The 57381-nt window shown below is 67.3% G+C and carries 54 protein-coding genes (1 of these 54 only partly in view); 28 read left to right on the top strand and 26 right to left on the bottom strand.

What is annotated here, in order from left to right; all coding sequences use genetic code 11:
* Positions 1–602, bottom strand: the beginning of a protein-coding gene (locus AB0M22_RS14035; RefSeq protein WP_364725361.1) for an AarF/ABC1/UbiB kinase family protein. The gene continues 889 nt to the left of window position 1, outside the view; 602 of the gene's 1491 nt are visible here — the first part of the coding sequence; its start codon is at positions 600–602; its stop codon lies beyond the left edge, outside the window.
* A gap of 106 nt (positions 603–708) precedes the next feature.
* Here AB0M22_RS14035 and AB0M22_RS14030 point away from each other — a divergent pair, with 106 nt between their 5' ends.
* Complete coding sequence (locus AB0M22_RS14030; RefSeq protein ID WP_364725358.1) at positions 709–1485, top strand: winged helix-turn-helix domain-containing protein; 777 nt, start codon at positions 709–711, stop codon at positions 1483–1485.
* A 137-nt stretch (positions 1486–1622) separates the two neighbouring features.
* Positions 1623–2960: an AarF/ABC1/UbiB kinase family protein gene (locus tag AB0M22_RS14025; protein ID WP_364725356.1), complete on the top strand. Its 1338-nt coding sequence runs from the start codon at positions 1623–1625 to the stop codon at positions 2958–2960.
* Between the two features lie 4 nt (positions 2961–2964).
* On the opposite strand, the gene AB0M22_RS14020 is transcribed toward AB0M22_RS14025, so the two are convergent.
* The 4 genes from AB0M22_RS14020 to AB0M22_RS14005 are packed head-to-tail and all read right to left on the bottom strand — an operon-like array spanning position 2965 to position 6448.
* On the bottom strand, positions 2965–3315 hold the full coding sequence (locus AB0M22_RS14020; protein ID WP_364725353.1) for a phage holin family protein: 351 nt from the start codon (positions 3313–3315) through the stop codon (positions 2965–2967).
* Positions 3316–3720: a hypothetical protein gene (locus AB0M22_RS14015; RefSeq protein WP_364725350.1), complete on the bottom strand. Its 405-nt coding sequence runs from the start codon at positions 3718–3720 to the stop codon at positions 3316–3318.
* Positions 3717–5909: an MMPL family transporter gene (locus tag AB0M22_RS14010; protein ID WP_364725347.1), complete on the bottom strand. Its 2193-nt coding sequence runs from the start codon at positions 5907–5909 to the stop codon at positions 3717–3719. Before AB0M22_RS14010 ends, AB0M22_RS14015 begins: the two co-directional genes overlap by 4 nt.
* Before the next feature lie 14 nt (positions 5910–5923).
* The gene (locus tag AB0M22_RS14005; protein WP_364725344.1) at positions 5924–6448 is read right to left on the bottom strand and encodes a hypothetical protein; all 525 of its coding nucleotides are present in this window, start codon (positions 6446–6448) and stop codon (positions 5924–5926) included.
* A 110-nt stretch (positions 6449–6558) separates the two neighbouring features.
* Between AB0M22_RS14005 and AB0M22_RS14000 the strand changes: the two genes are divergently transcribed.
* From AB0M22_RS14000 to AB0M22_RS13945, 12 genes are all read left to right on the top strand, one after another.
* Positions 6559–7164, top strand: a complete 606-nt coding sequence (locus AB0M22_RS14000; RefSeq protein ID WP_364725341.1) for a hypothetical protein — start codon at positions 6559–6561, stop codon at positions 7162–7164.
* Positions 7165–7353: 189 nt separating this feature from the next.
* Complete coding sequence (locus AB0M22_RS13995) at positions 7354–8172, top strand: ABC transporter permease (RefSeq protein ID WP_364725338.1); 819 nt, start codon at positions 7354–7356, stop codon at positions 8170–8172.
* A complete protein-coding gene (locus AB0M22_RS13990) occupies positions 8172–9023 on the top strand; it encodes an ABC transporter permease (RefSeq protein WP_364725335.1) in 852 nt (283 codons plus the stop codon). The genes AB0M22_RS13995 and AB0M22_RS13990 overlap by 1 nt, the downstream gene beginning before the upstream one ends.
* A gap of 3 nt (positions 9024–9026) precedes the next feature.
* Positions 9027–10157, top strand: coding sequence for an MlaD family protein (locus AB0M22_RS13985; protein WP_364725332.1), 1131 nt, complete (start codon positions 9027–9029; stop codon positions 10155–10157).
* Entirely contained in the window at positions 10154–11158 is a 1005-nt protein-coding gene (locus AB0M22_RS13980; protein WP_364725329.1) for an MCE family protein, read from the top strand. The genes AB0M22_RS13985 and AB0M22_RS13980 overlap by 4 nt, the downstream gene beginning before the upstream one ends.
* A complete protein-coding gene (locus AB0M22_RS13975; RefSeq protein WP_364725326.1) occupies positions 11155–12168 on the top strand; it encodes an MlaD family protein in 1014 nt (337 codons plus the stop codon). The genes AB0M22_RS13980 and AB0M22_RS13975 overlap by 4 nt, the downstream gene beginning before the upstream one ends.
* The gene (locus AB0M22_RS13970; protein ID WP_364725323.1) at positions 12162–13331 is read left to right on the top strand and encodes an MlaD family protein; all 1170 of its coding nucleotides are present in this window, start codon (positions 12162–12164) and stop codon (positions 13329–13331) included. Before AB0M22_RS13975 ends, AB0M22_RS13970 begins: the two co-directional genes overlap by 7 nt.
* A complete protein-coding gene (locus tag AB0M22_RS13965) occupies positions 13328–14479 on the top strand; it encodes an MlaD family protein (RefSeq protein ID WP_364725320.1) in 1152 nt (383 codons plus the stop codon). The genes AB0M22_RS13970 and AB0M22_RS13965 overlap by 4 nt, the downstream gene beginning before the upstream one ends.
* Positions 14476–15426: an MlaD family protein gene (locus AB0M22_RS13960; RefSeq protein WP_364725317.1), complete on the top strand. Its 951-nt coding sequence runs from the start codon at positions 14476–14478 to the stop codon at positions 15424–15426. The genes AB0M22_RS13965 and AB0M22_RS13960 overlap by 4 nt, the downstream gene beginning before the upstream one ends.
* Before the next feature lie 22 nt (positions 15427–15448).
* Entirely contained in the window at positions 15449–16081 is a 633-nt protein-coding gene (locus AB0M22_RS13955) for a hypothetical protein (RefSeq protein ID WP_364725314.1), read from the top strand.
* Positions 16082–16278: 197 nt separating this feature from the next.
* On the top strand, positions 16279–16788 hold the full coding sequence (locus AB0M22_RS13950; protein ID WP_364725311.1) for a hypothetical protein: 510 nt from the start codon (positions 16279–16281) through the stop codon (positions 16786–16788).
* Positions 16789–16805: 17 nt separating this feature from the next.
* The gene (locus AB0M22_RS13945; protein WP_364725309.1) at positions 16806–17438 is read left to right on the top strand and encodes a hypothetical protein; all 633 of its coding nucleotides are present in this window, start codon (positions 16806–16808) and stop codon (positions 17436–17438) included.
* A 56-nt stretch (positions 17439–17494) separates the two neighbouring features.
* Here the strand turns inward: AB0M22_RS13945 and AB0M22_RS13940 are convergent, their stop codons facing one another.
* The 5 genes from AB0M22_RS13940 to AB0M22_RS13920 are packed head-to-tail and all read right to left on the bottom strand — an operon-like array spanning position 17495 to position 22973.
* Complete coding sequence (locus AB0M22_RS13940) at positions 17495–17641, bottom strand: hypothetical protein (protein WP_364725306.1); 147 nt, start codon at positions 17639–17641, stop codon at positions 17495–17497.
* 43 nt (positions 17642–17684) lie between these two features.
* Complete coding sequence (locus tag AB0M22_RS13935; RefSeq protein ID WP_364725303.1) at positions 17685–18281, bottom strand: SRPBCC family protein; 597 nt, start codon at positions 18279–18281, stop codon at positions 17685–17687.
* The gene (locus AB0M22_RS13930) at positions 18278–20872 is read right to left on the bottom strand and encodes an SDR family NAD(P)-dependent oxidoreductase (protein ID WP_364725300.1); all 2595 of its coding nucleotides are present in this window, start codon (positions 20870–20872) and stop codon (positions 18278–18280) included. Before AB0M22_RS13930 ends, AB0M22_RS13935 begins: the two co-directional genes overlap by 4 nt.
* 3 nt (positions 20873–20875) lie before the next feature.
* A complete protein-coding gene (locus AB0M22_RS13925) occupies positions 20876–21856 on the bottom strand; it encodes an SDR family NAD(P)-dependent oxidoreductase (protein WP_364725297.1) in 981 nt (326 codons plus the stop codon).
* A gap of 16 nt (positions 21857–21872) precedes the next feature.
* Positions 21873–22973: an alpha/beta hydrolase fold domain-containing protein gene (locus AB0M22_RS13920; protein WP_364725294.1), complete on the bottom strand. Its 1101-nt coding sequence runs from the start codon at positions 22971–22973 to the stop codon at positions 21873–21875.
* Between the two features lie 119 nt (positions 22974–23092).
* Here AB0M22_RS13920 and AB0M22_RS13915 point away from each other — a divergent pair, with 119 nt between their 5' ends.
* Both AB0M22_RS13915 and AB0M22_RS13910 read left to right on the top strand, forming a co-directional pair.
* Complete coding sequence (locus AB0M22_RS13915) at positions 23093–24004, top strand: SDR family NAD(P)-dependent oxidoreductase (RefSeq protein WP_364725292.1); 912 nt, start codon at positions 23093–23095, stop codon at positions 24002–24004.
* A 31-nt stretch (positions 24005–24035) separates the two neighbouring features.
* Entirely contained in the window at positions 24036–25004 is a 969-nt protein-coding gene (locus AB0M22_RS13910) for a DUF5996 family protein (protein WP_364725290.1), read from the top strand.
* A 1-nt stretch (position 25005) separates the two neighbouring features.
* Here AB0M22_RS13910 and AB0M22_RS13905 read toward each other — a convergent pair whose 3' ends face one another.
* From AB0M22_RS13905 to AB0M22_RS13890, 4 genes are all read right to left on the bottom strand, one after another.
* Complete coding sequence (locus AB0M22_RS13905; RefSeq protein WP_364725287.1) at positions 25006–26130, bottom strand: nitronate monooxygenase family protein; 1125 nt, start codon at positions 26128–26130, stop codon at positions 25006–25008.
* Positions 26131–26359: 229 nt separating this feature from the next.
* Positions 26360–27715 carry a wax ester/triacylglycerol synthase family O-acyltransferase gene (locus AB0M22_RS13900; RefSeq protein WP_364725285.1) on the bottom strand — a complete coding sequence of 452 codons (1356 nt, stop codon included), beginning with the start codon at positions 27713–27715 and terminating at the stop codon, positions 26360–26362.
* Between the two features lie 132 nt (positions 27716–27847).
* The gene (locus tag AB0M22_RS13895) at positions 27848–28501 is read right to left on the bottom strand and encodes a methyltransferase domain-containing protein (RefSeq protein ID WP_364725282.1); all 654 of its coding nucleotides are present in this window, start codon (positions 28499–28501) and stop codon (positions 27848–27850) included.
* Between the two features lie 7 nt (positions 28502–28508).
* The gene (locus AB0M22_RS13890) at positions 28509–29468 is read right to left on the bottom strand and encodes a DMT family transporter (RefSeq protein WP_364725280.1); all 960 of its coding nucleotides are present in this window, start codon (positions 29466–29468) and stop codon (positions 28509–28511) included.
* Between the two features lie 168 nt (positions 29469–29636).
* Here AB0M22_RS13890 and AB0M22_RS13885 point away from each other — a divergent pair, with 168 nt between their 5' ends.
* Positions 29637–30779: a N(5)-(carboxyethyl)ornithine synthase gene (locus AB0M22_RS13885; RefSeq protein ID WP_364725277.1), complete on the top strand. Its 1143-nt coding sequence runs from the start codon at positions 29637–29639 to the stop codon at positions 30777–30779.
* An 86-nt stretch (positions 30780–30865) separates the two neighbouring features.
* On the opposite strand, the gene AB0M22_RS13880 is transcribed toward AB0M22_RS13885, so the two are convergent.
* Positions 30866–32515, bottom strand: coding sequence for a cutinase family protein (locus tag AB0M22_RS13880; RefSeq protein ID WP_364725276.1), 1650 nt, complete (start codon positions 32513–32515; stop codon positions 30866–30868).
* Between the two features lie 311 nt (positions 32516–32826).
* Between AB0M22_RS13880 and AB0M22_RS13875 the strand changes: the two genes are divergently transcribed.
* The 5 genes from AB0M22_RS13875 to AB0M22_RS13855 all read left to right on the top strand — a co-directional run bounded on the left by AB0M22_RS13875 (position 32827) and on the right by AB0M22_RS13855 (position 38866).
* Positions 32827–33702, top strand: coding sequence for a DUF2268 domain-containing putative Zn-dependent protease (locus AB0M22_RS13875; protein WP_364725273.1), 876 nt, complete (start codon positions 32827–32829; stop codon positions 33700–33702).
* A 333-nt stretch (positions 33703–34035) separates the two neighbouring features.
* Positions 34036–35913: an SCO2524 family protein gene (locus tag AB0M22_RS13870; RefSeq protein ID WP_364725271.1), complete on the top strand. Its 1878-nt coding sequence runs from the start codon at positions 34036–34038 to the stop codon at positions 35911–35913.
* 1 nt (position 35914) lies between these two features.
* The gene (locus tag AB0M22_RS13865) at positions 35915–36844 is read left to right on the top strand and encodes an SCO2523 family variant P-loop protein (protein WP_364725268.1); all 930 of its coding nucleotides are present in this window, start codon (positions 35915–35917) and stop codon (positions 36842–36844) included.
* A gap of 2 nt (positions 36845–36846) precedes the next feature.
* Entirely contained in the window at positions 36847–37878 is a 1032-nt protein-coding gene (locus tag AB0M22_RS13860; protein ID WP_364725265.1) for an SCO2522 family protein, read from the top strand.
* A 1-nt stretch (position 37879) separates the two neighbouring features.
* Entirely contained in the window at positions 37880–38866 is a 987-nt protein-coding gene (locus tag AB0M22_RS13855) for an SCO2521 family protein (protein WP_364725262.1), read from the top strand.
* 1 nt (position 38867) lies between these two features.
* Here AB0M22_RS13855 and AB0M22_RS13850 read toward each other — a convergent pair whose 3' ends face one another.
* A complete protein-coding gene (locus tag AB0M22_RS13850) occupies positions 38868–39716 on the bottom strand; it encodes a hypothetical protein (protein ID WP_364725259.1) in 849 nt (282 codons plus the stop codon).
* Between the two features lie 181 nt (positions 39717–39897).
* Between AB0M22_RS13850 and AB0M22_RS13845 the strand changes: the two genes are divergently transcribed.
* Positions 39898–40266, top strand: a complete 369-nt coding sequence (locus AB0M22_RS13845; RefSeq protein WP_364725257.1) for a hypothetical protein — start codon at positions 39898–39900, stop codon at positions 40264–40266.
* Positions 40259–44608, top strand: a complete 4350-nt coding sequence (eccCb, locus tag AB0M22_RS13840) for a type VII secretion protein EccCb (protein ID WP_364725254.1) — start codon at positions 40259–40261, stop codon at positions 44606–44608. Before AB0M22_RS13845 ends, eccCb begins: the two co-directional genes overlap by 8 nt.
* A gap of 40 nt (positions 44609–44648) precedes the next feature.
* Here the strand turns inward: eccCb and AB0M22_RS13835 are convergent, their stop codons facing one another.
* The 3 genes from AB0M22_RS13835 to AB0M22_RS13825 form a co-directional block, all read right to left on the bottom strand.
* Positions 44649–45827 (bottom strand): FAD-dependent oxidoreductase, encoded by a 1179-nt coding sequence (locus AB0M22_RS13835; RefSeq protein WP_364725251.1) that lies wholly within the window; start codon positions 45825–45827, stop codon positions 44649–44651.
* Between the two features lie 80 nt (positions 45828–45907).
* A complete protein-coding gene (sigJ, locus tag AB0M22_RS13830; RefSeq protein WP_364725248.1) occupies positions 45908–46852 on the bottom strand; it encodes an RNA polymerase sigma factor SigJ in 945 nt (314 codons plus the stop codon).
* Between the two features lie 66 nt (positions 46853–46918).
* A complete protein-coding gene (locus AB0M22_RS13825; RefSeq protein WP_364725246.1) occupies positions 46919–48268 on the bottom strand; it encodes a family 1 glycosylhydrolase in 1350 nt (449 codons plus the stop codon).
* Between the two features lie 407 nt (positions 48269–48675).
* Here AB0M22_RS13825 and AB0M22_RS13820 point away from each other — a divergent pair, with 407 nt between their 5' ends.
* The 3 genes from AB0M22_RS13820 to AB0M22_RS13810 all read left to right on the top strand — a co-directional run bounded on the left by AB0M22_RS13820 (position 48676) and on the right by AB0M22_RS13810 (position 50612).
* On the top strand, positions 48676–48828 hold the full coding sequence (locus AB0M22_RS13820) for a YciI family protein (RefSeq protein ID WP_364725243.1): 153 nt from the start codon (positions 48676–48678) through the stop codon (positions 48826–48828).
* Positions 48825–50042 (top strand): sigma-70 family RNA polymerase sigma factor, encoded by a 1218-nt coding sequence (locus AB0M22_RS13815; RefSeq protein ID WP_364725240.1) that lies wholly within the window; start codon positions 48825–48827, stop codon positions 50040–50042. The genes AB0M22_RS13820 and AB0M22_RS13815 overlap by 4 nt, the downstream gene beginning before the upstream one ends.
* 78 nt (positions 50043–50120) lie before the next feature.
* Positions 50121–50612, top strand: coding sequence for an SRPBCC domain-containing protein (locus tag AB0M22_RS13810; RefSeq protein ID WP_364725237.1), 492 nt, complete (start codon positions 50121–50123; stop codon positions 50610–50612).
* Between the two features lie 65 nt (positions 50613–50677).
* Here the strand turns inward: AB0M22_RS13810 and AB0M22_RS13805 are convergent, their stop codons facing one another.
* The 3 genes from AB0M22_RS13805 to AB0M22_RS13795 form a co-directional block, all read right to left on the bottom strand.
* Entirely contained in the window at positions 50678–51208 is a 531-nt protein-coding gene (locus tag AB0M22_RS13805; protein WP_364725235.1) for a hypothetical protein, read from the bottom strand.
* 150 nt (positions 51209–51358) lie between these two features.
* Positions 51359–52009, bottom strand: a complete 651-nt coding sequence (locus tag AB0M22_RS13800; protein WP_357388676.1) for a helix-turn-helix domain-containing protein — start codon at positions 52007–52009, stop codon at positions 51359–51361.
* Positions 52010–52049: 40 nt separating this feature from the next.
* Positions 52050–52262, bottom strand: a complete 213-nt coding sequence (locus AB0M22_RS13795; RefSeq protein WP_364725230.1) for a hypothetical protein — start codon at positions 52260–52262, stop codon at positions 52050–52052.
* Positions 52263–52604: 342 nt separating this feature from the next.
* Here AB0M22_RS13795 and AB0M22_RS13790 point away from each other — a divergent pair, with 342 nt between their 5' ends.
* Entirely contained in the window at positions 52605–53807 is a 1203-nt protein-coding gene (locus AB0M22_RS13790; RefSeq protein WP_364725227.1) for an FAD-dependent monooxygenase, read from the top strand.
* Here AB0M22_RS13790 and AB0M22_RS13785 read toward each other — a convergent pair.
* The 4 genes from AB0M22_RS13785 to AB0M22_RS13770 all read right to left on the bottom strand — a co-directional run bounded on the left by AB0M22_RS13785 (position 53792) and on the right by AB0M22_RS13770 (position 57330).
* Positions 53792–54349 carry a recombinase family protein gene (locus AB0M22_RS13785; RefSeq protein WP_364725224.1) on the bottom strand — a complete coding sequence of 186 codons (558 nt, stop codon included), beginning with the start codon at positions 54347–54349 and terminating at the stop codon, positions 53792–53794. The two genes, AB0M22_RS13790 and AB0M22_RS13785, sit on opposite strands and share 16 nt — an antisense overlap.
* Before the next feature lie 222 nt (positions 54350–54571).
* Positions 54572–55825, bottom strand: coding sequence for an SGNH/GDSL hydrolase family protein (locus tag AB0M22_RS13780; RefSeq protein WP_364725222.1), 1254 nt, complete (start codon positions 55823–55825; stop codon positions 54572–54574).
* 114 nt (positions 55826–55939) lie between these two features.
* Positions 55940–56101 (bottom strand): hypothetical protein, encoded by a 162-nt coding sequence (locus tag AB0M22_RS13775; protein WP_364725220.1) that lies wholly within the window; start codon positions 56099–56101, stop codon positions 55940–55942.
* Positions 56098–57330, bottom strand: a complete 1233-nt coding sequence (locus AB0M22_RS13770; protein WP_364725217.1) for an MFS transporter — start codon at positions 57328–57330, stop codon at positions 56098–56100. Before AB0M22_RS13770 ends, AB0M22_RS13775 begins: the two co-directional genes overlap by 4 nt.
* Between the last annotated feature and the right edge of the window lie 51 nt (positions 57331–57381).

Here is a 57381-nt window from a genome sequence, read left to right as displayed (position 1 = left end):
AGCAGCGAAATCCGGCGCAGTTGCTCCAGGTCTGCCTCGACGGCCTGCCTGCCACCGGGGTACATCACCTTGACCGCGACCTGCCTGCCGTCGTGCCACACCGCGCGGTGCACCTGGCCGAGCGAGGCCGCCGCGGCCCGTCGATCGTCGAATTCCTGGAAATTCTCGCGCCAGTCCTCGCCCATGCTGGCCGCGATCGCCTCGTGCACGGTTTTCGGCAGCATCACCGGCGCCGAATCCTGGAGCTGGCTGAGCGCGATCCGGTAGGGCTCGGCGATCTCCGGCGGCAGCGCCAATTCGTAAATGGCAAGCAGCTGGCCGAGTTTCGCGGCGCAGCCCTTCAGCTCGCCGAGCACCTCGAACATGTGCTGCGCGGTGCGCAACTGGATGTCCCGATTGACTTCTTCGGACGATCTGCCGAGTGCCCGCTTGCCGACGCCCGCCGCTTGCCGTCCGGCGAAGGCCAGCGGCAGCGCGGCCAGCTTGGCATTGCGAACAGAGGCGCGAACTGGGGGTTTGCCGTCGGACCTCGACGCGAACAGGCGAGATCGCCTGCCCGTTGAACCCTCGTCAGAACTGTCGCCGCTGCGCCGGATAGCCATGACTCACCTCACACTGTGCGCGGACCAGTGTTGCACACGTGCAGTCTGGCACAGTAGGGCTTAGACTGTCTGGGACGTAAACTAACGTAGTCGAAAGGTGACTTCGATGGGATCCCAGACGGTAGTCGCCGACGTTGCCGATGAGTTGGCACGCCGGGTTGCCGCGGGGGAGTATCAGCCGGGGGATCTCATGCCGTCCGTGCGCCAGGTAGCCGAAGAGTTCGATATGAACCGGGCGACCGCGCAGCTGACGCTGGGAAGGCTGGAGACGAACGGATTCGTCGAGGCGCGCCGCGGTAAGGGCTTCACCATCCGCGACGTCCGCGAGGCCGGCGGCGTCGACGTGTATCGGCAGCTGTTCCGCTTCTCGATTCCGATGCCCGACATCGCGATCGAGATGTTCCGCGACATCGTCGATGTCGAGCGCGGCATCGTGATGGAGACGCTGCTCGCCTACACGGGCAGCGATCAGGCGATCGATCAGGCGGTGCTCAAGGCCGAGATCGACAAGCTCGAAGCCATTGCCCGCCAAGACGATCCGGACCTGCGCCAAATCCTGGCGATCGAGGTCGGACTGGTGCGCACCCTGCTGACCGCGCTCGGGCTCACCATGCAGCGGGCGATCATGAACTCGGTCGGCGAGATGGTGCTCGAGGTGCCGGAGGCGGTCGAGGCCTTCTTCGCCGGCGCACCGGACCTGCACGTGCTGGTCTGGCGGGCGCTGGCGGCGGTGTGGGACTCCGGTTCCGGCCCGTCCGACGCCCAGGTGGCGCTGTTCGAGGACCTGTTCGGGATGTACCACGAGCGGGTCGTCCTGCGCTTCGACGAGCTGGTCGGCGCGTCCCACGAGCACACCGACGACGAGCACGCCGCCACCGCCTGACGGTGCACTTCGCCCTTCCCGGTTCGACCTTCGGCGCTGTTGTACGCGCTGAATTCGGCTCGGTCTGACGTATCGACCCATTGCCTCGCTGTCTCAGACAGAATAGGGTGGGCGGTACGCAGCGAAGCGAGGTAACCATGGCAGGCAGTAGGCGTAAAGGGTTGGCGCGGTCGGCGAAACTGGCCGGACTGCCGATGGGCATCATGGCCCGCCGGGTCACCGCGACCGGTCGCGCGATCATGACCGGGGCACCGCGCGGCGAACTCGACGACGAGCTGATCGACAAGGCCGCGGACCAGATGTTCGCGGTGCTCGGCGAGCTCAAGGGCGGCGCGATGAAGCTCGGCCAGGCGCTGAGCGTCGCCGAGGCCAGCATCCCGCCGCGTTTCGCGGATCGCTATCGCGACGCGCTCACCCGGTTGCAGTCGCAGGCGCCGCCGATGCCGACGAGTTCGGTGCATCGCATGCTCGCCGAGCAGCTCGGCACCCGGTGGCGCGAGCGTTTCACCGAGTTCGACGACAAGCCGGTGGCCGCCGCCAGCATCGGGCAGGTGCACCGCGCGATGTGGCGGGACGGCCGCACCGTCGCGGTGAAGGTGCAGTATCCCGGCGCCGACACGGCGCTCATGTCGGACCTCAAGATGCTCCAGATGTTCTCCGGCGCTTTCGGTCTCATGCTGCCGGGCGCGGACACCAAGTCGCTGATCGCCGAGTTCATCGACCGCACCGCCGACGAGCTGGACTACCGGATCGAGGCGGACCATCAGCGGCGCTTCGCCAAGGTGTTCGCGGGCGATCCGGCGTTCCACGTGCCCAAGGTGATCGCGAGCGCGCCGAAAGTGCTTGTCTCGGAATGGATGCAGGCCACGCCGCTGGCCAAGATCATTGTCGACGGCAGCAAGGCGCAGCGCGATCGTGCGGGACGGCTGCTGGTCGAATTCTCGTTGTCTTCGCCCGTGCGAGTCGGTTACCTGCACTGCGACCCGCATCCCGGGAACTTCCAGCTGCTCGACGACGGGCGGCTCGGCGTCATCGACTTCGGCGCGTCGATCGCGCTGCCGGGCGGGATCCCGGCGGTGATCGGTGAACTGGCCCACTGCGCGGTGCAGGAGGATTACGAGCAGCTGGCAATCGTGCTGCAGGACAACGGTTTCGTCCGCCCCGGCCACGCGCTGGAACTCGCCCCCATCGAACGACTGGTCGCGCCGATCGTGGCGCAGATCAATGGCGACAGCGTGCACATCAGCCGAGAACTGTTGCAGGGACACACCGCTCGCGCGCTCGATATGAAGAACGTGTCGCTGACCAACACCAGGGCGGTCAAGGCGCCGACCGAGATTCCGGAGCTGGCCATGCTCGGCCGGGTGTTCGCCGGCGTCGTCGGGGTGTGCGCCCAGCTCGACGCCGAGGGGCCGTTCGTCGAGCTGGTCTCCCGCTGGCTGCCGGGTTTCGGCGAAGACGGCGCGGCTGCTTGACCGATCACCAGGACGGCGAAAACGCCTGCCGCGCTTTGCGGTAGGCGTTGGCCGCCGCGCCGGCCAGCCGCATGCGCAGCACCCGGTGCAGTCCGAGCCCGGCGGCGGCCAGTGACAAGAGCAGCATCACCAGGGCGGCCAGGAAATACGCGGCCCAGCGCGGAAGCAGCGCCTCGGCCGCCTCGGTGACCAGCAGGAATACGAAGAAGGTCGTGTACAGCAGCGCGATCGCGGCCGCACCGATCAGGAACGCGCCGAGTACCGCCTTCTTCAGCTCGCTGAACAGCAGCGCCTTCGTCGCCGTCGTCCGCTCCTGCACGCGTTGCAGCAGCAGCCCGGTGCGATATCTGTACATTCAGTTCCTGCCCATCTCGCGGTCGCGCTTGTCGCGAATGCGGTCCAATCGGGTGTTCTGGTCCTGCTGCTGGGCGACCGTCACCGGCCACGCCTGATAGGTGAGAACCACCTGGTCCGGGCCGCAGTCCCGGGTGAATCGCAGGGCCGATCCGGCCGCGATGGTGTGGTCCGGTTCGGTGAAGACGATGCGCCGGGTGAAGTCGAGCGGCGTGCTGCACACCCAGGTCACCGACACCGTTCCGGCCTCGGCGGTCGGGTTGTGACAGGTGATGTCCAGTCGCGCACCGGCCTTGGCCGAGTCGCCGCAGTCGATCATGGCGGCATCCGCCTGCGCGGCGGCTACCGGCACCGACCCGGTGGCGCACGCGGCCAGACAGATCAGCGTTCGGGCAATCCATCTCATACCGAAACCTTCTCTACGACAGGATCATTCGGAGCGTCGGGTGAATAGGCTTCAGCCAGCCCGATCCGGCGGTGCAACCGCTTGGCCCAGCCGGGCGCCCACCAGCAGCGATCGCCGAGCAGCCGCATGATCGCGGGCACCAGCAACAGGCGAATCACGGTGGCGTCCAGGACAAGTGCGACGATCATGCCGTAGGCGATGTAGTTCATCAGCACCAGATCGGAGAATCCGAACGCGCCGGTCACCATGATCAGCACCAGCGCGGCCGCGGTGATGATGCCGCCGGTGTGCGCGATCCCGTACCGGATGCACTCCGGGGTCGGCGCGCCGCGCTCGCGCGCCTCGGTCATCCGCGACATCAGGAAGATCTCGTAGTCGGTGGACAGCCCGAAGATGATCGCGATGATGATCACCAGCACCGGGAAACTGAGCGGTTGCGGGGTGAAGTTCAGCAGGTCGGCGCCGTGCCCGTCGTAGAAGACGAAGGCGAGGAAGCCGAGCGTCGCGGTCAGGCTCAGCGCGCTGACCAGCACGGCTTTGACGGGCAGCACGAAGGAGCCGAACGCGAGGAACATCATCACGAAGGACGCGAGCACCAGAATCATCAGCAGGATCGGCAGCCGCTCGATGATCCCGTGGATGCTGTCGCGTTCCAGCGCGGGCATGCCGGTGACATACATCCGCACGCCGTCGGGCGGGGTGATGCCGCGCAGCCGGGCGATCGCCGCGTCCGCGTCGCGCGAATCCCGCAGTCCCGCTTGGAACACCTTCACGTTCGCGCCGTCCTTGGCCATCCCCGCGGCCACCGGCTTCTGGAATTCGCCGGTGAGGCCGGGAGTTTCGCCGGCGACCGCCGCGATCCGCGCGGCGACCTGCCGATCGGCGCCGGTGATCACCAGCTTGAGCGGGTTGGTGCGTTCCGCGGGGAACAGCGCGTCGAATTCCTGCTGAGCGACCCGGGTCCCGTTGTCCGGCGGCAGATACTTCTCGGTGATCCCGGTGTACTCCACGTGCAAGAACGGCAGCATCAGCGCGACGAGCACCAGCATGATCGGATAGGCCAGCAGCGCGGGCCGTTTCATCGCCCAGGTCGCGAGCCGCGACCAGAACGACGCGTCGATCTGCGCGGTGGTCCTGGTCCGCGCGAAGCGCCGCAGCCCGAACGCGTCCACCCGCTTGCCGAGCACGCCGAGCAACGCGGGCAGCACGGTGATCGAGAGCAGCGCGGCCAGCGACACCGCGAGCAGTGCGCCGAGCGCGACGGACCGCAGGAACCCCATCGGGAAGATCAACACGCCCGCGACACAGACGACGATGATGGTCGCCGAGAACACGACGGTTCGTCCCGCGGTCATGACCGCGGTGCGCACGGCCTGTTCGGTGTCGCGGCCCTCGGCGATCTCCTCCCGGAACCGGCTCACCATGAACAGCCCGTAGTCGATGGCCAGACCGAGCCCGATCAGCGTGATCACCGCGTCCGCGAACTGATTCACCGCCATCACCTGGGTGAGCAGCTTCATCAGACCCCAGGCGCCGGCAATGGTCAGCCCGCCGACGATCAACGGCAGCGCGGCCGCGATCACCCCGCCGAAGACGAAGAACAGCACGACCGCCACCAGCGGCAGCGCGATCAGCTCCATCCGCCGGATGTCGTGCTTCATGGTGAGCCCGACCGCGTCGGCGACCGGAACCCGCCCGGCCACCCGAAGTTCCAGCCCGGGAATGGCGAGCTCGTCGCGGATCTGCTTGTAGTACTCGACGCTGTCGGTGTCGCCGGTCCCTTGCAGGCCGATGCTCATGAACGCGTGCGTGCGCGTCGGGTCGAGGAAACGGTTCTTCACCAGGCTGCCGTTCCAGTAGCCGGTGACATCCTTGACCTGCGGACGGAATTCGGTGAGCAGCCGCTGGGTGAGCGCCTTGCCCGCCGCGTCGAGCTCGGGATCGGTGATCAGGGTGCCGGGCGGCGCGGTGTACAGCGCGACCACGTCACCGTCGAAGTCGCGGCCGAAGGTGTCGTCGGCCAGCACGGTACCCGCGACCGACTCGCTGGTGTCGTCGAAGTAGCCCTGTGCGGTGAGCCGGTCCTGATAGCCGAGCCCGTATCCTCCCGAAAAACCCAGCACGACAACGAATCCGGCGATGACGAGATAGCGGGCGCGATAGACCCCGCGGCCGAGCCAGGCGAACACGGTCGGTTCCCGGTCTACTTGCAGGCCGGAGATTTGTAGTCGGTCTGCGCGAGAATCCCGCAGATCTCGTTCTTCGGGATCTTCCAATCTCCGTGGTCCGCGGCGAGATTCAGCGGCGCCGAGCGCCGGTTGCCGTTGCCGTCCTTGTCCAGCCAGAACTCGGCCTCCAGGATGTCGCCGTTGAGCTGCACCGAATCGGCGACCACGCCGAAGCGGGCATTCGGGTTCTCCGACATCGCTTTTCGCAATTCGGTGAGATCGCCGCGGAACGCCTCGCCGCCCTGCACGACGGCCAGGCGGGCGTCGTCGGCGACCTCGCCCTTGCCGAAGAGGTCCTGAAGCTTCTTGTCCAGCTCCGCCGCCGTCAGTGGCTTCGGCAGTCCCGAACCGGCCGCGGTGCTCGCGGCCGTGGTGGTCGGCGCGACGGTGATGGTGATGTCGCTGCTGCGCACATTGCCGGTGCCGCATGCGCCCAGCGTCAGCGACAGCGTCGCTCCGGCGATCGCCAGCGGGAAGAGGGCCTTCATCTTGGCTTTCATTCGATATCCACCTGTGCTTGCGGGAGCTGATTGCGTCATCGCGGAGTCTGAGTCACGCTATGGTAGCAATTGTCTGGGACAGTTCGCTGAAAATGCTCCGAGGAGGGGTTGTGGACGAGCGTCGATCGGCCTTCGCCTACGGTGTTGCCGCACTGGTTGCCGCGGCGTTGGTGGGCGGCGGCATCGGCTTCGCCGGCTACTTCCGCACCCATCTGGGCGCACCGCCGCAGATCGTGATTGTTGCCGGGGCGTCGCCCGCGGCAACGACCGCCGCGCCGTCCTCGACGCGCGTCACGACAACGACCGCGCCGACGCCCGCCGTTGTGGCCGAACCGATTCCGCCGTCCCGGCCGGACAGCGCTGCCTATACCGCGGTGGTCCCCGACGGCCTGCCGGGCTTCGCGAATCCGTCGGCCAACCATTACGGCTGGTTCGGTGGCGATGGCGTCTCCGCGCGATGCGACGAGTGGAATCGCGCACAGATTGTCGGCATGACCGCGCAGACGCTCTTCGTGGTCTGCGCGGGGCCGAGTGGTTGGTACTTCAAGGGTTTCGAGCTTGCGAGTTCGACGCCGATTCGCACGGACGCGGCCCGATCGGGCGCCGGCATCGTGAGTTCGGGCGACGGTTCGGCTATCTCCCTCACTCGGGACACGTTGACTCTGAACGGATCCGACGCACAAGCGGTAGTCGCGTGGTGGACGCCGGACGGGTGAGGGCAACGGAGTCGGCGAAACCGTGTACGGAGCGGTACAACGCACGATAGTCTGTCTCAGACGGTTGATTGGCGGGTGTTCGGCAATGCAGAATTCGAATCGACGTAAGACCTCTCGCAGATGAGCGCGCCGACGATCCAGCCGGACAGCCAGAATCCGCAAATCACTGTGTCGCAACCTATTCCGGCAGTGGTCAGACTGGTCCTCGCCCTGATCTCCTGGGCCTGGCACACCCTGCTCGGCTCCATCGGCACCTTCGGCCGGTTGGTTTTACTCGCCGCGGACTCGACCACCGGCCTGATCCGCGACATCCTCGCGCTGCGTCATCCGTGGCGCGAGACGCTGACCCAGGCCTGGTTCATGATGAGCGTCTCCGGCTGGCCCGCGATCCTGATCGCGGTCCCGTTCGGCGCGATCATCCAGGTGCAGATCGGCTCGCTCGCCGCCCAGGTCGGCGCCACCTCACAGGCGGGAGCGGCCGGCGGACTCGGCGTGATTCGCCAAGGCGCGCCGATGGTTTCGGGCATTCTGCTCGGCGGCGCGGTCGGCGCGGCCATCGCCGCGGACCTCGGCGCGCGCACCATCCGGGAAGAGATCGACGCGATCCGCACGCTCGGCATCAACCCGAACCACCGGCTGGTCGCGCCGCGGCTGGCGGCGATGGTTCTGGTCGGGCCGCTGCTCTGCATCCTGATCGTGTTCGTCGGCATGTCGACGATCTACATGATGACCCTGGTGCAGGGCGGGGTGCCGGGCGCGTTCTTCAATTCGTTCGCGGCCTTCGCCGGCACCACCGATCTGATCGTCGCGATGGTCAAGACCATCATCTTCGGCGTGCTGGTGGTCTTCGTCGCCAGCCAGCGCGGCTTCGAGGCGCAGGGCGGGCCCAAGGGCGTCGCGGACTGCGTCAACGCCACCGTGGTGATCGGCATCATGACCACCTTCGCCGCCAATGTGCTTATTACCCAGCTGTTGTCGATCTGGCTGCCGGACAGCATGGGGTTCTGATGGGTTACCTGCCGCCTCGCCTGGTCCGCCCGTTGGAGCGGGCCGCGAATGCCGTCGTCCCGGTGGTCGCGCTCGGCCACCAATTCGCCTTCGCCTACCACGTGCTGAAGGCCATCCCGCGCACGCTGACCCGCTACCGCCGCCAGATCGGTGTCGTGTTCATGGATATCGGCTGGGGCAACGGCCGGATCATCGTGGGCGGCGGCACCGTCGGCGTCGTGGTGTTCATGGGCCTGATGACCGGGGCGATGATCGGCATCGAGGCGTTCCGGATCCTGGACATGCTGAACATGGGTCCGCTGGTCGGTTTCATCTCGTCCTTCGCGAACACCCGCGAGCTGGCCCCGCTGATCGCGGCCATCGCCTTCGCCGCCCAGGCGGGCTGCCGGATGACCGCCGAGATCGGCGCGATGCGCATCTCCGAGGAGATCGACGCGCTGGAAGCGACTGCGGTGGAACCGATTCCGTTCGTGGTGACGACCAGGGTGATCGCCGGCGTGCTGATCATCGTCCCGGTGTACCTGGCGTCGCTGGCGTGCAGCTATTTCGCCAGCGCGCTGTTCATCAAGGTGATCCACGGACAGGCCGGCGGCACCTACGACCACTACTTCGAGGCGTTCCTGGAACCGAAGGACATTCTGCTGTCCCTGTTCAAGGCGGTCGTGTTCGTCGTCGTGATCATTCTCGTGCACTCCTACTTCGGCTACTACGCCTCGGGCGGTCCGGAGGGCGTCGGCGTCGCGTCGGGTCGGGCGATCCGGGCCAGCCTGGTCCTGATCATCGTGCTCGACCTGCTGCTGACCACCGCGCTGTGGGGCGTGCTCGTCAGCGATATTCGAATCACGGGGTAGCACATGGGGATTGCGAAGTATCAGGAGCTTTCCGGCCGCGGGCCCGGGCCGGTGACGTTGTTCGTCGGCGGGATCGTCGGCGGTGCCGTGCTGGCGGTCATCGCGTTGGTGTTCAGCACCTATGCCAAGGGCGGGTTCACCCCGCAGTTCCTGGTGAACGTCGAGGCCGCGCAGGTCGGCGAGGGTATCGCTCCCGGCGCGGACGTGAAAATGGACGGGTTGCGGATCGGCCGGGTGAGCCGCATCGAAAGTCGTGGCGCCAGTAAGCAATACCTACAGCTGTCGGTCGAGCCCGGTAGTGCGCCATACCTGGCCGACAACGTGCGGGCCAGATTCGTCTCCTCGAACACCCTGGGCATGACCGCGCTCGAGCTGTACTACCTCGGGCAGCGCGGCACCCTGCTGCGCGACGGCGCGACCATCACCCTGCCCGCCGACAGCCCGACGATCACCGTGACCTCGGTGATCCGCGCGGTCGGCGAACAGTTCGGCAAGATCGACACCGGCCCGGCCGGGCGGATCGGCGCGGTGCTCGCGTTCGAGGGCAGCGCGGACGGCATCGCCAAGATGTTCTCCACCGCAATCGAACTCGGCCGGATGAAGGTCGGCGATCAGATGCTCGTCGGCATCGATCCGCGGCCGATGTTGCGCGAAGGCGAGGCGGGATCGGCAGGCGTACTGCGCTTTTCGCAGGATCTGCTGGTCGGATTCCGGGCGCAGGCGGCGCGGCTGGACTTCCTGGTCAATCGGCACGACGACCTGGAGGCGATCGCCACCTTCGTCGCCAAGGTGATCGGCGACGTCATCAACATCTTCCCGCAGCCGGGATTCACCCAGGTGATCGACGCCCTGCTGAGCGCGCTCACCCCGGTGGCCGGTGGGGTGCACGGACTTACCGGCTTCTACCACCGAATCCCGTTGTTGCTCGACCAGATCGACAAGGCGTTCGTGGTCAATCCGGACGGGACGGTATCGCTACAGGTGCAGCTGCTACTCGCCAACCTGCCCTATCTGGCCGGCGATCCGAAGGTGGCTGCCGCTGGGCCGCAGCCGGCACCCGGCCTGCCTGCCATTCCTGGATTGCCATTGCCGCCAGGACTTTTCGGGAACATTCCGCAGGGAGGCGGTCGATGAAGCCGGTCCGTGCCGCCGCGCTGCGACTCGGCGTGGTCGTGGTGGTCATCCTGGTGATGGCGGCCATGCTGTGGACGGCGTTGCAGACGCCGGTGACCGAGCCGGTCCGCACCTACTCGGCGCACATCTCCGATGTCTCGGGCCTGCAGAAGGGCGCGGACGTCCGGATGGCCGGCGTGCAGGTCGGCAAGGTCACCGCGATCCAGCTCGACGGCACCGTGGCATACGTCGAGTTCACCGTCGCACGCAACCAGAAGGTCTACGACAACACCGAGGCCGCGGTGCTGTTCCAGTCGTTGATCGGCAACCGGTATCTCGCGCTGCAACAGATCGCGGTGCCGGGCAACGAGCTGCCGCCCGGGTCGACCATCCCGGTGCAACGCACGCACGGATCGTTCGACATCTCCGAGCTGTTCGACGCGATCCGGCCCATCTTCGCCACCCTGTCCAGCGGTTCGGTGGACCAGTTCCTGGAGAACCTGCTGCTGGTGGTGTCCGGGGACGGGCGCGGGCTCGGGCCGGTGATGGACAGCCTGGACCGGATCATCGGGGTCGCGTCCGGGCAGGAGCCGCTGGTCATCCTGCTGGCGGACAACCTCGCCTCGATCGTGCACCGGTTCGAGGGGCAGTCGCCGAAGATCGACCAGATGCTCGATCAGGTGCTCGGCATGGTCGGGACCGTCTATGACCAGCTCGACCTGCTGCGCGACCTGCTCGCGCGCGCCGCACCGGGGATGAACGCCGCGATGCCGATGCTGGACAAGCTCGCCGGCGTCTATTACGACAACTTCGCCGGCGGGGAGCGGCTGTACAACCAGGTCCTCGGGCCGGAGCTGGTGACCTTCGTCCGGCAGCTGCTGGCCGCGGTGCCGCTGGCCGCGCGTTCGCTGAACGGGCTGCTGCTCGAACCGAAAGCAGGCGAGCGCTGGAGTTGTCTTGCCGGACTGCCCATTCCGAGCTCGATCATGCTCGGCACCGAGCGGATGGAGGCCTGCAAGTGAAAGGACTTGTCACACACGGACGTAGCGCGGAGCTACAGCGGCGGTTCGAGTTCCGGATCGGCATCGCCGCGATCCTGCTCACCGTGGGGGCACTGGTCGTCGCGGTCGGCGCCTACGTTATTCCGTTCGGGGAGAACGTCTATCGGGCCGACTTCGCCGATTCCGGCGATCTGCGGGCCGGCGACGACGTGCGGGTGGCGGGCATCTCGCTCGGCAAGGTCCGCAGCGTCACGCTGGTCGACGACCACGCGGAGATCGCCTTCGGCCTCGACCAGGCGGTGCGGGTGGGTGTCGATTCCCGGCTGCGGATCAAACTGCTGACCCCGGTCGGCGGTCGCTACCTGTCGGTCGAGCCCGCGGGTGCGGGCACGGCGGCGGGCAAGATCATTCCCCGCGCTCACACCAAAACCCCTTACGACCTGGCCGCGGCCATCGAGGAGACGGTGCCCGCGCTCGGGCAGCTCGATGTCGGCAAGCTGCGCGAGACCATCGCGAAGCTGTCCGGCGCGTTCGACGAACAGCCGGTCGCGTTGAACCAGATCCTCACCAGCGTCAACCGCCTCTCGGCCATCGTGGCGGCGCGCAAGCAGGAGTTCGAGCGCGCGCTGAAGGTCGCCGAGGAGTACGTCACCACCGTGCTGAACAAGCTGGACCGGATCAGCCTGGCCGGCGAGCAGGTGCTCGGCCTGTACCGCGTCGTGGCGGCGAACCGGGATGAGCTGATCACCCTGGTCGCGCAGATCCGCCGCGCATTCGACTATGTGACACCGATTTTCGCGGCGGTGGACAACCTGGCCGGTCCGCCGCTGGAGCAGCTGTACGACGCGATCGACAAGAGCGTCGCGGAGCTGATGCGGAACAAGGGCTCGCTGGACGGCCTCGATCAGAACCTGCGCTCCCTGCTGGAGTGGTTTGCGAAGAACAGCGACAACCCGTACGTCCGGGTCGATCATTCCGGTGCCGTCGTCACCGATACCCCGCTGTGCCCGCAAGGCAGGCCGGGATGCTGAGGGGACGGACCGCGATGCGGTGGATGTCGTTGGCGCGCAACTGGTCTCCGCGGGTGAAGATCGCGCTCGCGGTGATCGCGATCGTGATGGGACTGGTGGTCGCGGTCACCGGCAAGCAGTACCGCGACTCCTACACCGCGCCGCTCACGGTGTGCGCGGAGTTCCGCGACGCGGTCGGCCTGTACCCGGGGAACAAGGTGACCATGCTTGGTATTCAGGTCGGCAGCGTGGTCGACATCGAACCGCGGACCGAGGGCGTGACCGTCCGGCTGACGGTGGATCGCGCGGTGCGCCTGCCCGCGAATCTCGGCGCGGTGACCATCGCCAATTCGATCGTCACCGACCGTCGCGTCGAACTCGGCCCCGCGTATACCGGCGGCGGCACCTTCGACTACCGAACCTGTATTCCGCAGGCGCGCACCAAGACTCCGGTCGGCTTCAGCGAGGCGATGCGGGCGGTGGCGAGTCTGTCCGAGGATCTCACCGGCACGCCGCACGACGCACCGCTGCAAGCCGCGGCACCGGACGTGCTCGGCGATTCGCTGGCCCGGATCGCCCGGCAGGTCGACGACAGCGCGGTACCGCTCAACGGCGCGATCAAGAACGTGTCCGAGGTGCTCGGCGACTCCGCGGCGGGCGCGAACTACCTGGTCGGCGCGGTGCTCAAGGAGCTACGCAAGATCAGTCAGGGCCTGGATCAGGGCAGCGACGATCTGAACTTCCTGCTCACCGCGGTGACCGACGCGACGAACATCGCCAACCGGGTGATCCCCGACATCACCGCGATCATGCACGACGTCGGGGTCTGGGTGCCGCCCATCGCGAATCTGATCGCCTACAAGTGGGGCAGGTTGATCCTGCTCGTCGCCGACGGCGCGTTCCCGGTGATCTTCCAAATGCTCGACCACACAGACGGTTTGGTGCAATTCCTGCAAGGCATTCCGCCCGCGGTGCAGGGCGCGATGCGCCTGTTCGACCAGAACCTGGGCGCGGGCAAGCTGCAATACGTGCCGCCGAGCGTGCGGATCGACAGTGCGCTGGCCCGCGACGTCTGTTCGATGGCCGCACCCTGGTACCCGCCGTGCAACCGGGATTTCGCGCCCGGCCAGACGATGGACCTGGGCATGGTGCAGTTGCTGCTCGCAGCCGGGGGCCGGCGATGACGCGGCCGCTGCGGGTCGCCGCGCTGCTCGCGCTGGCGGTCGCCCTGGTCACCGGGTGTGCGGTGCGGCCGATGGATATGCCGTTGCCGGGCACCAGATACGGCAAGCCGACGTATCAGGTGCGGGTCGAGTTCAGCAATGTGCTGACGCTGCCGTTGCGCACCCACGTCGAACTCAACGGCGCGAAGGTCGGTCTGGTCGAATCGGTCAGCGTCCGGCCCGCGCCGAACGCGCACGTGCCGAGCCTGCCCGCGGACAAGCAGCCGTACTACCAGGCCGGCGCGGTGCTGGTGATCGACAAACAGGTCGTGCTGCCGGTGGAGACCAAGGTGGAGATGGCACAGGGGACGCTGTTCGGCGACACCTTCGTCAAGCTGAGCATCCCGCCGCAGACCTCGGGAAAGACCCTGGCGCAGGGTGACACGATCCCGATCACCCAGACCAAGCAGGCCGTGAACGTCGAGGACTACATGACCGCGGTGGTCGGCTGGGTCACCGGCGGCAACGTGCCGTATGTGCAGAACTTCGTGAGCAGCATCAACCAGGCCTTCCCCGCCGAGCCCGGTGATTTCAAGGAGTTCATGGCGAAGACGGCCGTCGCGCTCGAACGCATCGGCCAGTCCACCGCGCAGCTGAGCGCGATGCTGAACAACGCCACGGCGGTGCTGGACACCCTGGGCCACGCCGATGATGTCTGGCGGCTGATCTTCGACGGTGCGCCGGTGCTGCTCGGCGTGGTGGGCCGGGTGCTGCCCCAGGTGTTGTACTTCGTCGACGCCATCCGGGACCTCGCTGGCTATGCCAACGACAGCCTGGTCGACCCGAATAATCCCACGACGGGCGCGCGGACCGCGGCGGTCCATCGGTTCCTCGACGTGTGGACCCCGCTGGCACAGGCCATCATCGCCGCGCCCAACCAGTTGCCGCGCACGCTCGGCGCGGTCGACGCGCTGCTGGAGAACAAGGTGATCCCGTTCCTGTCCGCGCGGGGGCGGCCGTACCTGACGATCAGCGATGTCGTGCCGCAGACGCCGCCGGACGCGCTCACCGGCGATCCGGTCGCGGACGCGCGCATCGTGGCGGCGAACGAGCAGGCGTTCCGCGATCGGGTGACGCCGGTGCTGCGCTTGGTGGGGTTGGTGCGATGAGCAAGCTACCAGGCTCCGCGCTCGGCATGATCGCGATGGCACTGGCCGCGACCGTGTACCTGGCCTACGGCGTCTTCGATTTCTCGTTCGGGGAGAAGACGATTCGGCTGACCGTCGAGCTGCCGAGCTCCGGCGGGTTGATGCAGACCTCGCCGGTCACGTTGAACGGCTTGCAGATCGGGCGGGTGCGCACGCTGGCCAAGTCCGAGCACGGCATCACCGCCGAGCTGGCGGTGCAGGCCCGGCATCGGATTCCGGTGGATTCGACGGTGACGGTGGCGAATCTGTCCGCCGTCGGCGAGCAGTACCTCGACTTCGCGCCGAAAACCGCTGCGGGACCCTATCTTTCCGATGGGTCGCGGGTGAGCGGCGATCGGGTGGTGCAGCCGCTGACCATCGCGCGTTCGCTCGGCGGCATCCAAGGGGTGCTGTCCCAGATCCGGGCCGACGACATCAACGCCATCCTGGCCGGGGCGGATGTGGCGGTCGCGGATGTCGGGCCGAGCATCGAGAAGCTGGTGCGGTCCGGCAGCATGTTCGCCACCACGCTGCGGCAGAACCGCGAGCTGATCCAGCGGGTGCTCGGGTTCCTCAGCTCCGCCGCAGCCGAATCATCCGGTGACCAGCTGGAATTGAGCCGGGCGGCCGCCGAACGGCTCGGCCGCACGCTCGGCGCGGAGTTGCCGGTGCTGCTGGACGAGGTGATCGGCGTGGTCGAGTCGAGCGGCGGCACCGAGGTCATTCCGTTCATCCCATTGGCGCAGCGCATCATCCGGTATCTGACCGTGCTGATCGGCAAGGGCGGCCCCGCGCTCGAGGTGCTGCGGCCGATCCTGTTCGACCCGCTCGAAGGGATCGATCTCGACGTGAACAAGACGATGGACGCGTTGCTCGCCGCGTTCCCGGACGGCAAGGGCTTCCGGGTCCTCGTGGACATTCCGCGCTAGGTCACGGACGAAAGGTGCGGAGATGAACTGGCGAACACGCTGGGAACAGTGGAGTGACAGGGGAATACAGGTTCCGCTGCTCGCGCTGGCGGCCGTCGCGCTGGTCGTCGCCTGTGCGCTCGGCTTCCTCGGCTATCGGGCCTGGGATCTGTCCGACCGCAACGCCGACCTGGCCGGGACGCTGGCCGACCTCCGCCGCAACGCCGCCGACTGTGCCGCCGCGGTGGGGGCAGGCACCGAATTCCTGTTGGCGGCCAACAACTTCGACTACCGCCAGCCGGAGGAGTGGACGAAGAAGCTCGCCGACCGCAGCACCGGGCCGATCCACGACTACTTCGCCAATGCCCAGGTGCAGCGGGACAACGCCGAACTCATCAAAGCCGCCAAGGTGCAGAAGCACAGCACCGTCGCCGACGCGGCGTGCGCCGTGCACACCGACAAGGCGATTCGGGTGACGGCTCAACTCGCCGAGACCACGCAGAACTTCCAGATCACCGACCCGGTCAAGACGACTTCGGCGGTCTGGGTGGAAATGACTCAGGAGAACGGCAATTGGAAGGCCGCGGACTCCGGTCGTGGCGACCAATCCCTCGTCGGTGACGCACTCGCCACCCAGCCCCCGGGCCCACCGGCGGCCCCAGCCCCACCCCGTTGAGGAGGTCGACGCCGAATATGCCGACAGAACAGGATCATCCGGCCGTTGGTGCCGCCGCGACGGGCAGCGATGTCGCCGCATCTCGGGACGAAGCTTCTTGCCCTACGCGGCGTAAACGCCGGGGCAGCAGGAAGATTGCGCTGTCTCGGCTACGGGTTGTCGGTGCAGTCGCGGTTGCCGCGGTAACGCTGGGGCCGGTGGGTTATCTCTGCTGGCACACCGCAGGGGAGACGCGTGACGCCGCCGCCGAGGTGAGTTCGGCCGAGCAGCGGCAGGCGGATCAGCAGGCGGCGAGCGCGGCCGGGTCGGCGTTCCTGGCCACGATGTTCACCGTCGACAGCACCAGCATGGCCAAGTGGGACAGCGCCGTGCTCTCCGCGACTACCGACGGCATGCACGCGCAACTCGGCCAGTGGCGGGCCGTACTGGAGAAACTGGTCGGGGCGCATACGGAAATGACCAGCAAGGTGCTGGATGTCGGGGTGCTCACGCAGTCCGACACCGCGATGACGCTGCTCGCCGTGATCGAGTCGACCGGCCGATCCGATCCGTCGGCCACACCGACGACGAACCAATCCGCCGCGATCGTCGATCTGACCAAGGTCGGTGACCGATGGAAGGTCGAGCGATACGGCCCGGCGGGCGGCGCGGATCAACCCGCGCCGAATCCGGTTGCGCCACAGCCGCCACCACCCCCTCCACGTTGACGAGAAGGATGAATTCGATGGGAAATGAAGCGAATTCGGCGAAGGCGCGCAGGAGATGGACGCGCCTGCCGCTGTCCGCGATCCTCGTCGCCGCGCTGGTGTGCGCGGTCGCCGCGGCGGGTCTCGGTTTCCTGACCTGGCGATACGCCTCGGACCGGAACGACTTGGCTGCGACAGCCGCGAATTACCAAGCGCAGTCGGCCGATCGCGCCGCCGGACTGGCCGCGGGCTCGGCGTTCCTCACGGCTGTCTATCGCGTGGACGCCGTGACCGACAAGGCGCTGCTGAAGTGGAACGACGCGGTGAACGCCGCCACTACCGACACGCTGCGCGAACAGCTGCGCCAGACCAAAGCCATCCTGAGCATGCTCACCGAGGCGGGCGCCACCATGACGGGCGCGGTCACTGAGGCGGCGATCGTCAGCCAGAACGACACGCTCGTCCGCCTGCTCGCGGTGGTCGACTTGACGGGCACCCTGCCGAACACCCCGGACCCGACCACCGGTTCGGTCACCGAGTACGTCGACCTGATGAAGGTCAACGGACAGTGGAAGGTGTTCGGGTATCAGGACATCGGCGCGAAGAACGGCGCGGGCCAGCCTGTCCCGGGATTGCCCGGTCTGCCGGCTGTGCCCGTTCCGGTTCGGTAGCGGCGGCCAGATCGACTGCGCAACAACACAGTCGGCGCGTCTGCGCGTGACCTAGCTCATCGATGCACGGCAGCAGAAGCGGCAATGATGAGCCCGGCCACGATCAGCACGGCCAGTACCGCGAGGATCACCAGATCCCGGCCCGCGGGCGCGTCCGAGCGCACCAGGTTCGGGCACTCGGGGGACTCGTGTGCCGAGTCCACACACCGACGATTCGCGCACGGGTACATGCCACCTCCGGATGAATCAGATGCGAGTGCTGAGCCCGCGCAGGCTCCATCGTGCCACCGGCCGCGCCAGCGGGGCGAACATCTGCAACGGCAGCAGTCCACCGAAGCGCGGATGCACGGCCAGCGTCCAGGTGAGCGTCGTGGCGCCGGAATCCGTTGCGCTGACGACGTATTCCTCGGCGATCGACTTCAGCACGAACGGCACCGACGATTTGGTCGCGGTCAGCGCGAGCCGATGCCCCTCCTCCCTGGCGATCACCTGCTCCTCGCCCGCGACGAGCAGACCGTCGAACACCCGGGTCGAACCGACGCCGCGCGCACCGTCGCGGTAGCGCATTCCGTTGATCAGCGGCAGCCAGGAGAACAGCCCGTTCGTGTCGAGCGCGGCCCAGACCCGAGCCGGCTCCGCATCGAACGTCCGCTCGGCGGTGACCACGAAAGCCGCCTTGTCCTCGACGAATGTGCGCAACGTACCCGCATGAATCGGCGTGAGCGGACTACCGCCACCCGCGAGCAGCGCCTTGGCCCAACGACGCGACACGACCAGCGCCCCCAGCCCCAGCGCCCCGCCGACCACGATCACTACGCCGACAATGATGAGAAAGGTTGTCATCCAGTCACTTCCATGGTTTTCGCGGCGGCGCTCTCGGCCAATTGCTTGCGGCGCAGCTTGCCGGTGGTGGTGCGGGGGAGTTCGGCGACGAACACGACCTCGCGGGGCACCTTGTAGCCCGCGAGATTTGCCTTGACGAAGGCTTGCAGCTCGCGTGCAGTCGGCTCGGCGTCCGCGGCCCGGACCACGAAAGCGACTAGGCGCTGGCCGAATTCGTCGTCCGGCACGCCGATCACGCCGACGTCGGCGAGCGCGGGATGGGCCAGCAGCAGGTCCTCGACCTCGGCGGGGAAGACGTTCTCGCCGCCGGACACGATCATGTCGTCGTCGCGTCCGTCGATGAAAAGCCGTCCCGCCGAATCGAAGTGCCCGACATCGCCGGTGCTCATGAAGCCGTCGACGAGTTCCTTACCGCTGCCGTCGCTGTAGCCGAGGAAGGTGAGCGGGTTCCGGTTGAAGATCCGGCCGGTCACGCCGCGCGGCACTTCCTGCCCCGCGTCATCCAGGATGCGCAGTTCGACCAGTCCGCGCGGCGGATATCCGACGGTGCCCGGCGCCGCGCGCAGATCGGCGGGTGTGGCCAGCGTGCACGGGCCGATTTCGCTTGCGCCGTAGGCGTTGTAGAGGATGTCGCCGAACTCGTCCATGAACGCGGTGGCGATCAACGGCGGCAACGGTGCCGCACCACACGGGACCGCGCGCAACGTGCTGTGCCCATACGAAGCGCGAACTTCACTGGGCAGGTCCATGATTCGCTTGAGCATCGTCGGCACCAGGCAGGCGACGCCGACCCGATACTGTTCGATATCGGCCAGCGTCTGCTCCGGCTCGAAGCGCTTGTGTAGCACCACCGGCGAGGTGAGCGCGAAACCGCTGACCAGCCCGAGCAAGCCGAACAGGTGATGCAGCGGCGGCGCGACCACCATCGGGCTGCCCGCCCGCGGCACCGCGCCGAATCGCGCCGCCTCCCCGATCGCCAGTGCCATGCTCGGGCGGGTCCGCCGCACGACCGCGACCGCATCCCGCAGCCCGAGCCGGCGCGGCGCACCCTTGGGTACCCCGGTCGTGCCCGCCGTGAGCAGCACCACCGACGCGTTGTAGGCGGGCCGGCGCACCCGCTTTCCGCCGACCACGATGAGCTGCTCCGAGGTCGGCGTCTCGGCATCGGAGATCAGATCCGCGCCCGGCGGACTGACCACCATCCGGGCTCCCGGATAGCCCGAGTCGGCCAGGCTCGGCTCGAATTCCGCGTCGTAGCAGAGCAATCCGATGTTTTCCCGTGCGAGCACCTGCCCGAGCTGCGGACCGGCGAACCCGTAGTTCAGCGGAATCACATCGGCGGAGAGCCGGGCGGCGGCGAACAACGCCTCGACGAACCCGCGATGGTTGCGGCACAGCACACCGACCCGGCTCCCCGCACCGATCTCGAACCGATCGCGCAGCGCCGCGGCCAAAGCCTCGACCCTGCTGTGCAATTCGCCCGCGGTGATCATGCCGTAGTCGTCGATGATCGCCGGACGTTCCGGGAATCGAGCGGCGAACAGCGCGAGCACGGTGGACAGCGCGGCACCTCCCTGCAATGCCGCGATGACCTGGGGCAGCCGGGTCAGCGGAAGCGTGCGATGCACGCCGCTCGCGCCGAGCTTGCCGAGCGCGGTGACCGAATCATCGAGGAAATGGGCGACCTGCTCGGCCTGCCCGATCGCCGCACCCACGCGGCCGTTCGGCCGGCTGGCCGGATTGGCGACCTGCACATACCGCGCTTTGGCTCGTTCACCTGCGCCTATGCTCTCCATCGCATACATGAGCGGCACTCCGGCACGCTCCCACCACGGCCGAATGGCCGTCGGACGATCCACGATCGCCCGGCACACCATGCTCGCGGCCTCCGCCGAACTCATCGCCGGGACATAGCGGAAAATCCGCGACGGCCCGAGCATCGGCGAGCGCACCAGCTGCAAATGGACGCTGGTCGAGGTGATCCCGTCGGCCCGCAGCTCCGGTCCCGCGCCGCGCAGCCAGGACAGGAACGCGGCCTTGGAGGCGACGTAGGCGGTCCATTCGATCGGCGGCATGTGCACCGCGACCGTGCTGACATTGACCAGATGCCCGGCGCCCCTGGCCCGCATCGCGGGCAGCAGCGTCATGATCAGCCGCACCGGGCCGAGATAGTTCACCATCGTGGTGTCTTCGTAGTTGTCGAAGCGCTCGGTCGACTCCGAGAGCCAGCGCCGGATCGACTTGCCCGCGTTGTGCACGATCACGTCGACGTGCCCGTGCTGCTCGAGCACGGCCTGGCCGAGGCGTTCGCAATCGGCCAGGTCGCTCAAGTCCGCCGGATAGACGTGCGCCACGCCACCGGCGTTCGTGATCTCGGTGCGCAATTCCTCCAGTAGATCGGCCCGGCGCGCGACGACGAGCACGGTGGCGCCCGCGGCGGCGAGGCGACGGGCACTGGCCCGGCCGACGCCGGACGAGGCGCCGGTCACCAGGATCACCCTGTCCCGCACCGCATTCGCGAGCCGGCGATCGCCGATGCCTGGGCTGGTCGCGCCGAGCGCGAGCCGGATCGGTCGGGGTAGTTCGGGCATGATTCAGCTCTCGACGATCTTCATGGGCTGCGGTGCGACACCGGAATCCGGTGGCACCCAGTAGGTTTGCAAGCCGCGCCGCCGCGGCATGCGGTCGACCGCGCGTTTGGCGAAGTCGATGGCCGCCGGATGATCGATCACCACTCGCGCGACGCGTTCCAGCTCGGGGCCGGAGACGATGCGCAGCGCGGTACGCGTCGTGCGCGGGAGCGCCCGTGCTATCCGATACCCGAGCCAGGCTTCCGGGCGCAGCGTCTTGACCGCCTCGTTCGCCGCGATCGCGGCGACGATCTTGTGTCCGGCCTTGTCCGGATGCATCCCCAGCACCGACATGCCTTTGGCGACGCCCTGCTTGCCGATGTCGATCTGGTCGGCGGTCACCGACGAAACCGATGCTGTCGCGGCGAGATTCGTCGCGATCAAGCCGGGGCACACCACCGTCACGCCGATGTTCTGGCCGGCCAGCTCGGCCCGCAAGGTCTCGCTGAAGTGCTTCACCGCGGCCTTGCTGATGCTGTACGGCGTGACGAACCGGACGGGCGCGAAGGCCGCCATCGACGAGACGTTCACCAGATGCCCGCCGGCGCCGCGCGCCACCATCTGCGCGCCGAAAATCCGGCAGCCGTGGACCATCGCCATCAGGTTGATGTCGATGATGCGCCGCAGGTCGTCGAGCGGAACGTCGAGAAACGCGCCGCCGACCACGATTCCGGCATTGTTGACCACCACATCCGGCACCCCGTGGTTGTCCCTGACGTAGGCGCCGAACGTCTCCAGCGCATCGGTATCGGCGACGTCGAGCGCATAGGGGTAGGCCACTCCGCCCGCCGAACGAATCAGCGCCACAGTCTCTTTCGCCGTCGCGAAGTTGATGTCGGCGACCATCACCTCCGCGCCCAGCTCGGCGAGCGCCTTGGCGGTGCCCCGCCCGATGCCGCTGCCCGCCCCGGTGACGACGGCGAGGCCGGGATAGAAGTCGGTCATCGTGTTCTCCTCGTACTCATGCCGCCGCGTTCCGGCGGAACAACCGCCGCAGTCCGCCGCGGTAGGCAACCGCGGTGCCGTTCAGCACCTGCTGATGGAAGGCGCCGATCTCGCGGAAGGCGGCCCGGCCCTCGGGCAGGATGTCGGCGCCGGCGACGAAGACGTGCGCCTGCCGATCCCAGATCTGTAGGCGGCAAGGAACTTCCGCCTCAGCGCACCGGGCGGCGAGCAGTTCGGCGTCGGCGAGCAGTACCTCGGTCGAGCCGACGAGGATGAGGGTCGGCGGCAGCCCGGTGAAGTCGTGGTTGACCGGTGACCAGGCCGGGTCGAGCGCGCCGTCGATCCGAAAGCCCAAGCGGGCGATCACATCCAAGCCGCGGATCGGAATCACCGGATCCAGCACGGCATTGGGGTGCGCGTACTTCCCGGCCGGATCGAGATCCCCCCACGGCGCGATGGCGGTGATGGCGCCCGGCACGGGCAGTCCGGCGTCGCGGGCGGCCAGTGTCACGCTGAAGGCCAGCCCGCCGCCCGCCGAATCGCCCGCGACGATGATCCGATCGCCGGCGAACCCGCGGCTCAGCAGGTAGCGGTAGGCGGCGAGACCGTCGGCGATGGTCTCGGTGATATGTGCTTGCGGCAGTTGGCGATACGCGACGCTCAGCACCGGCGCCCCGCTGGCCCGGGCGATCCGCGAGACGATCCGGCGATGCGTGCGCAGCCCGCAGGACATGAATCCGCCGCCGTGGAAGTAGAGGATCGCGCTGTCGGTGCGCATGCCGGGGTCCACGGTGTCGCGATGCCAGACCCATTCGCCGTCGAAGCCGTCGAACAGCACCGACCTGCGCCGCGTGCCCGCCACCGCGACCAGGGCCGCGGCGGGTGCATCGGTGTAACTGCTCACGGCGAACACCCGCTTGTCCTGAATGGGACCGTATTGTCCGGCGCGCGAAAGGGTTTCGAGGCTGCCGCGTACCGCCGCGAACAACAGCGGGTTGAGGATCCGCGAAATCGGACTGGCCCGGTTCGGGATTTCCACCGTGACGCTGGACCGGATCGGCCGGCCGTCCGGCAGTGGCATCCGCACAACGGCGGCGGGGGCGTTGGTCGAGGTCATATGCGGGTCCTCCAGGCGCGATCCCTGCGCGCTTCGGCATTGAGCGCGCCCAACAAAGTGTACACTGTCTCAGACAGTAGGAGCAGTCCTGCTGGCGGACCGCGAACAAGGGAAGTCACATGGCAGGCTTCGACAACGAGATTGTCGTCATCACCGGTGCGGGGAGCGGGATCGGCCGCGCGACCGCGCAACGCTTCGCCCGCCGGGGTGCCACGGTCATCGCCGCCGACATCGACAAGGAACGCGCGCTCGGCACCGTCGAATCGATTCTGGCCGAAGGGGATCGCGCGGTGCCCTATCAGGTGGACGTGTCCGACGCGGAGGCGATGGCGGACTTCGCCGACGATGTGTATGCCGTGCACGGGGTGGCGCGGATCCTGGTCAACAATGCCGGATTCACCACGGCCGGACCGTTTCTCGAGCACACCATCGAGGACTGGGACCGATTGATGGGCGTGAACCTGTGGGGTCTGGTCTACGGATCGACGTTCTTCGGCAGGCAGATGATCGAGGCGGGCGTCGGCGGCCGGATCATCAATGTCACCTCGGTCGCCGCCTTCACCCCGATCCCGCTGAGCACGCCCTACTGCACGAGCAAGGCGGCGGCCCAAATGCTCACCGAGGGTTTGCGATTGGAGTTCGCGGGCACCGGCGTCGGGGTGACCGCGATCTGCCCGGCGTTCGTCGACACCGGCTTCTACGACGCCGCGCGGCCCGTCGGCCTGGACGACGTCTCGGCCCGGCGCACCCGCAACATCGCCAAATACGCCGCCAAACTCGTCGCACACAGCCCCGAGACGATCGCGAAAACCATTGTGCGCGTTGCCGCCAGGAACCCGGCGGTGGTGCCGACCCCGATCGAGGCCCGTGCGCTCTACCTCGCCACCAGGGTGTCACCGGGCGGTGCCCGGCTGGCCGCCCGCCTGCTGAAGGTGGACGACCTGTCCGACCTGCTGAACCGGCTGGTCCCCGCCGCCGTGCTCGGCCGGATGGACCGCTTCCTGGACAAACGCCTCGGGTCGAGGGGCTAGCCGGTCGATCGGGCGGCGTACCGTTTCGTCCATGACCGTCTCATTCGAGCCGTTGCCCGCGATCCCGCTGGAATCCTGGCGACCGACCAAGGAGACACTGCACCGTTTCGCCCAGATCGTCGGCAAGGTGGCGCTGACCAAGGGCGTGCGGCGCAACCACTGGTGGCACATGACCTACCGACTCACCGCGCGCGGCTGGACCACCGTCCCGCTCGGCTCCGCGCGCACCGGACCGGTGTTCACCTGCGCGTTCGACTTCTTCGATCACGTGCTGCGGATCGCCACGGATCAGGGGATCCACGTCGAGATCGACCTCGTCGACCAGTCGGTGGCGACCTTCTACGGCGACGTGCTGAACGGGCTGCGCGACCTCGACATCGAGGTCGTCCTCGCGCATCCGCACCCGTTCGACCTGCCCGACGCGCGCCGCCCGTTCGAGGACGACGATGAACACCGGGACTACGACCCGGACAAGGCGCAACTGGCCTTCGGCGTGCAGAGCCAGGTCGGGCGGATACTCGAGGAGTTCAGCGCGACCTACTCGGGCAAGATCAGCCCGGTCCAATTGTTCTGGCACACCTTCGATATCGCGGTGCAGCGATTCTCGCCGCGGCACATCGAACTGCCCGAGACGGTGGATTCGGTGACCCGCGAGGCGTACTCGCGCGAGGTGATCAGCTCCGGATTCTGGTTCGGCGACGAGAAGGTGCCCGAACCGACCTTCTACTCCTACACCGCACCCGAACCGGCCGGCCTGGCCGAACGCGCGCTGACCCCGCCGGACGCGCACTGGGTCGCGTCCGGCTCGGGCCACTCGGCGTACTACGCCTACGACGCCGCCCGGCAGACCGCCGACCCGGTGGGCTCCGCCCTCGAGTTCTTCCAGTCCGTCTACGCGAACGGCGCCGAGCTGGCCGGGTGGGACACCGACCAGCTCACCTGCTGGGGCGGCATCACCGACCCGGTGCTCAAGCGCGGGACCGCGCCCTGGCCGGGCTGAGTTACAGGCCGCCGTTGAGCTTGTTGAGCCGATCGCAGGCCTCGACGTACTCCTGGATCAGCCGGTTCACCACGTCTGCGGACCGCTCGACCTTGGTCATCATGCCGACCACCTGGCCGACCGGATTGAAGTTCACGTCCTTGGCCGCTTCGGGATAGCGGTGACCGCGCTTGACCCCGTCCAGCGCGACCATCATCTGCAACGGCATGGGCAGCGGGTCGGGGGTGTCGGCCTGCTCCCAGGCGTCGGTCCAGTCGTTGCGCAGCATCCGGCACGGCTTGCCGGTCCACGAGCGCGAGCGCACGGTGTCGTGGCTGGTCGCGTCGATGTAGGTCTGCATCTGCGCGGGCGGCACGTTGGCCTCCTCGACGGTCAGCCACAGCGAGCCGGTCCACGCGCCCGCCGCGCCCATCGCCATCGCGGCGGCGACCTGGCGGCCGTTGCCGACCCCACCGGCCGCGAGCACTGGCAGATCGCCGACCGCGTCGATCACCTGCGGCCACAGCACCAGCGAGGAGATCTCGCCGCAGTGCCCGCCACCCTCGGTGCCCTGGCAGACGACGAAGTCCAGGCCGGCGTTCTTGTGATTGAGCGCGTGCTTCACCGAGCCGCACAGCGCGCCGATCAGCCGGCCGGAGTCCTGCACCTGCTTGATCACGTCGTCGGGCGGGGTGCCGAGGGCGTTGGCCACCAGCTTGGCCTTCGGGTGCCGCAGGATCACCTCGACCTGCGGGGCCGCGGTGGTCGCGGTCCAGCCGAGCAGCTGGTTGTGCCGCTCGCCGTCGGGCAGCGCGGGCACGCCGTGGTCGGCCAGGATCTTCTCCGCGAAATCGCGGTGGCCGTGCGGAACCAGTTCCGCCAGTTTGCTTTCCAGCTCGTCCGGGGTGAGGCCGTCGATACCCTTGCCCTCGTACTTGCTGGGGATCACCAGGTCGACGCCGTACACGCCGTGCACATGTTCGTCGAGCCAGGTGAGCTCCACCTCTAACTCCTCGGCGGTGAAGCCGACCGCACCGAGCACGCCGAGACCGCCGGCATTGCTGACCGCGGCCGCCACGTCGCGGCAGTGGGTGAACGCGAAGATGGGGAATTCGATCCCGAGCCGTTCGCAGATTTCGGTACGCATGGCGTGCTGGTCTCCCTCGCTGCCGCGCCGCCGCGAACGACGATCAGCAGCTTGTCCTAGAACGAGTTACATAGTTGTCCGCGGTGCGCGCCGGAGCATGCTCGGACCCCGACCCGTCGAATACGCCGCGGGCCGCAGAGATCGCCATGACACGGCCGCGGCGTCCTCGACTGGTCGGTGCACCATCACTCGACAGTAACACGTTCTAGTTTTGCTCGGCAGGGGTCTTTCAGACGGCGGCTTTCTCCAGCTCGCTCAGCGCGGTTTCCAGGTGGTCGAGCAGGCGCGGAAGTTCCGGAACGCTGCGCCGGCAGCCGACCAGGCCGAAGTCGAGATTGCCCGCGTTGGTGGTCAGCGTGATGTTCACCGCCTGGCCGTCGAACGGGATCGACATCGGGTAGGTGGCGTCGAGCCGGGCGCCGTTCCAATACATCGGTTCGCGCGGGCCGGGCACGTTGGAGATGACGATGTTGAACGCCGGATTGGTCAGCGGGACCAGGCCGGGCAGCAGGCTCAATGCGATGGGGCTGACCATCAGCGCGGACAGCGCCATGGTTTGCAGGCTGGACAGCGAGCTGTAGACGTCCTTGCTCTTGCGCATCGATTCGCTGACCACGCGTAGTCGGTCCAGCGGGTCGGCGATGTCGGTGCCGAGGTTGCACAGCACCGCGCCGACCTTCACGCCGTTGGTCTCCACGTCGTCGGCCGCGCGCAGCGACATCGGCACCATGGCGATCATCGGCTTGTCCGGCAACGCATCTCGCTCCACCAGGTAGGAGCGCAGCGCGCCGGCGGACATGGTGAGCACCACGTCGTTGACGGTCGAGCCGGTCGCCTTCTTCACCTGCTTGATCCGCTCCAGCGGCCAGGACCGGACCACGGTGCGGCGGGCGCCGCCGATCGGCACGTTGAACATGGTGCGCGGCGCCTCGAACGGCATGGTCAGCTGCTGCTGGAGCAGCACCTGCCGGGCGGTGCGCAGCAGCGTCGGCCCGGATGCGGCCGCGGACAACAGGTTTCGCGCTGCGCCGCGGAGGCCGGAGGAGGACTCGGGCGCGGGTTTGCGCGGCGTCCGCGGCAGGTTCCACGGGACCTTGGCCTCGACCGCGTTCGGTTCGCTGGTCAGCGTCCGCTGCATCACGCGTTGCGCGGAGACGCCGTCGATCAAGGCGTGGTGCATCTTCGAGTACACGGCGAAGCGGCCGTCGGCGAGGCCCTCGATGAGGTAGACCTCCCACAGCGGGCGGTGCCGGTCGAGCAGGTTGCTGTGCAGCCGCGACGCCAGCTCGACCAGCTGGTCCATCCGGCCCGGGCGCGGTAGCGCGAGCCGGCGGACGTGGTACTCGAGTTCGACGTCGTCCTCCCTGGTCCACGCCATCTGCGGCGCACCGAACAGGGTGGCCGGGCGTTTGCGGAAGGTGGCGTCGATCTCCTTGCAGGCCAGCAACTTCTCGAAGGTCTGCCCGGCGAAGTCGGGTCCGGCGTCGTCGGGGGCTTCGAACAGTTGCAGCGAGCCGACGTGCATCGGGTGTTCGCGGGATTCGGCGAGCAGGAAAACAGCATCAATGGGTGCAATGAGGTCCATGGTGTGGTCGCCCCCTGACGACAGGTGGTGGTTTGAATCGAATCGACCACGTTGTCGGGCGGGCCCGCGCGCAGCCATGAATCCTGCGCGACACCACTAAGTTACCTGGTCCGGACGGTCGCTGCGCGGTCTTTAGCGAAGCTTTGATACCAGTAAGTAGGCCTGCTGGAATCGTTCACCCGGATCCGGCTCCCGGATCATCCGCGTGTGCACCGTGAACCCGGCGTCCCGCAACAATGCGGCAAGTCGCTCGGGCGACCATCGGTAGGCGCGAGTCACCTTGTGGTCGAACGCTTCTACCGTGTCGGGTGCGTCGGTCGCGAAGAAGGCCAGTAGCGCGTGCCCTTCAACCTCGAGTACCCGATAGAACTCGGCCAACACATCCGGCATCCGTTCGGGCGGCAGATGGATGAACGAATACCAGGCGATGAACCCGCGCAAGCTGGCGTCATCGAGGGCCAGCTGTTCCATCGAACCCTCGTCGAAGGACAGCTCGGGATACTGCTGCCGGGCGAGGGCGATCATCGCCGGGGACAGATCGATGCCGAAGGCGGGCAGGCCGAGGGAGTTCAGGTGCGCGGTGAGTCTTCCTTCGCCACAACCGATGTCGGCCACGCCGCCCGAACTCCCGGCCGGCAGGAGTTCGGCGAACAGGGACAGCATGGCGCGGTCCTGCGGCTGCCTGGCGAGATGGTCCTTGGCGAATTCCGCGTACACCTCCGCGATGTCGTCGTAGGCGGTGCGGGTGCTGTCCACGTCGGCGGGGGCGTTCCGATTTCCAACCACCCCAACATCATCCACGTGGCGCGGCGCGATCCGTTTTCTGGCCGCGGTCGATCACCTCGCGGGTGATGGTGGCCGCCTCGGGCGCCGCGGGGGTGGTGCACAGGTCTTCCGCCGGCGTCTCGCGGGCGCGGGCGGTGCCGAGGATCGAGCCGAGAATCACCAGCGGAAAGCCGATCGCCATGCCCGCGGTGAGCGGTTCATCCAGCGCCGCGACGCCGAGCACGATGGCGACCGCGGGGTTGATGTAGGTGATCACGGTCGCGCGGGCCGGGCCGACCTCGGAGATGAGCGCGAAGAACAGCAGGAACGCGGCGGCCGTGCAGATCAGCGCGAGGCCGAGCACCGACAGCGTCGCGTCGGCGGGGTAGCTCGCCGGCCTGCGCAAGGCCGCGAACGGCGCGTAGACCACCGCGGCGATGATCAGTGACGCGGTCACCACGCCGAGCGGCGGCAGGTCGGCCAGCGCTCGGTTGATCACGATCGGGCCGACCGCGTATCCGATGGTGGTCAACGCGATGGCGCCGAGCGCCGCGGGGTTGGACAGGTCGATGTCGAGGCCCACCAGCGCGGCCACACCGGCGAATCCGACCAGCAACCCGGTGACGCGGCGGCGGTCGAAGCGGTCCTGGCCGAGCTTGGTCACGATGACCACCGCGATCAACGGGACGGCCGCGATCAGCAATCCGACGGTCGAACTGTTCAGCGTGGTCTCGGCGAATCCGATGAACAACCACGGCCCGACGATCTCCACCACCGTGTACAGCAGCAGCGGTCGCCACCTGCGGAACACCGGCCCTAATGCCTTGGTGTACAACGCAATCGGCAACAGCACCAGCGCGCCGATCAGGGTCCGGCCGAACGCGACCACCACCGGGTCGAAGTCCTCCACCGCGATCCGGATCATCGCGTAGGGCACGCCCCAGATCACGCCCATCGCGAGGAACAGCAACCAGCCGCGCCGCGTCATCGCACGACCGCCCGTCGGCACAGAACAATGGGGGAGGTGTGACTAACTGGCATGCTCCACTCGCTTTCGATCAAACGGGAGCTTAGACCGCAGATCGGATCATCCGACAGATCCACTTTTCGGGGCTTGGACCAGGCCACTTTTGTCTGCCACGCGTAGGCTCATTTGGTGAAGCAACTAACGATCGGTGTAGTAGCGACCTCCCGCAAAGAGGACGAGCACCGGTTGGCGATCCATCCGGCGCACCTGGACCGGATCGATCCCGGGCTTCGCGATCGCGTTTTCCTCGAGCAGGGCTACGGCGACCGATTCGGCTATACCGACGCGCACCTGGCGCCGCTGGTCGCCGGACATCGCACTCGCGCGGAGCTGTTCGACGAGTGTGACGTGCTGTTGATGCCCAAGCCGCTGGCCGAGGACCTGGAGACGCTGCGCCCCGGACAGGTCGTCTGGGGGTGGCCGCACTGCGTGCAGGACCGGCAGATGACCCAGCTGGCCGTCGACCGCGGGCTGACCCTGATCGCCTGGGAGGCGATGAATCACTGGACCAAGGAAGGCAATTTCAGCGTCCACGTCTTCCACAAGAACAACGAGCTGGCCGGCTACTGCTCGGTGCTGCACGCGCTGCAACTGCGCGGTTCCAGCGGCGACTACGGGCGCCGGATGCGCGCGGCCGTGATCAGCTTCGGCGCCACCGCCCGCGGCGCCGTGCGCGCACTCAACGCGCTCGGCATCAGCGACGTCACGGTGCTGACCCAGCGCAGCGTGTCCGCTGTCGCCTCGCCGTTCGCGTCGGTGCGGATGCAGCACTTCGAGCGTGACCCCGCGAACCCGAGCCGGACCCTCGCCCTGAAGGCGCCCGAGCCCGGACCGCTGGCCGAGGTGCTCGCCCAGTACGACGTGGTGGTCAACTGCATCCTCCAGGACACCGAGGAGCCGCTGATGTTCGTGGTGAACGAGGACCTACCGCTGTTCGCCCGCGGCACCCTGTTCGTCGACGTGTCCTGCGACGAGGGCATGGGCTTCGAATGGGCCCGCCCCACCTCCTTCACCGCCCCCATGTTCACCATCGGCGACGATCTGCACTACTACGCCGTCGACCACAGCCCCTCCTTCCTGTGGAACTCCGCCACCTGGGAAAACTCCGAAGCCCTGCTGGAGTACCTCCCCATCGTCATGGCCGGCCCCGACGCCTGGGACGGCAACGAAACCGTCCGCCGCGCCATCGAGATCCGCGACGGCCGAGTCCAGAACCTCCGCATCCTCTCCTTCCAAAACCGCGCCGCCGCCTACCCCTACGCAGTCGTTTAACCGAGGCGGATTCCTAACGCTGCTCGCCAAAAAACGAAAACCCTGCCGGGCAAGGAATATGCCGGGCAGGGTTTTTCGGGTTCGGGTCAGCCGACAGTGGCGGTGGTGGTGGGTGCCGCGGTCGTGGTGGTGGGTGCCGCGGATTCCGTTGTGGTCGGGGTGGTTGTGGTCGGCTTGGTGGTCTCGGTCGGAGCGACCGTGGTCGGGGCCGGTGAGGTTGTTGTCGTGCCGCTGGTGGTGCTCGGCGACGTGGTGGTCGGGGACGTGGTGGTCGTGGTGCTGCTTGTGGTGGGGGCGGCACTGGTGGTGGTCGGAGTGGTGGTCTTGGTGGGTGCGGTGGTGGTCGGCGCGGCGGCCTTGTAGGCGGCGGCGAGGTCGGCCTCGGTGGGCTTTTCGGTGGTGTCCACCTTCTTGCCCTGCTGCGCCTGCTGGGCCAGGTGGGTGATCCACGCGGCGGCGTATTCGGCGGAGGTCATCGGCTTGCCGTTGGCCGGGTCGGCGTCGTGCCAGTAGTCGAAGTGGTGACCGGTGTGGTCGGGGCCGAGGGTGAGCTTGTACGGGTCGCTCATGACCACCGGGATGGTGTTCTGGTTGGTCACGATGAGCCCGATGATCTCGTTGAGGATCTTCTGCGGCAGGTAGGCCAGCGGCGACATGTTGTCGGCCGCGATCGCGTCCGCCTTCGCCACCGGCTCCTTCGGCGCCTGGCCGGGCTTGTAGGCCGGGTCGGAAACCTTCAGCAGCACCTGGAGGAAGGTCTCGTCGCTCTTGAGCCAGTTCGGGTTCGACGCGATGTCCGCGAACGCGGTGAGTGCGATCCGGCCGAGCACGACGGCGACGTCCTGTCCGGTGGCGGGGGTGAGCCCGTCGCGTTCGAGCGCGTCGACATTGATCTGCCTGCCCACGTTGACCACCAGTTGCAGCAGCGAAATATTCTGCGGCGCAGAGCAAGTCAGGTCACCGTCGGAGCAGAACGAGGCGATCTTGCCGTTCAGCTTGCCGAAATCACCGCTGGTGCCGGGCAATGCGCCCTGGCCCGGCGTCGGGTTCTTGCCGTTCTGGTAGTTCTGGTCGAAGCCGTCGGGATGGCTCGGATCCTTCGCGCCGGGGAACGGTCCGTCGCCCGCGGAGCGACCGGCGTCGGCGAGGATCACGACGCCGACGACGTTGGCCGGATCGACGATCCCGTACTGGCCGTCCGCACCGGCTTCCTGATGCCCGACCTTCATCGCGACGCGGCGCACGACGTCGGCGCCCTCGCTGTAGCCGACGATCGAGAACTTGGTGTCCGGGCACGCCTGCGCGATTTCGCGCATGACCTGCTCGGTGTTCGCGGCGCCTGCGTTGACGGCGTCCTCGTAGGTGGCCATGTTCGCCGGGTAGGCGATGTAGACCGCGGCGTAGGAGCCGGGTTCGACCGCATTGGCGGCCGGGTTGACCACCGGGTCGACCCATTCGCTGCTGTGGTCACCCGACAGCGCGGCGGGCAGCTCGTTGCCGTTGGCGTCTACCAGCAGCTTCGTCGTGCCCTGCTTCGGTGTGTCATTGCGTCCGGCCACCGAGATGCTGACCATGTCGTGGCACTCGGTCACCGACGAGGTGAGTTGCGTATCCCTGGTCTGCGGCGACGATGTCAGCGCGAACGTGGTGGCGACGATCGCCGCGACGCCGAGTACCGCGGGGGCGGCGACGGCGGAGGCAATACGATGTCGGGCAAAGAACCCGCGAAAATCCATGTCCTGATCCCCATTCCAATTACCGGCATGTTGGACGGGCCTGGCCCCCCGAGGCCATGCGTCAACAGAGACGTCGGAAAAGGGGAGGTGAGCGTTACGGTGCCGAGTCCGAATGCGACGTCCGGCGCAACCGAGTCACGCTGCGCGAACGGCATTTGCCCCCAGTAGTAGGGGCATCGACCATTCCCGATCTCGATCATGTTGAGACCGGGCTTCACCTGGTGAATTACGCCGTAAAAGCAATGGTGCTTTTATATATCGCGGAAAATCTGTTGACCTTGACGCTGGGGCAATCACTGTCGTGATCGACCGTGACGATCACTGTGCTGGACAGCTATACCGAGATGCACGCCACACTGACCGCCCCGCTCGCCGACCACCCCGAATTGCTGCGCCGGATGCTCGAACCGACGGCGGGCATGTTCCGCTACTTCCCCGGCACGCCGGATCTCGTGCAGCTGCACCACATGGGCGGCGCGTTCCGGGTGGACCGCGAGGTCGACGGCGCGCTGGCCGGACTGGAGGCGCTGCACGACGCCCGCGCCTGGGATCGGATCGAGACCGCCATGCACGCCGCGCTCGAGGTCCAGCTGAACGCCACACCGGACATCGAAGTCCCCGACATCCAGGTGATGATCGTGCTCGGCGACCCCACCGACTCGCACTTCATGGATGTCGCCCTCGGCGTGACCGGGAACGGCGGCATCTCCGGATACGTGTCGCTCACGCTCTGGCCGAGCGCGGAGAACCTGGCCCGGTTGGAGTCGACGGCCGTACACGAGATGAACCACAACCTGCGCTACAGCAACGTGCGCTGGGATCCGGAAACCGTGACCGTCGGTGAGCACGTGATCAGCGAGGGCCTCGCCGACGCGTTCGCCAGGCACCTGTACGGCGATCTCGGCTACACCCGGATCGGCGTGCCGTCGTTGCACGACGACGCGGTGTACGACAAGGTCGTGGCCGGCCTCGGCGTGCGCGGCATGCAGAACTTCGCCGCCTATGTCCACGGCGATGCAATAGCGGCCCGATTCGGCGGCACCCCCGTGGGATTGCCCACCGGGGCGGGCTACGCCGTCGGAAACCGGCTCGTCGACGCGTATCTCGCGAGCACGGGACAGCAGGCGCCCGAGGTGTTGCTGGTCGACTCGGCGGCGGTCATCGAATTGGTCACCCCGGGCCGCTAGCGGGAAAGATTGTCGCGCACCGCTTTCGGCAACGACCCGCCATTCTGAAAACGTCGCGGTTACCATTGTTGTTCGCAAATCTTTAGCAAAGTTTCCGAACGGTTCCGCAGGTCCGTCGTCGTTTGCCGGAACGCCGGGTTAATCGTACGGGTCACCCGGTACCGCGATACGCTTCTGTTGCAGGCAATAGGTGTTGCTCTGGTCATCTCGTGACCGCGAACGATGTTGTCCGCGTACAGGCTAACCAGATAAGAAAACTGGGCGGTCGGCTTTATTGCCGAGCGCTCTGTTCTCATGCGAGTCCTCCCACAGACGACAGAAAGGCTGCGATCAATGAGAATCCAGCCACGGCGCCAGATTCTGAATGTCTGGAGTTCATTGCTGGCGGCCTGCTACCAAGACGACACCTGGATCTGGGGTGGGCGGGACGGCTCGAACTCGATCAGCGACGCCGAACAACTGTTGTGTCTGCTCTACCCGGCCACCCAGATCAGCAGCTTCGGGCTGCACAACCCGGACCGGATCGCCGACGATGTCCGGATCATCCTGAAACCGCTTGGCCGCGAACGCCGCATCGGTCTGAAGATCGTCGAGGTGATGGACGAGTACCTGCGGCGCTACGAACGCGACGATCAACCGATCTTCTCCGGCGGCAGTTATCTGCGAGCCATCAAGGGCGCCGAGGCGACCGACCGGCAGCGCACGGTCGATGTGGTCGATTCGTACTCGATGTCGCTGACCGTCTGCCTGGCCGGGCTGCAATACCTGCGCGCACTCCAGGATTCGACCGGCGCCGGCGATCAGCAGCGGCTGGAACGGTTGATCAAACCGGTGGAGTCGCGGCTCAACAAGCGGCTCACCGCGGCCATGGTCGGATTGGTGCGCAGCTTCGTCGTGCAGTCGGTGGATCCCGAAACCGACACGGGCTTGGCGATGCTCAGCATGTTCAATCAGACCGGGGTGGAAAACGAGGCAATCGTCGGCGGCGTGGCCAAGCGGCTCGAACGTGTCCGCAGCCGGCTGCTCCGCGACGTCACGCTCAACAAGACGCCGCAGGCCGACCTCGCGAGCCCGGCGCTGATGTTCGAATGCGGTTGGAGCTGGGGCGTGGTCGAGGGCGCCGAGGTCATCGACTTCATCGATGTGCCGATCGCCAAGTCGGAGGGCTTCGCGGTCGGCCGCCCGTACCTGTACTTCACCATCACCGCGCTGGACGGCATCAACGACTTGACCCAGCCGCGCACTCGCGAGCTCGACCTGCTCGACGCGGACCAGCGCCGACTGGCCGACGCGCTGCAACTGCGCTGGGATCTGGCCCAACGCTATTGGTCGGCGATGGCCCGCTTCGGCGAAGGCGACTGGCCGCTGGAGGACATCCCCTGGCGCACCTCCGACGGCGAGGAATCCGACTACTTCAGCCTCTGCGTATCCGGCCTGCTGATCCAGGACCTCATCGCCAGGGAAGCCGACGACGACGACCTCACCAGGGCCACCCGGATTTTCGACGAGCTGGCCCGCCGGGGCCGGATCACCCGGAGGCTGACCGAGCACGATTCCGCCCGCGCCCTGCACATTCCGGGAGTGCTGCTGCGGTTGAACGGCACCGATGCCATCGACGACGGCCCGCTGCTGTACTGGGCGGTGTCGGATTACGCGCCGATGCTGCTGAAGCGGATATTGCAGGCGGCGCAGCTGTCCCGCACGCTGTCCACCCGCAGGCAGTTGCTGGAACTGGCGCAAGCGACCATGGATCATCTGGAACTGCGCGCCTTCCAGCGCGCTCCGGGCCGGGGGCTGTGGGACGACGCCGCACGGGTTTTCGTGGAGCCGTCGCTGACCGGTGAACCGGGCGATCCCGCGGCCGACGAGCCGCAGGAACCCTCCTGGTACTTCACCGAGCGCATCATCGAATGTCTGGTCGTCGCCGAATCGACCTACCAGAACCCGCCGTTCCGGTCCCCGACCTCGCTGACCCGTGCGCTGGAACTGCTCGACGAGGCGGACCATCTGCTCAATCAGAAATTCCTGGAACTGAGCGAGCGGGACAACACCCCGAATCGCCGGGCCCTGGAGAACATAGAAAAGAATCTGGTGCGCGCGAGCAAATTGATCGATGAGCGTCCGGCCACGGCATTCAGTCTCTGTGTCGACGCGCTGCGCGAATTGGACGGGCTCGAAGTCGCCGGTCTCGACGCCATGAGAGGTGAGTAGATTGAGCGAGCGGATTCTTGTTTTCTCCACCTCGGACAAGGGTGGCACCGGTCGCTCGGTGACCAGTTGCAATATCGCCTACCGGCTGAGCGTGGACGGCAAGAGCGTCGCCTATCTCGACTTCGATTTCGGCTCGCCGACCTCCGGCGCGTTGTTCGAGATCGAGAAGATGGATCGCGGCGTATCCGGCAAGCAGGGGCTGCACGAATACCTGAACAACCGGATCACCATTCCGGCCAGGTGCGATATCCGGTCGGAGACCAATCGTAAAGACCTGCATGCCCTTCGGCATCCTTATCAGCTCACCCTGTTTCCCGGCGATCGCGGTGGCGGCGAGTTCCCCGCGTCCGCGCAGGTGGTGAAGCAATGCGTCGAGCTGTTGATGATCTGCCAGCAGGAATTCGATGTCACGTTCGTCGATCTCAGCGCGGGCCGATCGGCGGCGTTGGAGATAGTGCTGCGCGCCACGGCCGCCGAATCATTGCGTGAGGTACCGGCGCGGTGGCTGGTTTTCCACCGGTGGACCCGCCAGCATATTCTCGCGGCGAACGGCCTGGTGCACGGTCCGAACGGCCTGCTCGAGGCCGGGCAGAAATGCGGCCACGACGTCGGTGATCTGCTCGAGTCGGTGCGCTATATCCGCACCGCGGTGCCGTCGACGAACGAGGGCTCCGGCGACAAAGACCGTGGGCCGCAATGGGCTTGGCTGCGCAAACAGAACGAGGCCTTGGAACAGCTCGCGCTGGCCAATCAATTGGGTTCCAGTGTGAAGCTCGGTACGACGCCGATGGAGCCGGTGCTCCAGTGGCGGGAACAGCTGATCCTCGACGCCGACGTCGACGCGAAGATCGCCAACGAGGAGACGGTGACCGCCTTCAAAGAGTTGGCAGTGGAACTCATGGACGACGCGACGTGGGAGAGGCTCTTCTGACGATGAACGGTGCCACTGTGTACAGCGAGGCGGCCGAGCAGGTCCAGGTCGCCGGGGTGAGTTTCGCGCATCTGTCCATCGAGACCGGGCACTTCTACATGAAGAGCCTGCTCGACGGGGAAGAGAAGATTCGCGCGCATTTCCAGCGGGTGGCCAGGCTGGTCGACCTGCACACCGCGGAGGCCAAGGCCGAATACGGCCCGTCCGCGCGGGTGAGCACCTGCTTCCTGATCGACGACTACTTCGGGTCGAACACCAACCCCACCGAGGTGCTGGACAAGGTGCTCGGCATCGCCGAGCAGTGCGGACTGCGCATCGACTACCTCGCGCGCGAGGCAGGCTGCTGGGAGACGCCGCTGTATGTCGACGGCCGCCTGACCGGGCAGCAGATTCCGCTGGCCGAAATGGTCGCGTCCTGGGTCGTCGCCGAGCCGTTGAAGCAGACGACCGGACGGCGTCCCCCCGACGTCGAGTCCGGCTGGCTGTGCAACGGGCGGCGCTCGTCCGAACACGACTCGGAGCAGGCGATGCAGGTGACGGAGGCCTATCGCCGGCCCGAGGAGTTCGCCCGCCGCGAACACACGATCTTCCTCGACATCGAGATGTGGAACACCTTGATCAACAAGGACGGGGAGGAGCACACCCGCTGGTCCTGCCCGTTCCTGGCCTCGATCTGGCAACTGCTGCGCTTGGGCATGGTGCGTTACGAGGGCCGGGCGGTGGTCGAGCCGCAACCCCCCGGCGAACGCTGGCCGGCGAGCTGGTGGGAGATGCCGTCGGTGATCAAGCTGAACCCGCAGGCCGCGCCGTTCGAGGCGTATCGCGCGCTGTCCATCCTGCCGCGCGAATATTTGAAGATCGAACACGCGGTGCAGACCATCCTCGACCACATCGTCATCGATCAGGAGGTCTTGGCGAAGGCGATCAAACGCGCTGACGGCGAAGGGATCTCGATTCCGCGCGAGGTCACCGGCCGGCTGTCGCACATGTTCGTCGACGAGGTCGCCAAGCGTCCGCGCGCCGATGGGGCATGACATGGCCGACACCTGCGCGAATTCGGAGGACCCGCCGCTGGTCGTGCTCGGCGAGATCCACACCTGCCTGCTGCCGTCGCAGCACGTGCTGGACACCGCGGCGAGCATCGAACTGCTGAGCGCGGTGCAGCGCGGCCTCACCGTGACGTCCCGGGAACGGCCGATGCCGCTGGTGATTTCGCCGAACCGGTACGAAGGGGTCGACTGTGACCTGATTCCGTTGTCGGGCAAGCATATTCATGTGATCGGCACCGTCGCCTCGCGCACGGTGGTGACCGGCGGCCGGGTCTTACAGGGCTCGTCCCAGACCAGGGTGATGCGCTCGCCGGAACGACAGGCCTGGTCGTACTACTTGAGCAGGCCGGGCACCGTAGACGCGGTGAGCAGGCTCGGCAACGAGCCGGCCGGCCGGCTGGTGGACGGACATCTGCGCGCGCACGGCGACGAGAAGCTCGATCTGACCTCGATCAGTCAGCGGATGTCGACGTTCGCCCGGGTGGATCCCCGGCTGGATCAGAAAATGCCGTTCCGCGCGGGCACCACCCGGCTGCGCTGGGCGGTCGAGGTCGGTGCGGAGCCGACTCAGTTGCCCCGCTTCGCTTTTCACCTGGCGGGCAACACGCTGCGGACGGTGCGACTCACCCTCGGCACCGAGGATGTCGCTGCGGCGCAACGCTTCTGTGAGGATCTGGCGATCCACGATTGGCTGTTGACCACCATCGGCCAGGTGGCCGATCGGGCCGGGCGAAACGATCACGAGACCGACACGCTCCTGGATCAGCTGGTGCCGTTGCTGGATCAGCTTGTACCGCTGTGGATGCCGGGTGCGCACGCCTCGCCACAGCTGCGCCAGCTGTGGGCGGATCTGGAATCGGACCCCGGCTTCACCCGGCAATGGACCGCGCGGGTCGGGCAATTGCGCGACCGGATGACGACCGCCACCCTCAAGGCGCTGCGCCATTCGAAGATCATCAGCCACGACTGGTGAGTCAGAGCCGAAACCAGCGCCGCACCAGCAGCGCGAAGAACACCGACGTCGAGAGCACTCCCGCGTACGCCTCCACCACGAACACCAGCTGATCGGTCCCCTCGAGCCCCGCGGTATCCGCCGGGCCGAGGGGGTTCAGGTAATTCATGGCGCAGTCGTAGACGATCGACAGGGTCGACGCGGTGGACAGCGAACGCACCACCGCGATCGACAACGCGACCTGAAGAAATATCCACAGCAGCATCCGGTACGGCCGATATCCGTAGCCGCACACCAGGTCCGAGAAATAGCCGACGAAGCGCCGCCAGCGGATCGGCTGCGCCCAGCGCCGGGCCCGCGCCAGGCTCAGGCCGCAGCGGTCCTCCGCGTCGGTGTCCCCGTCCTGGCGGTACAGGCTCCACGCTCGCCGAAACGACAGCGCCGCATGGCCGGGCAGTTCCAGCGCCAGCTTGCCGCCGATCTGTTCGTAGACCTCGGCGAGCCGACGGCTCTGCGTGCGGCTCAACTTCAGTGGGCCCCGATACTCGACCTCGGCGGCGAACAGGGCGACCAGGACTTCGGGGGCCACCTTCGCATTCGAATCGGACGCCTTGCTCAGATCCGCGTAGCCGCGGGCGAACAACAGACTGTCGCTGCGTCGTCGGATGCCGGGCGGGTCGTAGCCGGCGATGACGGCCTCGACGTGCCGATTGAACGAATCCAGCAGGTCCTGTTCCCCTTCCCGCCTGCGCTCGGGCCAATTCTTCGCCAAGAACGGATACAGATCCACGTCGGCGTAGGCCTTGGCATGCCGGTCAACCCGGGTGAACATCGAGCGGGCGAAATGCGAATCCTGTTGTTGCTCATCCACTACAGCCCCACCATCGACGTCGTTTTCTCGGCGCACCGTCACGATAACGCGATACGACAATTGAGCCGACGTTCTTTCCGAGGTGCAAGACCGCACATCATTTGCCGTGTTCAGCGCCGGGCGCCTAGCTAGAATGTTGTTGTGCCGCACCATGCGGCGGGGTGAGACGGGGAGGCAAGCCATGGCCGACGTGTTGTTCATCGTCACGGCCGGTTCGCAGGACGCACAGCGGCTCGATCGCCTGGCCGAGGAGCTGGCCGACGAGCTACGGGAAATCTCGGGGGTCACCGTCGGGGCGGCGACCACGGCAGCCGCGCCCGGGACCAAATCCGGCACCGCGATGGAGATCGGGCAGCTGCTGGTGTCCGGGGGTGCGCTCAGCACCGCTGCCTGGGCAATCCGCGATATCGTCCTCCGATTCCTGGCCAGGGGCCGGGCGGAATCCGTCACGGTGCGCCACGGCGACCGCGACATCACCATCGTCCGGCCGACCGATGGACAGGTCGACGGCGTCGTCGATCAGTTGCGGAGCCTATTCGCCGATGACTAGCCCCCGGGGACGCCGGATCGCGCTGTTCGTCGCCAACGACACCTTCTACTCGACGTCGATCTCGCAGCTCTACGCGCCGGTCTCGGATGCCAGGGAGCTGCGAAACCTGTTGCACGACCCCAGCATCGGCGCGTTCCAGCCCGCGGAAATACTGGTCAACGAATCGAAGACCGAGATCGAGCGCAGCATCGAGCGGCTGTTCCGCAACGCGGGACCGGAGGACCTCGTGCTGTTCTACTACTCCGGTCACGGGTTCCGGACCAGCCGCAATCTGTATCTGGCCGCCTGCAATACCGATCCGAGTCTGCCGAGCAGTTCCGCGGTGTCGTCCGCGTTCATCAAGGAATTGATCCGCGAGTCGAGTGCCGCGGCGAAGATCATTCTGCTCGATTGCTGTTACAGCGGAGCGTTTCTCGGCACCGACGTGATCAAGGCGGTCGGCGGTATCGACGACGGCGTCGGCGAGCATCTGGTCACCGGGGACGGGATCTGCGTGATGACCGCGTGCACCGGCGTGCAGATCGCGGAGGACGGGATTCGTTCCGCGGCAGATGATTCCGTGCCGTTGTCGATGTTCACCTCGGCGATCGTCAACGGCATCACCACGACCGGGTTGGCGGGCAACGGTACCGGGGAGATCAGTACCCACGATCTGTGGACGTATGTCAGCGACGAGGTGCGTCGCCGTACCGATCGCCAAACACCCAGTCATTACGGCTTTTTGAACGACGAGGTCTTCATCGCGCGCACGCGACGACGGCCCGCAGGCGCGAGTGACGGTGGCGATCGGGTGTTGCTCGGCAGCCTGCTCGGTCGATTGGAGCAGGTGGAAGACGCCGGACTACGGGCGGAAAGCTGGTGGGGCACGGGCAAATTGGCCGTGCCGATCGGCAGGCAGCGGCGGCCGGACGGCACCGTCGGCGATATCGTGCAGCTCGAATTCGCCGGGCCGGACAACGGACTGCTCGTTGTCGGGCGCTCCGGTTCCGGCAAGAGCACCCTGCTGCGCACGCTGGTGGCGTCGCTGGCGCTGACCCATTCCCCGGACGAAGCGCGCGTGCACGTGCTGGAGTCCAGCAATCGCCTGGGCTCGATGCGCGAGCTGCCGCACGTCGGCGACGTGGTCTGCGATGACGAGCCCGAACAGGTCGCGGCGCTGTTGCAGCGCATACTCGACGAGATCAGCAGTCGAAAACGGCTTTACCGCAAGCACAATATCGACTCACCGACCAGTCTGCGCGCGGCCCGCGACGCGCTGCCCGAGGGGCCGGTGCCGGATCTGTTCCTGGTCCTGGACCGCTGGGACGATTTCGCCGACCTGCTGCCCAAGGCGGCGGATACGGTGCGCCGCATCGCCGATGCCGGACCCGAGTACGCGGTGCACGTGGTGGCCACCGTGCGGGATTGGAACGAGGTGCCGGACTGGATGGGCAGGCTGTTGGCCGTCCAGATCGAGCTGCGCATGCATCAGCCGCGCGATTCGCATATCGATCCGGAGCTCGCGGTGCGGTTGCCGGAGGGTCCGGGGTGGGGGTTGCATCAGCAACAGCCGTTCCGGATCGCGGTGCCCGATATTCGAGAGCCACCCGCGGATCCCGCGATGGTGGACGACCTGACCGACGGCGCAGCGGATCTGGTCGCTCGGTTGCGTGCGCGGCACGCGGCGGCGGGGACCGGATCGGCCGGGCCCGAGGTCGAGGCCGACTTCGCCGCGCTGCACGGCCTCGATGATCTCTCGGTGTTCGACATCGAGCAATGGTGGCGGGAACGGCCGATTCGGGAGCTGCTGCGCATCCCGATCGGCGCGACGCGTCCCGGTGATCCGGTGTTGCTCGACCTCAAACAGGGTGCCGAGGGCGGCATGGGCCCGCACGGCCTGGTGGTCGGTGCGATCGGCGCCGGGAAGTCGGAGCTGCTGCGGACCATCGTGCTCGGGCTGGCGTTGCATCACGGTCCGGATCGGGTGAACTTCCTGCTCGTCGACTTCAAGAACGGTGCGACGTTCCAGCCGTTGACCAGCCTGCGGCACGTGGCCGGTCACGTTCGCGACGTGGAACAGGATCTCTACCTGCGCGAACGGCTGCAAGCGGTGCTCGACGGCGAGATCGAGCGCCGGCGCCGGCAGCTCGAGGAGAGCGGGCCGTACACCACCATCGGTGAATACGAGCAGGCCCGCGCAGCCGGGGTGGTGTTGCCACCGCTGCCCGTGCTGGTGATCGTGATCGAGGAATTCGTGGAATTGCTCTCCGGGACTTCGACATTCGTTGATGTGCTGGTCCGGATCGGGCGGCTCGGCCGTTCGCTCGGCATGCATCTGCTGCTCGGTACCCAGCGGCCGGACGAATGGCGGTTGCGGCCGCTGGACAGCTATCTCTCGTATCGCATTGCGCTGCGGACGTTTTCGCCCACGGAGTCGCGACTGGTGCTGGGCACGACCGATGCCTATCACCTGCCGCGCATCCCCGGTTATGGGTATCTGCGAATCGGTACCGGTACCGCGACGCGCTTCCGGGCGGCGTACGCGTCGGGTCCGGGGCCGTCGGTGCCCGGCAACGGCGGTGCCGGGGCGGTGGATCGTCCGGTGTCGGAGTCGCTGGCCGTCGCGCTCGGCAGGCACGGTTCGGCCGCGCACCAGGTGTGGACCGATCCCTTGAGTGACTCGCCGACAGTGGGAATGCTGCTGCGGCAGTGGAACTCATCGCCGTCGGCGGATGGGCCCGGACTGCTGCGGCTGCCGATCGGCGTCGTCGATGTGCCGCGCAAGCATTACCGCGAGGTGCTGTGCGCCGATCTGTCGGACAGTTCCGGGCATATGGCGATCGTGGGCGGGCCGCGGTCGGGGAAGTCGACCGCGCTGCGCACGCTGATCGTGTCCGCCGCGGCTACCCACACACCCGAGCAGGTGCAGTTCTATTGCCTGGATCTCGGGGGCGCGCTCGCCGGCCTGGCCGAGTTGCCGCACGTGGGTTCGGTTGCCGGGCGTCGTGATTCGGATCGGGTGCGGCGCACCGTCGCCGAGCTGGCCGCGCTCGTCGGTCGCAGAGAGCAGCGATTCCGCGAACTCGGCCTCACCTCGATGCACGAATTCCGTTCCCGCAAGGCGCGAGTGGACCGGCTGTCGACGGAAAAGCAAGCCGCCGATCCGATCTCGGCGGATCCGTACGGTGACGTCTTCCTGATCGTCGACGGGCTCGACGTCGTCCAGCAGGACTATCCGGCGCTGGAACAGGCCATCGTCACCATCGCGACGCAAGGACCGCGCTACGGCGTCCACGTCGTAGTCACGCTGCCGCCGTGGACCAGGACCCGCCTCGCGTTGCCCGACATGGTCGGCACCCTCATCGAACTGCGGCTCGGCGACCCCGCGGACTCTCAACTCGACCGCGCGGCCGCCGGAACCGTGCCCCCCGATCGTCCCGGCCGCGGCCTTTCCCCCGACAAATTGCACCTGCTCATCGCACTTCCGCGGCTGGACTCCGACACCGATCCGAAGCAACTGCCGAGCGGTATCGCCGCGGCTGCCAAGCAGCTGCGCACCATCTACGGCTCGCGGCAAGCGCCGGAGGTTCGCTTGCTGCCCACGGAGATTCCCCGCGCGCACGTACTGCGATCGGCCCTGCACGCCGGCGTCACCCAGGACGCGACGCACCTGGCCGTCGGCCTCGGCGAGAACGAATTGTCGCCCCTGATCCTGGATTTCGACGCCCAGCCCCATCTGATGGCCTTCGCCGACCAGGGCTGCGGCAAAACCACACTGCTGCACAACATCCTGCTCGGCATCACCGAGAACTCCACCCCCGACCAGGCCGTAATCCTGCTCATCGACTACCGCCGCACCCTGCTGAACGCCGTCGACCCGACTCACCTGACCGCCTACTGCGCGTCCGCGGCAACCGTGCCCGACGCCGTCGACCACCTGTGCCGCACCCTCACCACCCGAATCCCCGGCCCCGAGGTCGGCCCCACCCAACTGCGCGACCGCACCTGGTGGACCGGCCCCGAACTTTATGTCGTGGTAGACGACCACGACCTCATCGTCACCGACGGCGACGACCCCCTCGAACCCCTCCTCGAATTCCTCCCCACCGCCCACGACATCGGCCTGCACCTCATCATCGCCCGCCGAGCAACCAACCTGACCCGAGCCCTCCACGGCACCCTCCTCGGCCGCCTCCACGAAATCTCCGCCACCACCCTCCTCATGAGCGCCCCCGCCGAAGAAGGCAAACCCTTCACCCCCACCCTCCGAGCCACCCCCCTCCCCCCAGGCCGAGGCACCCTCCTAACCCGCACCCACCCCCCACAACTAATCCAGATCGCCCACCTCCCCCCACCCCAGTAAGCCTCACCCGACACCGGCCGACGCGTGTCGGCCGGTCGTCCTATCTCGAGGTGGTGTTCACGGCATGGGTGGTGAGGTGGTGGCGGCGGGTGGGGAGCAGCATGGTGGGGTGGAGGACGCTCCAGGTGGCGCCCGCGCAGATGAATTCCTTGATGCGGGCGCCGGTTCGGCCGGTGATTACGGTGGTGGTGGGTTGGTCTGCTGCGGTCACCTTCTGGAAGATGGCGTCGCGGCGGCCGAGGCTGATGCACTGCGCGGCGTAGCCGATGGGGGTTTCGGGGACCTTGCGGCCGGTCAGGCGCGCGGCGAGGGCGTCTGCGCCCTGCCAGGCCATGGGAGACGCAGTGGCGCAACCCATTCGGAGTTCTTTGCCGCCTACACCGGCGATGAATGCGGCGTCGCCGATGGCGTACACGTCGGGGTGGGAGACCGAGCGCAGGGTGGCGTCGACGACGATGCGCCCGGTGCCGGAGACCTCGAGGGTGCTGGCGGCAGCGATCGGATGCACCATGAAACCTGCTGTCCAGACGGTCATTTGGGCAGGAATCCGGCCGGCCGGGGTGACCACGCCGTCCGCTTCGACGCGGGTGATCTCGGCGCCTTCGTGAACCGTGATGCCGAGCCGGTCGAACGCCTTGCGCAGGTGGCGCTGAGCCTTCTCGTGGAGCCAGTCGCCGACGCCACCGCGGGCGGCAATCGTCACCGCGAGGTCCGGGCGGGCCTCGGCGATTTCGGTGGCCGCTTCGATGCCGGTCAGGCCGCCGCCGACGATCAGTCCTTGCGCACCGGATGCCAACTCGCTCAGCCGAGTTCGCAACCGCAGCGCGGCCTGCTTGCCCGCGACGTTGTAGGCGAACTCGGCGACACCGGGGACGCCGTAGTCGGCAACCGTGCTGCCCAGGGCGTACACCAGGGTGTCGTAGCCCAAGGTCTCGGCCTCGTGTTCGCCGAGCAGATCCACGAGCTTGCGTTCGACGTCGACCGCGATGACCCGGGCCACCCGGACCTGCACACCGGTCCCCGCGAAGACGTCGCGCAGCGCCCGCTGCGGCAACTCCTGCCCGCTGGCCAGCTGGTGCATGCGGACCCGTTCGACGAACTCGGGATCGGCGTTGACCAGGGTGATCTCGACGTCGTCGCGGTGCAGCCGCTTGGCCAGGCGTCCGGCGGCGATGCCGCCGGCGTATCCGGCTCCGAGGACGACGATGCGATGCTTCATGGTGAGCTCCTATCTGGTTGCACTCACCTCCTGAACCGAGCAGCCGCGCGATCCCTGACACGGCCCCTACGTGATGTGGGTCACCACGCCAGTTCGAGCGGTCGATGCGGTCCGGCGGCCGCCCACTGCCGCGTGATGCGTTGCAGCTTGTCGGGGTTGACCTGGATGCGGATCGCCGCGACACCGTCGGCGCTGGGGTCGAGGGCGAAGATGCCGTAGATCCGCTCGCCCACCACGACCAGCACGGCGGGCACACCGTTGACGACGTCGGCGTAGAAGACCACCTCGCCGCCGACGAAGGCGCGCCGGGCATCGGTCGGCCGGAACAGGTTCCGCACGTACCGCGCGATGTCGAACGCGCCGACCACCGGGATCTTGCGGGCCGGAATCCGCCCGCCGCCGTCGGCGACGCTGACCGCGCCGTCGGTGAGCAGCCGGATCAGCGGCTCGGTCTCGCCGCTGAGCGCCGCGGCCAGGAACTGCTCGACGATCTCACGCGCGGTGGCCGCGTCGACCTCGGTGCGGGCCTCGCCGGTGCTGACGTGCTGCTTGGCCCGCCGGTAGATCTGCTGGCAGTTGGACTCGGTGAGATCGAGGATCTCCGCGATCTCCCGATGCGCGTACCCGAACGCCTCGCGCAGCACGTACACCGCCCGCTCGTTGGGCGACAGCCGTTCCATCAGCGTCAGCATCGCGAAAGAGACCGAGTCGCGCTGCTCGGCGGTCTCGGCCGGGCCGAGCATCGGGTCGCCGGCCAGCACGGGCTCCGGGAGCCACTGCCCGACATAGGTCTCGCGCCGGGCCCGGGCGGAGGTGAGTTGGTTGAGGCAGAGGTTGGTGAGCACCTTGGTCAGCCAGGCTGCCGGCGTCTCGATCAGCGTCCGGTCCGCCGCGTGCCAACGCAGGAACGTCTCCTGCACCGCGTCCTCGGCATCGCCGGCCGATCCGAGCAGCCGGTAGGCGATCGCCTCCAGGCGGCCCCGATAGCTCTCGAATAGATCGGCTTCTTGCGTGCTGAGCGACATGACCCCATGTTCGACCATGCGCATGGGCCGCAGCCACCCGCCCTGGTCAAGCCTGGAAGCGCGCGCCTACGGGACGCCGACCGGGTTCAGGCAGCTGGCGGGTGGGTCGACCAGGACGCAGAAGGAGGGGGCGCGGGTGGGCCGGTAGTCGTCGGGGACGCCGCCCGCGTTCACGAGCTGGGTGTAGGTGCCGACCGCGTCGGTGGGGCGGCGGGTCAGTCCGGGGTCGGTGCGCACGTCGACGGTGTAGAGGCCGAATCGTGGCGTGTAGCTGCCCCATTCGTAGTTGTCGGTGAGGCTCCAGTAGTTGTAGCCGATGACGTTCATGCCGTCGGCCTTCGCCCGCTGGATCCAGTAGACGGTGTCACGCAGGTGATCGCTGCGGGAGTAGCCGTCCGCGCGGGGGCGGCCGTTGTCGGTGGGCATGCCGTTCTCCACGATGTAGAGCGGCTTGCCCGGCAGGCGGCGCGAATAATATTGCAGCGCATAGTAGATGCCCTCGGTGCGCACGGGCAGGTCCCAGATGTTCATGCCGGGCAGGTTCGGCATCGCGGAGCCGGTGGCCCTGGTGATGGCGCTGAGCAGCGACTGCGCCGGGTCGTATCCGAAGTAGTAGTCGATGCCGACGTAGTCGAGCCGGGCCGCGACCCGGTCGATGAATCCCCCGTTGACCTCCGCCTCGACGCCCGCGACGTAGCCGACATTGCTGGTAACCATTGCACCGGGCTGTATTTGGTGGATGTAGTCATGGATCTCGTTGTGCGCCTGCGCGACTCGATCCAGCATCGGACCCGGATCGGCGCCACCTCTGCCGACCTCTTGCGAGATATAGGCGACCGGCTCGTTCACCGTGACCCACAACGGATTACGGGACGCGTAGCGATCGACCACCGCTCGCATGTTTGCCAGCCAGTCGCCGACCATGCCGGGATTGCGCCAGCCGCCGCGGTCGACGGCCCAGCCGGGGTACACCCAGTGGTCCAGGGTGATCATCGGCCGCATCCCGGCCCGCTGGATATCCCCGATGACGGCGTCGTAGAAACGGAACGCACCCTCGTCCCACACGCCCGGCGCGGGTTGCAGCCGAGCCCATTCGATCCCGATCCGGAACACCCGCACGCCGAGCGAAGCGGCCAGATCGATATCGGACGCGTAGCGGCCGTAGAAGTCGACTGAATCCTGTAATGCGTCGTAGTCGGGCCGCGCGGCGATATATCTGGTCCAATTGCTGTCGGGCGCATGGCCTTCGGACTGGAATCCGGAAGCCGCGACACCCCATAGGAATCCCGAATCCAGCGGCGCCGCGGCGGCGACCGGCCGGATCATCGGGGCCGCGGACGACTGCGTGCATAGCAACATCGTCGACGCGGCGGCGGCGAGAACGGTCGAGGCATAACGACGAAACCGGAATCGCATCACCTCAGGGTAACTGGACGCACGCCGTCGTTGGGCGGATCGTGCGATAGCGGTCCGCGCTACCGCGTGTCCCGCGCGCGGCGGCAAATCTGTCAGGGACGCAGATGGTTTCGTGATCGGGCTTGCGTTCGAGCGCGCGCGAAGCCTTCCGTCGCACGCCTCGGTGAAGCCTGCTCGGCGTGTACCCCCGTTGATCGGAGTCGTCCGCTCGGGCATATTGGGCGCATGAAGTACGTCCTGCTGATCTGCGACGACGAGACAATCTCCCCGACCAATGCGGAAATCGCGGCGGATCCGGAGTTCCAGGCCTGGGGGTAGAACTCAATCGGCGAGGAGCCAAACTCGGTGGGGCGCGGCTACGGCCGGCGGCGGACGCGACGACCGTCAGGGTCCGGGACGGTGAGACGTTGGTCGCCGATGGCCCCTTTGCCGAGACAAAGGACTTCATCGGCGGGATCGACATCATCGAATGTGCCGATCTGGATGCGGCGCTCGAGATCGCGGCGGCCCATCCGTATGCGCGCCGAGGGTGCATCGAAGTCCGTCCCGTGTGGGAATGACCGCTGCCGACCCGGTTCGGGCCGCGGTCGAGGCCGCGTATCGGGACGAGTGGGGACAGGTGGTCGCGACCCTGATCGGGCAGACCGGGGATTGGGATCTGGCCGAGGACTGCGCGCAGGACGCGTTCGCCGCGGCGTTGGCGACCTGGTCGCGCGATGGGGTGCCGAGTCGTCCGGGGGCCTGGCTCACGACAGCGGCGCGGAACCGGGCCACCGATCGACTGCGTCGCGATACTGCCGGAGCGGCGAAGCTGCGCCAACTCGCGGTGCTGGCTCGGACGGTGGAAGATGCTGCGACGGAAGAGATTCCGGACGACCGGTTGCGGCTGATCTTCACCTGCTGTCATCCGGCGCTGCCGTTCCCGGCGCGGGTCGCCCTCACGTTGCGCACGTTGGCGGGTCTGAGTACCGCCGAGATCGCCAAAGCGTTCCTGACCGCCGAGTCCACGATGGCGCAACGGCTGGTGCGGGCCAAGCGCAAGATCGTCGAGGCGGGCATTCCGTATCGTGTGCCGCCTGCGGATCAGTTGCCGAAACGGTTGTCGGCGGTGCTCGCTGTGCTCTATCTGATCTGCAACGAGGGCTATGACGAGGCGGACGGGCATCGGGCGCTGACCGCTGAGGGAATTCGGCTGGCGCGGGTGCTGATTCGGTTGATGCCGGCTGAACCGGAACCGCGTGGGCTGTTGGCGTTGATGCTGCTGCTCGAAGCCCGGCGGGCGAATCGGATCGAGGATGGTGTGCTGGTCCCGTTGGAAGACCAGGACCGTTCGCGGTGGGATGGTGCGCTGATCGCCGAAGGGGTGGCGACGCTCGAAGAAGCGCTGGCCATGCGGCGCGCCGGGCCTTATCAGGTGCAGGCCGCGATCGCCGCCTGTCACGCCACCGCGGCTGATGCGGCGGCGACGGACTGGCCGCAGATCGCGATCTTGTATGGGGAGCTCGCACGGTTGGCGCCCTCGCCGGTGGTCGAGCTCAACCGTGCCGTGGCGATTGCCATGGCCGACGGGATCCCGGCCGGTCTGGCGCGGGTCGATGAACTGGCCGAGTCCGGGCGGCTCGCGGGGTACTACCTGCTGCCCGCGACTCGGGCTGACTTGCTCCGCCGGGATGGCCGGTTGGCCGAAGCCGCGGCGGCCTACGAAGAAGCGCTGGTACTGGCGCCGACCGACGCCGAACGTCGCTATCTGACCGGGCGTCTTCGCGGACTCTGAAAAAGTTTCGGCTCGTTGTCGATGTCGCGCGGCCTCGTTCGTCGGTGGGGCAACACCACCGAGAGAGAGGCAAGACAGATGCCGAACAACGATCACTTGACCGCCACGTTCACGACCGACCACACCCCCGACGAGGTCTTCACCGCCGTCACCAACGTGCGTGACTGGTGGAGCGGGAACCTCATCGGCGACACCGCCGCCCGGCACGACGAGTTCGTCTTCACCGACGACTGCAAGTACGCGGGCGAAACGGCCAAGGAGAAGAAGGGTATTCGATTCGCCCGATTCCAGCTCACCGAGGTCGTGCCCGGCGAGCGGGTGGTCTGGCACGCCGTGGATTCGTACCTCACCTCCGTCGATGATCAGCACGAATGGTCCGACACCGACGTCATCTTCGACATCAGTGCCACACCGGAGGGGACCACCCTCCACTTCACCCATCGGGGCCTGACCGCCGCGAAATCCGAATGCTTCGAGGACTGTTCGCGGGGCTGGGCCTTCTTCATCGAGACGAGCCTGCCGCAGCTGATCGCCACCGGCACCGGGCAGCCGATCCCGAAGTACTTGTAAAGCAAGGTAATTCGGGCCGGTGTCGATGCTCCCCGCACGCGGAGTATCGGCACCGGCCCGATGGCTCACCAGATATCGATCCAGATGGGCCGTTTGGGAATGTCGAACAATGCCGAATTCTTGCGCACCACAACGGGAACCGAAGACCCGGCACTCAACCGCTCAGCCAACGCACGCGCTTTGATCTCACGGTATTGCGGGTAGAGAAACTTCTTTTGTACGCGCGCCTCCGCACCCGAATCCGGATGTGGGAACTGCGCCTCGACCTGCACCTGCCACAGATCGAAGTTGAATATCGCGCGACCATGCTTGCGCCGCAGCTCCGACTCGGCCACCACCGCGGTAATCGCGGTCCCGTTCCGCCGCAGGTAATTCCGGCGCACCCGCCACGCGGCGGCCAGCACGAGCATCCACCCACCTATTCCCGCCAGCAGGCTTACCGGCAGAAACAGCGCCATGGCGGCCTGCCACCCGGTCCACCGCGCTACCGCCATACCGAGGTTCAGCATGCCCGACAGGAAAACCACCGCCGCGACCGCGACCCCCAACGCCCACACCAGCGACATCGGGCCGATCAACCTTTCGGAGCGCCCCATACAAACCCCCTCGTGTAACCCCACACTGGGTCATGACTTTAACGGCCTGCACACGTCGCCGCTGATCGCCGACCTGTTCGATCCCGGCGTGGGATCGCTTTCGGTCCAGTCCCCGCACGGGAGCCGATCGATTACCGGATCCTGCCGTTCTCAACGCGTGGTGTACGCGCGGATGAATGCGTGGACCCCGTCGATCATGGTCTGGCGGACCTGACCCAGGTCGGCGTTGGCGGGGACCGGGTGACGTTCGTAGGCCAACAAGAGGGTCAGGGCACCGAAGTGGTCGGCGGCCAGACGCGGGTTGTCCGTATCCAGGAGCCCTGCCTCGGCGAAGTGCGCGATGCGTTCCGCGAGCGCTTCCTCCACCGCGGCCGTCGCGATGTCGTCCTTGGTCATCGGCGTCCGCAGGCGCTCCTGGGCGACGAGGGCGAATGCGGCGGTGTAGTCGGCGGATCCGACGATCGACGTGCCGAGGTCGACAGCCAAAGCGGTCAGCGCCTTCTCCAGCTGCGGCGCAGTCGTGATCCGGGCGTCCATGGGGAGGTGTTCGTCGAGCGCCCGGCATGCTGTGGCCGACATCGACTCGGAGGCGTCGGAGAGGATGGCGAGGAAGAGGCGCCGCTTGTCGCCGAAGTAGTCGTATACGGTGCGCTTCGAGACCGCGGCCCGGGCCGCGATGGCGTCCATGCTGACGCGGTCCACTCCCTGATGTACGAACAGGTCGCGTGCGGCGGCGAGAATCGCCGTCCGCTTCTCCAAGGATCCTTCGCGCACGGTCTTCTCCGTACCGCCAGTGTTCATGACCAGCCACGATACCACTCTACACCGTGCAGTTTACTTACTACACTGCACGGTGTAGTGTCATCGCATGACCTCGACAGCGGCGGCGCCCCTCGCAGACCGCTGGCCCCGATACCACTTCCTGCCCACCGCCGAAGCGCCGGGCGACGCACTGCAGACCTGGCTCGAACACGCCATCGGCGAAGGAGAATTCACGGATCTCGACGGCGCGGTGCTGCTGGGCCACGCTCAGTCCATCCAGCGCCAGCGGCATGCGCTCATCGAGGGCCAGAGCATGCCTCGCCGGCCATCACCACGAGGCCGTACTGGGCCGACGGCAGGCAGGGACTCTAGTGCGCGCGGACACGAGAACGAGCCCCGAAAGCTGACGGGCCCTGTCCTAGCGTCACTTCCACCACCTCGAGGAATGCCCCATGCCCCGATCCTCGCGGAGCAATACTCCGCGAGGCCCGCCTACCTGTGGCGTGCGGAGACCCACTGAGCACCTTCAAGTGCCGTTCCGCACAGCGCCCCACCGCACCCCAAAAACAAGAAACCCGAGTCTGACATCTGGCTGCCCCGCGCATTGACGCGGCGCGGCCAGGAAGGAGCAACCATGAACGAGACACATCGCCACCCCCGCAACCGCTCCGTCCTCGTCTCCGGCGCCAGCATCGCCGGCCCGGCGATCGCCTACTGGCTGCACCGCCACGGCTTCGACGTCACCGTCGTCGAGATGGCGGGCACCGTGCGCGGTGGCGGCTACCCCATCGACATCCGCGGTACCGCCCTGGAGGTGGTACGGCGCATGAACGTCCTGCCCCAACTGCAGAAGGCCCACGTCAACACCCAGTGCATCACCTTCGTGGGCGCCGACGGCAGCACCATCGCAGCACTGCGCGCCGCGAACTTGGGCATCGGCGCTGACGGCGACCTCGAGGTGCAACGCGGCGACCTGACCGAGATTCTCTACGACGCGGTCCGCGACTCCGTCGCGTTCATGTTCAACGACTCCATCGCCTCGCTCGACGACCGCTCCGACGGCATCGAGGTGGCCTTCCGCAGCGGCGCCCGCCGCACCTTCGATGTCGTCATCGGGGCCGACGGACTCCACTCGAACACCCGCCGTCTGATCCTCGGCCCCGAGGAGCGCTTCCACCACTACCTCGGTGCCTGCTTTGCAGGCTTCACCCTGCCCAACCACCTCGGGCTCTCCCACGAGGGCGTGCTGTGGAACACCCCGGGCCGGCGCGCCGCCCTGTATGCCGCAGGCTCCGGCCGAAACGTGTTCGGGCTGCTCTCCTTCAGGCGCTCCGACCAGCCCTTCGACGCCTTCCGCAACCCCGACGCGCAGCGCGAACTGGTCGCCGCCACCTTCCCGGACGAAAGTTGGGAAATTCCCCGGATGGTCGCCGAGATGCGCGCCGCCGAGGACCTGTTCTTCGACGCCGTCAGCCAGATACGGATGACAAACTGGTCCCTGGGCCGGGTCGCGCTGGTCGGTGACGCCGCCTACGCGCCGTCCTTCCTGACGGGACAGGGCACCAGTCTCGCACTGGTCGGGGCCTATGTGCTGGCCGGCGAGCTGGCCGCGCATGCCGACCACGCGGAGGCGTTCGACGCTTATGACAGGGTGCTGAGGCCGTTCGTGACCCTCAACCAGGAGATGGCCAACGGGGGCGACACGGAGCTTTTCCCCGCCACCGAGGAGTCCCTCCAGCAGCGCAACGACGCCCTGCGCTCGCTGTCCGCCCTCCCCTCCGACCCGCCGCGCGCCGCGTACTCCGCCCTCACCCTCCCCGACTACGAGGGGTGTTGACCGCGCTTCTTGCCAGTGCGGATGACGAGGTGGGAGGCGATCTCGCGCAGCGAGAGGCGTTCGTCGTCGCGCAGGCGCAGGGCGGTGGCGAGCATGTCCTCGTCGGAGACCTTGACGCCGCCGATCACCTTGCCCTTCGTGCGGGCGGTCTCCTGGCCTTCGAGGGTCTTGTCGCGGATGTAGTCGCGTTCGGACTCGGCCATGGCGGCGAAGAAAGCGAACAAGGCGGCCCCATGGCCGGCCGGGTCGTGCTTCCCGGCGAGGGGGCCGGTGAGGAACTCCAGCTCAATCTCGGCGTCCCGCAGTTCTTCGGCGACCTTCAGCAGTTCCAGGGCGCCGCGGCCCAGGCGCTTCATCTCGTGTACCACGAGGGTGACCTTCGCTCCCAGCGAGCGGTACTCGCGGGCCGCCGCCAGGGCGGCCTTCATCTCGGGGCGTTCCCGGACCCGGGTGCTGATCTGTTCCTGGAACAGACGGTGCACGCCGGATGCTTCGAGGGCGTCGACCTGAGACCCGGCGCTCGGCGTTGAAACGGGGACCACCTATGAAACAACCTCGGTGTCCGCGTTGTTGCCTCTTCGAGTCGGCGGACGTCCTCGCCGCCCGCCTACGACACTGATTCGCGCCTATGACCTACCTGCCGCTGGCGTGTGGCACGTTTCGCTCGCATTCCGGTCCCACCCCGAGGACAGCCGCGTTCGGCCGCTCATCGTCGAGGGCGTGCGAACTTTCCTCCGGGCGTATCGAATCCGGTAGGGATGCGGTCAGAGGGCCGCCAGGTCGATCGCGTCGGCCATCGCCCGGTAGCCCGCGGCGTTGGGGTGCTTGTGGTCGCCGGAATCGAAGGCGGGGTTGAGGTTTTCGGGGTCGGCCGGGTCGCGAACGGCCGCGTGGAAATCGACCACGGCGTCGTATTCGCCGCTGGTCCGCATCCACTGGTTGAACTCGCGGATCTTCGCCGCCGAGGCGTCGGTGTAGTACTCGGCGCCCTTCATCGGCAGCAGGGTGGCGCCGGTGATCCGGACGCCCGCCCGATGCGCGGCGGCGATGAGCTGACGATGACCGTCGATCAGTTGGGCCACCGAGATATTCGGGTTCGGCTTGTAGGTGGGCAGGTCGACCTCGGAGAAGCCGAAGTCGTTGAGACCGCCGAGGACGAGCACGCTGGTGACGTCCGGCTTTGCGAGCACGTCGCGTTCGAATCGCCGCACCGTCGCGGCGCCGAACCAGGGCGAATCGTTGAGGATCAGGTTGCCGCCGATGCCTGCGTTCAAGACCGGACGCGGTGTTCCCGCCTCGACCAGCCGCTGCGCGAGCCGGTCCGGGTAGCGGGTGTTGGTGTCGTAGGTGGATCCGTAGCCGTCGGTGATCGAGTCGCCGACCGTGACGACGGTGCCGCCCTCGTCCGCGTCATCGCCGGACACCTGGACGTCGGTCAGGTAGTACCAGGAGTGGGTGGTCTCGGTGAACGCCTCGGCGGCCGGGTCGGCGGCGTGGTTGCCCGCGGCGCGGTAGCTGCTCGCGTAGGCCTGCGAATGGAAGGTGGCCGGACCGGTCCGGTCGGCGAGGTACATGGTGACGCTGGCCGAATCCATCGACGCGAGGTTCAGGTCGGCGGCATCGCTGGTCAGCGTTTGGCCAACCGGAATTTCCGCCGCTGCTTTGCCGTCGAAGGTCAACTCCCGCAACGACTTCGAGTCCACGGCGGCACCGGCGGCGGCGCGGGCGATGGTGACGTGATCCACCCGCAGCGGCGCGGTGCCGAACAGGTTGGACAGGGTGATCCTGGCCGCGCTGCCGCCATCGGTCACCTTGACTACCTGTCGGACCGTCTGGTCGCCGAAGCCGTCCTGGGCCCAGTTCGGTTCGAAGCCGACGCTGGGCAACTGCGGGGCGGCCATCCAGCCGGTGTCCCATGCCGCCTCGGTCTCGGCGGCGGTGCCGATGGCGATTCCGCCGAGCACGGCAACGGCGGCGACGGCGGTCGCGGCGATCCGGACCCGCAAGGTGTTCTGCATCGTTCTGTCCTCTCCACTGCCCGCGCTAATGGTTCTATGCTCCCGTTAGCGTGAGGGCGACAGTACCGCACAACGAGCACTAATGAAACTGTATTCCCGTTTAAGATTTGAGAATCAGCCGAGGCCGGATCGGGCGAAGGCGAGCTCGTCGCCGTCGAGGATGAAGCAGACCGGGGTGACATGGGGTTGCCCGTCGGCGCGGGTGAGGGCTACGTGGGCGAGTCTTGTTCCGGCAGTGACGAAGGAGTGCCATTCGGTGTCGGTCATGGTGGTCATGCGGGTGTTCCTTTCGTGGGAAGAGTTGTGGCCGTCTGCCGTTCGCGCAGGGAGCCGGCGACCGCTTTCAGTGCGGCGAAGAGCAGGAGCCCGGTGACGAGTGCGCCTGTCCCCAGCCAGATTCGGTCGGTGTGCTGCAACAGCGTCGTGCCGACCAGCGGGCCGAGGATGGTGCCGAGGCTCCAGGTGCTCGACGCGACGCCCAGGTATCCGCTGCGCAGTTCGGTCGGCGCCAGGTCGGCGAACGTGGCGCTGAACTGGACCGCCATCCCGATCTGCCCGAGGCCGAGGACGAGGACCGCGGCGGCATAGCCTGCGGTGCTCTGCGCCACGGCGGCGAGAACTCCGCCGATGCCCGCCAGCAACATCGAGACGGCGAGGACCGTTCCGCGGTCGCGGTGCGCCAGCAGGGCGACGGCCAGCGGTTGCAGGATCACGATCGCGAGTCCGTCGACGGCGATCACCGCGCCGTAAGTGCTCGGGCCGTACCCCTGCGCGGTCATCAGCAGCGGCAACGTGGCGAACGCCTGCATATTCAGCGTGAAGTAGACGATGTGGATCAGGGCCATGGTGATCATCAGGCGGTCGCCGAGCAGCATCGGCAGCAGCGCGCGGCGAGCGCGGCTGGTGGTCGAATGCGTCTCCGGCACCGCGATCACCACGATCGACGCCGCGGCCAGCATGGCGAGTGCGTTCAACCAGAACAGCAGGCCGTAGCCGTGACTGGCCAACACCCCGGAACCCGTTGCGGCGACGGCATATCCGAGGTTCGCCGCCCAGTACAGCAGGCTGTAGGCCCGCACCCGTTGTTCGGGCGGGAGGTCCGCCACGGCCGCCGAGCCGGCCGGACGGAAGAGCCCGGCGGTGAGGCCGTAGCCGACGGCCGCGGCCCAGATGGCCGGTGCCGTTTCGGCAGATCCCAAGGCGGCCAAGGCAATTGCCGTTCCGAGGAACCCCAGGAGCATCGTCTGCCGACGGCCGAACCGGTCGCCGAGCCAACCGCCCAGGAGTTGCGAGGCGAAGTCGCCGATGCCCACGGCCGCCACCACCGCACCCGCGGCCATCGGGGTCATCCGCTGTTCCTGAGTCAGATACAGCACCAGCATCGGTTGCACGAACCCGCCGGCTCGCGCGATGAGGTGGCACGCCCCCAAGGTCCATGCCAGGGTCGGTAACCCGAGTGGCTGCCGGGTGTAGTTCTTCGTGCCGGTGTCGGCGATTGTTGTCATGCCGTCGACGCTATGAGCTGTGAGACATCAATAAAAGCGATCATTTACGAT

This window comes from Nocardia sp. NPDC051756, assembly GCF_040681495.1.
Classification (GTDB): Bacteria; Actinomycetota; Actinomycetes; order Mycobacteriales; family Mycobacteriaceae; genus Nocardia.
Note: the sequence above shows the minus strand (reverse complement) of the source record. Positions and strands in the feature narration are given on the sequence as shown.

Excerpts from the sequence above, each read along its gene's own strand:
- AB0M22_RS13855 (WP_364725262.1), top strand. The coding sequence starts at position 37,880 with ATGGCCGACACCTGCGCGAATTCGGAGGACCCGCCGCTGGTCGTGCTC.
- AB0M22_RS14030 (WP_364725358.1), top strand. The coding sequence starts at position 709 with ATGGGATCCCAGACGGTAGTCGCCGACGTTGCCGATGAGTTGGCACGC.
- AB0M22_RS13825 (WP_364725246.1), bottom strand. The coding sequence starts at position 48,268 with ATGCGATTCCGGTTTCGTCGTTATGCCTCGACCGTTCTCGCCGCCGCC.
- AB0M22_RS13835 (WP_364725251.1), bottom strand. The coding sequence starts at position 45,827 with ATGAAGCATCGCATCGTCGTCCTCGGAGCCGGATACGCCGGCGGCATC.
- AB0M22_RS13920 (WP_364725294.1), bottom strand. The coding sequence starts at position 22,973 with ATGACCTCGACCAACGCCCCCGCCGCCGTTGTGCGGATGCCACTGCCG.
- AB0M22_RS13960 (WP_364725317.1), top strand. The coding sequence starts at position 14,476 with ATGAGCAAGCTACCAGGCTCCGCGCTCGGCATGATCGCGATGGCACTG.
- AB0M22_RS13775 (WP_364725220.1), bottom strand. The coding sequence starts at position 56,101 with ATGACCACCATGACCGACACCGAATGGCACTCCTTCGTCACTGCCGGA.
- AB0M22_RS13780 (WP_364725222.1), bottom strand. The coding sequence starts at position 55,825 with ATGCAGAACACCTTGCGGGTCCGGATCGCCGCGACCGCCGTCGCCGCC.
- AB0M22_RS14025 (WP_364725356.1), top strand. The coding sequence starts at position 1,623 with ATGGCAGGCAGTAGGCGTAAAGGGTTGGCGCGGTCGGCGAAACTGGCC.
- AB0M22_RS13880 (WP_364725276.1), bottom strand. The coding sequence starts at position 32,515 with ATGGATTTTCGCGGGTTCTTTGCCCGACATCGTATTGCCTCCGCCGTC.
- AB0M22_RS13815 (WP_364725240.1), top strand. The coding sequence starts at position 48,825 with ATGACCGCTGCCGACCCGGTTCGGGCCGCGGTCGAGGCCGCGTATCGG.
- sigJ (WP_364725248.1), bottom strand. The coding sequence starts at position 46,852 with ATGTCGCTCAGCACGCAAGAAGCCGATCTATTCGAGAGCTATCGGGGC.
- AB0M22_RS13905 (WP_364725287.1), bottom strand. The coding sequence starts at position 26,130 with ATGCGTACCGAAATCTGCGAACGGCTCGGGATCGAATTCCCCATCTTC.
- AB0M22_RS13805 (WP_364725235.1), bottom strand. The coding sequence starts at position 51,208 with ATGGGGCGCTCCGAAAGGTTGATCGGCCCGATGTCGCTGGTGTGGGCG.
- AB0M22_RS13990 (WP_364725335.1), top strand. The coding sequence starts at position 8,172 with ATGGGTTACCTGCCGCCTCGCCTGGTCCGCCCGTTGGAGCGGGCCGCG.
- AB0M22_RS13930 (WP_364725300.1), bottom strand. The coding sequence starts at position 20,872 with ATGCCCGAACTACCCCGACCGATCCGGCTCGCGCTCGGCGCGACCAGC.
- AB0M22_RS13845 (WP_364725257.1), top strand. The coding sequence starts at position 39,898 with ATGGCCGACGTGTTGTTCATCGTCACGGCCGGTTCGCAGGACGCACAG.
- eccCb (WP_364725254.1), top strand. The coding sequence starts at position 40,259 with ATGACTAGCCCCCGGGGACGCCGGATCGCGCTGTTCGTCGCCAACGAC.
- AB0M22_RS13890 (WP_364725280.1), bottom strand. The coding sequence starts at position 29,468 with ATGACGCGGCGCGGCTGGTTGCTGTTCCTCGCGATGGGCGTGATCTGG.
- AB0M22_RS13910 (WP_364725290.1), top strand. The coding sequence starts at position 24,036 with ATGACCGTCTCATTCGAGCCGTTGCCCGCGATCCCGCTGGAATCCTGG.
- AB0M22_RS13965 (WP_364725320.1), top strand. The coding sequence starts at position 13,328 with ATGACGCGGCCGCTGCGGGTCGCCGCGCTGCTCGCGCTGGCGGTCGCC.
- AB0M22_RS14005 (WP_364725344.1), bottom strand. The coding sequence starts at position 6,448 with ATGAAAGCCAAGATGAAGGCCCTCTTCCCGCTGGCGATCGCCGGAGCG.
- AB0M22_RS13970 (WP_364725323.1), top strand. The coding sequence starts at position 12,162 with ATGCTGAGGGGACGGACCGCGATGCGGTGGATGTCGTTGGCGCGCAAC.
- AB0M22_RS13795 (WP_364725230.1), bottom strand. The coding sequence starts at position 52,262 with ATGCCGCTGGCGCTGGATGGACTGAGCGTGGCCCAGCAGCACCGCGCC.
- AB0M22_RS13935 (WP_364725303.1), bottom strand. The coding sequence starts at position 18,281 with ATGACAACCTTTCTCATCATTGTCGGCGTAGTGATCGTGGTCGGCGGG.
- AB0M22_RS13915 (WP_364725292.1), top strand. The coding sequence starts at position 23,093 with ATGGCAGGCTTCGACAACGAGATTGTCGTCATCACCGGTGCGGGGAGC.
- AB0M22_RS14020 (WP_364725353.1), bottom strand. The coding sequence starts at position 3,315 with ATGTACAGATATCGCACCGGGCTGCTGCTGCAACGCGTGCAGGAGCGG.
- AB0M22_RS13800 (WP_357388676.1), bottom strand. The coding sequence starts at position 52,009 with ATGAACACTGGCGGTACGGAGAAGACCGTGCGCGAAGGATCCTTGGAG.
- AB0M22_RS13860 (WP_364725265.1), top strand. The coding sequence starts at position 36,847 with ATGAACGGTGCCACTGTGTACAGCGAGGCGGCCGAGCAGGTCCAGGTC.
- AB0M22_RS13870 (WP_364725271.1), top strand. The coding sequence starts at position 34,036 with ATGAGAATCCAGCCACGGCGCCAGATTCTGAATGTCTGGAGTTCATTG.
- AB0M22_RS13985 (WP_364725332.1), top strand. The coding sequence starts at position 9,027 with ATGGGGATTGCGAAGTATCAGGAGCTTTCCGGCCGCGGGCCCGGGCCG.
- AB0M22_RS13810 (WP_364725237.1), top strand. The coding sequence starts at position 50,121 with ATGCCGAACAACGATCACTTGACCGCCACGTTCACGACCGACCACACC.
- AB0M22_RS13945 (WP_364725309.1), top strand. The coding sequence starts at position 16,806 with ATGGGAAATGAAGCGAATTCGGCGAAGGCGCGCAGGAGATGGACGCGC.
- AB0M22_RS13980 (WP_364725329.1), top strand. The coding sequence starts at position 10,154 with ATGAAGCCGGTCCGTGCCGCCGCGCTGCGACTCGGCGTGGTCGTGGTG.
- AB0M22_RS13790 (WP_364725227.1), top strand. The coding sequence starts at position 52,605 with ATGAACGAGACACATCGCCACCCCCGCAACCGCTCCGTCCTCGTCTCC.
- AB0M22_RS13955 (WP_364725314.1), top strand. The coding sequence starts at position 15,449 with ATGAACTGGCGAACACGCTGGGAACAGTGGAGTGACAGGGGAATACAG.
- AB0M22_RS13900 (WP_364725285.1), bottom strand. The coding sequence starts at position 27,715 with ATGGACCTCATTGCACCCATTGATGCTGTTTTCCTGCTCGCCGAATCC.
- AB0M22_RS13770 (WP_364725217.1), bottom strand. The coding sequence starts at position 57,330 with ATGACAACAATCGCCGACACCGGCACGAAGAACTACACCCGGCAGCCA.
- AB0M22_RS13925 (WP_364725297.1), bottom strand. The coding sequence starts at position 21,856 with ATGACCGACTTCTATCCCGGCCTCGCCGTCGTCACCGGGGCGGGCAGC.
- AB0M22_RS14015 (WP_364725350.1), bottom strand. The coding sequence starts at position 3,720 with ATGAGATGGATTGCCCGAACGCTGATCTGTCTGGCCGCGTGCGCCACC.